49 protein-coding genes and 2 tRNA genes (1 of these 51 cut by a window edge) are annotated in these 47,424 nt (G+C 60.4%); 29 read left to right on the top strand and 22 right to left on the bottom strand.

What is annotated here, in order from left to right; translation table 11 throughout:
* Positions 1 to 207 precede the first annotated feature (207 nt).
* Both ACN0SD_RS13460 and hisA read right to left on the bottom strand, forming a co-directional pair.
* Positions 208 to 477, bottom strand: a complete 270-nt coding sequence (locus tag ACN0SD_RS13460) for a hypothetical protein (protein ID WP_417808745.1) — start codon at positions 475 to 477, stop codon at positions 208 to 210.
* A gap of 17 nt (positions 478 to 494) precedes the next feature.
* Entirely contained in the window at positions 495 to 1,214 is a 720-nt protein-coding gene (hisA, locus tag ACN0SD_RS13455; RefSeq protein ID WP_417808744.1) for a 1-(5-phosphoribosyl)-5-[(5-phosphoribosylamino)methylideneamino]imidazole-4-carboxamide isomerase, read from the bottom strand.
* 164 nt (positions 1,215 to 1,378) lie between these two features.
* On the opposite strand from hisA, the gene ACN0SD_RS13450 reads away from it, so the two are divergent.
* Positions 1,379 to 1,768: a DUF2147 domain-containing protein gene (locus ACN0SD_RS13450; RefSeq protein ID WP_417808743.1), complete on the top strand. Its 390-nt coding sequence runs from the start codon at positions 1,379 to 1,381 to the stop codon at positions 1,766 to 1,768.
* Here the strand turns inward: ACN0SD_RS13450 and ACN0SD_RS13445 are convergent, their stop codons facing one another.
* The 3 genes from ACN0SD_RS13445 to hisB are packed head-to-tail and all read right to left on the bottom strand — an operon-like array spanning position 1,769 to position 3,659.
* The gene (locus tag ACN0SD_RS13445) at positions 1,769 to 2,437 is read right to left on the bottom strand and encodes an ATP-binding protein (RefSeq protein WP_417808742.1); all 669 of its coding nucleotides are present in this window, start codon (positions 2,435 to 2,437) and stop codon (positions 1,769 to 1,771) included.
* Complete coding sequence (gene hisH / locus ACN0SD_RS13440) at positions 2,434 to 3,072, bottom strand: imidazole glycerol phosphate synthase subunit HisH (RefSeq protein WP_417808741.1); 639 nt, start codon at positions 3,070 to 3,072, stop codon at positions 2,434 to 2,436. Before hisH ends, ACN0SD_RS13445 begins: the two co-directional genes overlap by 4 nt.
* Positions 3,072 to 3,659: an imidazoleglycerol-phosphate dehydratase HisB gene (gene hisB, locus ACN0SD_RS13435; RefSeq protein WP_417808740.1), complete on the bottom strand. Its 588-nt coding sequence runs from the start codon at positions 3,657 to 3,659 to the stop codon at positions 3,072 to 3,074. Before hisB ends, hisH begins: the two co-directional genes overlap by 1 nt.
* 150 nt (positions 3,660 to 3,809) lie before the next feature.
* On the opposite strand from hisB, the gene ACN0SD_RS13430 reads away from it, so the two are divergent.
* A complete protein-coding gene (locus ACN0SD_RS13430) occupies positions 3,810 to 4,256 on the top strand; it encodes a hypothetical protein (RefSeq protein ID WP_417808739.1) in 447 nt (148 codons plus the stop codon).
* Between the two features lie 110 nt (positions 4,257 to 4,366).
* Here ACN0SD_RS13430 and ACN0SD_RS13425 read toward each other — a convergent pair.
* From ACN0SD_RS13425 to ACN0SD_RS13400, 6 genes are all read right to left on the bottom strand, one after another.
* Positions 4,367 to 4,441: transfer RNA gene (locus ACN0SD_RS13425), tRNA-Gly, on the bottom strand.
* Positions 4,442 to 4,461: 20 nt separating this feature from the next.
* A tRNA-Gly gene (locus ACN0SD_RS13420) sits at positions 4,462 to 4,536 on the bottom strand.
* 140 nt (positions 4,537 to 4,676) lie between these two features.
* A complete protein-coding gene (locus tag ACN0SD_RS13415) occupies positions 4,677 to 5,438 on the bottom strand; it encodes an ABC transporter permease (RefSeq protein ID WP_417808738.1) in 762 nt (253 codons plus the stop codon).
* Positions 5,438 to 6,226 carry an ABC transporter ATP-binding protein gene (locus ACN0SD_RS13410; protein WP_417808737.1) on the bottom strand — a complete coding sequence of 263 codons (789 nt, stop codon included), beginning with the start codon at positions 6,224 to 6,226 and terminating at the stop codon, positions 5,438 to 5,440. Before ACN0SD_RS13410 ends, ACN0SD_RS13415 begins: the two co-directional genes overlap by 1 nt.
* Before the next feature lie 63 nt (positions 6,227 to 6,289).
* Entirely contained in the window at positions 6,290 to 7,303 is a 1,014-nt protein-coding gene (locus tag ACN0SD_RS13405; RefSeq protein WP_417808736.1) for an ABC transporter substrate-binding protein, read from the bottom strand.
* 180 nt (positions 7,304 to 7,483) lie between these two features.
* A complete protein-coding gene (locus ACN0SD_RS13400) occupies positions 7,484 to 9,394 on the bottom strand; it encodes a 5'-nucleotidase C-terminal domain-containing protein (RefSeq protein ID WP_417808735.1) in 1,911 nt (636 codons plus the stop codon).
* A gap of 219 nt (positions 9,395 to 9,613) precedes the next feature.
* On the opposite strand from ACN0SD_RS13400, the gene nudC reads away from it, so the two are divergent.
* Entirely contained in the window at positions 9,614 to 10,609 is a 996-nt protein-coding gene (gene nudC / locus ACN0SD_RS13395; protein ID WP_417808734.1) for an NAD(+) diphosphatase, read from the top strand.
* 48 nt (positions 10,610 to 10,657) lie between these two features.
* Positions 10,658 to 11,131 (top strand): SRPBCC family protein, encoded by a 474-nt coding sequence (locus ACN0SD_RS13390; protein ID WP_417808733.1) that lies wholly within the window; start codon positions 10,658 to 10,660, stop codon positions 11,129 to 11,131.
* Between the two features lie 11 nt (positions 11,132 to 11,142).
* Here the strand turns inward: ACN0SD_RS13390 and ACN0SD_RS13385 are convergent, their stop codons facing one another.
* A complete protein-coding gene (locus ACN0SD_RS13385) occupies positions 11,143 to 12,012 on the bottom strand; it encodes a prephenate dehydratase (RefSeq protein ID WP_417808732.1) in 870 nt (289 codons plus the stop codon).
* A 245-nt stretch (positions 12,013 to 12,257) separates the two neighbouring features.
* Between ACN0SD_RS13385 and ACN0SD_RS13380 the strand changes: the two genes are divergently transcribed.
* The 6 genes from ACN0SD_RS13380 to ACN0SD_RS13355 all read left to right on the top strand — a co-directional run bounded on the left by ACN0SD_RS13380 (position 12,258) and on the right by ACN0SD_RS13355 (position 20,043).
* Positions 12,258 to 12,812 carry a c-type cytochrome gene (locus tag ACN0SD_RS13380; RefSeq protein ID WP_417808731.1) on the top strand — a complete coding sequence of 185 codons (555 nt, stop codon included), beginning with the start codon at positions 12,258 to 12,260 and terminating at the stop codon, positions 12,810 to 12,812.
* A 165-nt stretch (positions 12,813 to 12,977) separates the two neighbouring features.
* Entirely contained in the window at positions 12,978 to 14,918 is a 1,941-nt protein-coding gene (locus ACN0SD_RS13375; protein WP_417808730.1) for an extracellular solute-binding protein, read from the top strand.
* A 34-nt stretch (positions 14,919 to 14,952) separates the two neighbouring features.
* A complete protein-coding gene (locus tag ACN0SD_RS13370; protein ID WP_417808729.1) occupies positions 14,953 to 16,110 on the top strand; it encodes a microcin C ABC transporter permease YejB in 1,158 nt (385 codons plus the stop codon).
* Positions 16,110 to 17,219 (top strand): ABC transporter permease, encoded by a 1,110-nt coding sequence (locus ACN0SD_RS13365; RefSeq protein ID WP_417808751.1) that lies wholly within the window; start codon positions 16,110 to 16,112, stop codon positions 17,217 to 17,219. Before ACN0SD_RS13370 ends, ACN0SD_RS13365 begins: the two co-directional genes overlap by 1 nt.
* On the top strand, positions 17,216 to 18,820 hold the full coding sequence (locus ACN0SD_RS13360) for an ABC transporter ATP-binding protein (protein WP_417808728.1): 1,605 nt from the start codon (positions 17,216 to 17,218) through the stop codon (positions 18,818 to 18,820). Before ACN0SD_RS13365 ends, ACN0SD_RS13360 begins: the two co-directional genes overlap by 4 nt.
* 2 nt (positions 18,821 to 18,822) lie before the next feature.
* Positions 18,823 to 20,043 carry a glycosyltransferase gene (locus ACN0SD_RS13355; RefSeq protein WP_417808727.1) on the top strand — a complete coding sequence of 407 codons (1,221 nt, stop codon included), beginning with the start codon at positions 18,823 to 18,825 and terminating at the stop codon, positions 20,041 to 20,043.
* Between the two features lie 68 nt (positions 20,044 to 20,111).
* Here the strand turns inward: ACN0SD_RS13355 and hemN are convergent, their stop codons facing one another.
* Complete coding sequence (gene hemN / locus ACN0SD_RS13350) at positions 20,112 to 21,467, bottom strand: oxygen-independent coproporphyrinogen III oxidase (RefSeq protein WP_417808726.1); 1,356 nt, start codon at positions 21,465 to 21,467, stop codon at positions 20,112 to 20,114.
* A 62-nt stretch (positions 21,468 to 21,529) separates the two neighbouring features.
* Here hemN and fnrL point away from each other — a divergent pair, with 62 nt between their 5' ends.
* Positions 21,530 to 22,270 carry a transcriptional regulator FnrL gene (fnrL, locus tag ACN0SD_RS13345; RefSeq protein WP_417808725.1) on the top strand — a complete coding sequence of 247 codons (741 nt, stop codon included), beginning with the start codon at positions 21,530 to 21,532 and terminating at the stop codon, positions 22,268 to 22,270.
* Positions 22,271 to 22,282: 12 nt separating this feature from the next.
* On the opposite strand, the gene ACN0SD_RS13340 is transcribed toward fnrL, so the two are convergent.
* Positions 22,283 to 22,639, bottom strand: a complete 357-nt coding sequence (locus ACN0SD_RS13340; RefSeq protein WP_417808724.1) for a DUF1428 domain-containing protein — start codon at positions 22,637 to 22,639, stop codon at positions 22,283 to 22,285.
* A gap of 114 nt (positions 22,640 to 22,753) precedes the next feature.
* A complete protein-coding gene (locus ACN0SD_RS13335; RefSeq protein ID WP_417808723.1) occupies positions 22,754 to 23,593 on the bottom strand; it encodes a universal stress protein in 840 nt (279 codons plus the stop codon).
* 257 nt (positions 23,594 to 23,850) lie between these two features.
* Here ACN0SD_RS13335 and ccoN point away from each other — a divergent pair, with 257 nt between their 5' ends.
* From ccoN to ccoP, 4 genes are read left to right on the top strand one after another with little or no spacing between them, the layout of a single operon-like run.
* Entirely contained in the window at positions 23,851 to 25,452 is a 1,602-nt protein-coding gene (ccoN, locus tag ACN0SD_RS13330) for a cytochrome-c oxidase, cbb3-type subunit I (protein ID WP_417808722.1), read from the top strand.
* Positions 25,453 to 25,464: 12 nt separating this feature from the next.
* Positions 25,465 to 26,193 carry a cytochrome-c oxidase, cbb3-type subunit II gene (ccoO, locus tag ACN0SD_RS13325; protein ID WP_417808721.1) on the top strand — a complete coding sequence of 243 codons (729 nt, stop codon included), beginning with the start codon at positions 25,465 to 25,467 and terminating at the stop codon, positions 26,191 to 26,193.
* Positions 26,194 to 26,205: 12 nt separating this feature from the next.
* The gene (locus ACN0SD_RS13320; RefSeq protein ID WP_417808720.1) at positions 26,206 to 26,406 is read left to right on the top strand and encodes a cbb3-type cytochrome oxidase subunit 3; all 201 of its coding nucleotides are present in this window, start codon (positions 26,206 to 26,208) and stop codon (positions 26,404 to 26,406) included.
* A gap of 32 nt (positions 26,407 to 26,438) precedes the next feature.
* Positions 26,439 to 27,323: a cytochrome-c oxidase, cbb3-type subunit III gene (gene ccoP, locus ACN0SD_RS13315; RefSeq protein WP_417808719.1), complete on the top strand. Its 885-nt coding sequence runs from the start codon at positions 26,439 to 26,441 to the stop codon at positions 27,321 to 27,323.
* A gap of 129 nt (positions 27,324 to 27,452) precedes the next feature.
* On the opposite strand, the gene ACN0SD_RS13310 is transcribed toward ccoP, so the two are convergent.
* Positions 27,453 to 27,596: a hypothetical protein gene (locus ACN0SD_RS13310; protein WP_417808718.1), complete on the bottom strand. Its 144-nt coding sequence runs from the start codon at positions 27,594 to 27,596 to the stop codon at positions 27,453 to 27,455.
* Positions 27,593 to 27,754, bottom strand: a complete 162-nt coding sequence (locus ACN0SD_RS13305; RefSeq protein WP_417808717.1) for a hypothetical protein — start codon at positions 27,752 to 27,754, stop codon at positions 27,593 to 27,595. The genes ACN0SD_RS13310 and ACN0SD_RS13305 overlap by 4 nt, the downstream gene beginning before the upstream one ends.
* A 101-nt stretch (positions 27,755 to 27,855) precedes the next feature.
* On the opposite strand from ACN0SD_RS13305, the gene ACN0SD_RS13300 reads away from it, so the two are divergent.
* From ACN0SD_RS13300 to ccoS, 5 genes are all read left to right on the top strand, one after another.
* Positions 27,856 to 28,734 (top strand): LysR family transcriptional regulator, encoded by an 879-nt coding sequence (locus ACN0SD_RS13300; RefSeq protein ID WP_417808716.1) that lies wholly within the window; start codon positions 27,856 to 27,858, stop codon positions 28,732 to 28,734.
* Positions 28,735 to 28,850: 116 nt separating this feature from the next.
* A complete protein-coding gene (gene ccoG, locus ACN0SD_RS13295; RefSeq protein WP_417808715.1) occupies positions 28,851 to 30,299 on the top strand; it encodes a cytochrome c oxidase accessory protein CcoG in 1,449 nt (482 codons plus the stop codon).
* 5 nt (positions 30,300 to 30,304) lie between these two features.
* Complete coding sequence (locus ACN0SD_RS13290; RefSeq protein ID WP_417808714.1) at positions 30,305 to 30,760, top strand: FixH family protein; 456 nt, start codon at positions 30,305 to 30,307, stop codon at positions 30,758 to 30,760.
* A gap of 4 nt (positions 30,761 to 30,764) precedes the next feature.
* Positions 30,765 to 32,987: a heavy metal translocating P-type ATPase gene (locus ACN0SD_RS13285; RefSeq protein WP_417808713.1), complete on the top strand. Its 2,223-nt coding sequence runs from the start codon at positions 30,765 to 30,767 to the stop codon at positions 32,985 to 32,987.
* Positions 32,988 to 32,996: 9 nt separating this feature from the next.
* Positions 32,997 to 33,158 carry a cbb3-type cytochrome oxidase assembly protein CcoS gene (gene ccoS / locus ACN0SD_RS13280; RefSeq protein WP_417808712.1) on the top strand — a complete coding sequence of 54 codons (162 nt, stop codon included), beginning with the start codon at positions 32,997 to 32,999 and terminating at the stop codon, positions 33,156 to 33,158.
* 138 nt (positions 33,159 to 33,296) lie between these two features.
* Here ccoS and ACN0SD_RS13275 read toward each other — a convergent pair whose 3' ends face one another.
* Together ACN0SD_RS13275 and ACN0SD_RS13270 are read right to left on the bottom strand one after the other, a co-directional pair.
* Positions 33,297 to 35,009 carry a D-alanyl-D-alanine carboxypeptidase family protein gene (locus ACN0SD_RS13275; protein WP_417808750.1) on the bottom strand — a complete coding sequence of 571 codons (1,713 nt, stop codon included), beginning with the start codon at positions 35,007 to 35,009 and terminating at the stop codon, positions 33,297 to 33,299.
* A 369-nt stretch (positions 35,010 to 35,378) separates the two neighbouring features.
* Complete coding sequence (locus ACN0SD_RS13270; RefSeq protein WP_417808711.1) at positions 35,379 to 36,098, bottom strand: HAD family hydrolase; 720 nt, start codon at positions 36,096 to 36,098, stop codon at positions 35,379 to 35,381.
* A gap of 119 nt (positions 36,099 to 36,217) precedes the next feature.
* Between ACN0SD_RS13270 and clpS the strand changes: the two genes are divergently transcribed.
* The 3 genes from clpS (at position 36,218) to ACN0SD_RS13255 (ending at position 38,550) form a co-directional block, all read left to right on the top strand.
* Positions 36,218 to 36,544 (top strand): ATP-dependent Clp protease adapter ClpS, encoded by a 327-nt coding sequence (gene clpS / locus ACN0SD_RS13265; protein ID WP_417808749.1) that lies wholly within the window; start codon positions 36,218 to 36,220, stop codon positions 36,542 to 36,544.
* Between the two features lie 97 nt (positions 36,545 to 36,641).
* A complete protein-coding gene (locus tag ACN0SD_RS13260) occupies positions 36,642 to 37,691 on the top strand; it encodes a class I SAM-dependent methyltransferase (protein ID WP_417808710.1) in 1,050 nt (349 codons plus the stop codon).
* A 49-nt stretch (positions 37,692 to 37,740) separates the two neighbouring features.
* A complete protein-coding gene (locus tag ACN0SD_RS13255; protein ID WP_417808709.1) occupies positions 37,741 to 38,550 on the top strand; it encodes an SDR family NAD(P)-dependent oxidoreductase in 810 nt (269 codons plus the stop codon).
* A 49-nt stretch (positions 38,551 to 38,599) separates the two neighbouring features.
* Here the strand turns inward: ACN0SD_RS13255 and ACN0SD_RS13250 are convergent, their stop codons facing one another.
* Positions 38,600 to 39,007, bottom strand: coding sequence for a hypothetical protein (locus tag ACN0SD_RS13250; RefSeq protein WP_417808708.1), 408 nt, complete (start codon positions 39,005 to 39,007; stop codon positions 38,600 to 38,602).
* Between the two features lie 110 nt (positions 39,008 to 39,117).
* On the opposite strand from ACN0SD_RS13250, the gene hemF reads away from it, so the two are divergent.
* Both hemF and ACN0SD_RS13240 read left to right on the top strand, forming a co-directional pair.
* Positions 39,118 to 40,017 (top strand): oxygen-dependent coproporphyrinogen oxidase, encoded by a 900-nt coding sequence (hemF, locus tag ACN0SD_RS13245; RefSeq protein ID WP_417808707.1) that lies wholly within the window; start codon positions 39,118 to 39,120, stop codon positions 40,015 to 40,017.
* Positions 40,018 to 40,485: 468 nt separating this feature from the next.
* Positions 40,486 to 41,064 (top strand): LysE family translocator, encoded by a 579-nt coding sequence (locus tag ACN0SD_RS13240; RefSeq protein WP_417808706.1) that lies wholly within the window; start codon positions 40,486 to 40,488, stop codon positions 41,062 to 41,064.
* Between the two features lie 7 nt (positions 41,065 to 41,071).
* Here ACN0SD_RS13240 and hemE read toward each other — a convergent pair whose 3' ends face one another.
* On the bottom strand, positions 41,072 to 42,103 hold the full coding sequence (hemE, locus tag ACN0SD_RS13235; RefSeq protein WP_417808705.1) for a uroporphyrinogen decarboxylase: 1,032 nt from the start codon (positions 42,101 to 42,103) through the stop codon (positions 41,072 to 41,074).
* A 105-nt stretch (positions 42,104 to 42,208) separates the two neighbouring features.
* On the opposite strand from hemE, the gene hemC reads away from it, so the two are divergent.
* Positions 42,209 to 43,153 carry a hydroxymethylbilane synthase gene (hemC, locus tag ACN0SD_RS13230; RefSeq protein WP_417808748.1) on the top strand — a complete coding sequence of 315 codons (945 nt, stop codon included), beginning with the start codon at positions 42,209 to 42,211 and terminating at the stop codon, positions 43,151 to 43,153.
* A gap of 42 nt (positions 43,154 to 43,195) precedes the next feature.
* Positions 43,196 to 44,401 carry a hypothetical protein gene (locus tag ACN0SD_RS13225; RefSeq protein WP_417808704.1) on the top strand — a complete coding sequence of 402 codons (1,206 nt, stop codon included), beginning with the start codon at positions 43,196 to 43,198 and terminating at the stop codon, positions 44,399 to 44,401.
* Positions 44,402 to 44,464: 63 nt separating this feature from the next.
* On the opposite strand, the gene ACN0SD_RS13220 is transcribed toward ACN0SD_RS13225, so the two are convergent.
* Positions 44,465 to 45,079 (bottom strand): arylesterase, encoded by a 615-nt coding sequence (locus ACN0SD_RS13220; protein ID WP_417808703.1) that lies wholly within the window; start codon positions 45,077 to 45,079, stop codon positions 44,465 to 44,467.
* A gap of 85 nt (positions 45,080 to 45,164) precedes the next feature.
* Between ACN0SD_RS13220 and ACN0SD_RS13215 the strand changes: the two genes are divergently transcribed.
* Both ACN0SD_RS13215 and ACN0SD_RS13210 read left to right on the top strand, forming a co-directional pair.
* Positions 45,165 to 45,848: an ABC transporter ATP-binding protein gene (locus tag ACN0SD_RS13215; protein WP_417808702.1), complete on the top strand. Its 684-nt coding sequence runs from the start codon at positions 45,165 to 45,167 to the stop codon at positions 45,846 to 45,848.
* On the top strand, positions 45,845 to 47,424 hold the 5' portion of the coding sequence (locus ACN0SD_RS13210; protein ID WP_417808701.1) for an ABC transporter permease. Its footprint extends 928 nt past the window's final position; 1,580 of the gene's 2,508 nt are visible here — the first part of the coding sequence; it begins with the start codon at positions 45,845 to 45,847; its stop codon lies off the right edge, out of view. The genes ACN0SD_RS13215 and ACN0SD_RS13210 overlap by 4 nt, the downstream gene beginning before the upstream one ends.

Raw genomic sequence — 47,424 nt, 5'->3', positions numbered from 1 at the left:
TCTATGCACAGCGCGACGTGCTCGATATGGTCGCGTGAAATGAAGCTAAAGGTCTCCGGTGAAACCGGGACGATTCATAGGGTCACATCTCGCATGACGATTTCATTTCAATTCGGTAAAGGCTTGGACGATCGCTTGAAGCGGGAGTGCGATAGAGCCAAACCGCGTCGGGAATGTGCGCGCGGCACAGAAAAGATCCAGTTCGCCCTAGGGGTCTGGAAATGCGATTGCTTTGCCCTGAAGCAAGTCCGAAAGCTGATGCCCCACTTCTGCGATCTGGCTTTCCGTCTGGCCAATTCCCGCAAGCGCGACGATTCCCAGAGAGGCCATCCCAAGCGTGCAGGCGCGTACTTTCCAGCCGATCTGCACACGTTTATCCTCGCGAATAAGCAGATCCAGCGTCAGCATGCGACCGCAGACCGGGCTGCGGCAGGTGACAGTAACATCGGGCGTCGTCAACCGACGATCAGAGCGCACCCGGGCCGCCAATTGGCTTAGGATTTCAGCGCGCTCAAAGCCGTTTGCAGATCAATCGCCCCGTCATAAAGCGCGCGCCCCGAGATCGCGCCTGCGATGACGCCGGTATCGCGCAGCGCGATCAGGTCGGGCAGCGACGACACTCCGCCGCTGGCGATGACGGGGATGGAAACCGCCCGCGCAAGGGCCTCGGTTGCGGCGATGTTTGGCCCGCTCATCGCGCCATCGCGCATGATGTCGGTATAGATGATCGCCGCCACGCCCGCGTCTTCAAAGCTGCGCGCGAGATCTGTGACCATGACATCGGTTTCTTCGGCCCAACCCTTGGTGGCGACTTTGCCGCCCCGCGCATCAATGCCGACGGCGACCTGGCCCGGAAAGACGCGTGCCGCCTCGCGCACCAGATCGGGGTTTTCGACCGCGACGGTGCCAAGGATGACGCGGGCAAGGCCGCGCTCTAGCCAGCGTTCAATCGTGGCCATGTCGCGGATGCCGCCGCCCAGTTGCGTGGGCACCTTGATGCGCGCAAGGATCGCCTCGACCGCGGCGGCGTTGACCGGTTCCCCGGCGAAAGCGCCGTTCAAATCGACCAGATGCACCCATTCACACCCTGCCGCTTCGAACTGCGCGGCTTGCGCGGCGGGATCGTCGCCAAACACCGTCGCCTTATCCATGTCGCCATGCAGCAGGCGCACGCAGTGCCCGTCCTTGAGGTCGATTGCGGGATACAGGATCATCATCGCTCTCCATCGTTTTGCGCCTCATGCCACGGCGCGGGGCCACGGGGCAAGAGGCGCGCAAAGACCTTGCACAGATTGACGCGGACGTCACGTCAGGCTTGCCCGGAATCGGGGGGCGTGGCCAGATGCGGTCGAGATCGGTAAAAGGGAGGAAATTTACCATGAAGACAGTGATGCTGGCTGCGGCCGCAATGGCGCTAAGCGCGGGGGCGGTTCTGGCCGACCCGATTGAGGGCATGTGGAAGACCCAGCCCGATGCGGGCAAATTCGCCTATGTCACGATCAAACCCTGTGGGGCTGCGTTTTGTGGCAACATCACCAAAAGCTTTGACGCCAAGGGGCAAGAGGTCAAGACTGGCAATGAGGGCAAGCAGATTGTCATCGACATGGCCCCCAAAGGCGGCGGCAAATACGAGGGCAAAGTCTGGCGCCCGTCCAACAACAAGATCTATCTCGGCAAGATCACGGTGCAGGGCAACGCGATGGCGCTGGCTGGCTGTGTCGCGGGCGGCCTGTTTTGCAAATCCCAGGATTGGCAGCGCGTGAAGTGATCAGCGCAAGCTAAGATCGGCGTAGGCGAAACCGTCACGCAGCACGGTTTCGCCGACTTCTACGTTGAGCGGCGCATCAAAGATCGGCCCGGCCGAGACGGCAGTGTGAAACTCGCCATTCTCGCCGCAGGGATCAATGCCTTCGGGCAGGTCGGCCAGCAGCTGCGCATCGAATTTGCGGCCCGCGAAATCTGGTTCAAGCTTGGTCGGGTCCACTGTGACGAGATGGGCCTCAAACCCCAGCGCGATGATTTCGCGCGCAAGCACATCTGTCGCGCGCCCCCAAAGCGGGAACAGTGCCGACATGCACAGTGGGGCCAGCTTCGCGACCCGGTAGTCGCGCACATCTTGCAAGAACAGATCGCCAAACACCATTGTCTCGACACCCAGCGCGCGGACCTGATCCATCGCTGATGCCATGCGGGTCTCGTAATCGTCATTCGAGCAGGGCCAAGGCAGGGGCACTTCGATCAGCGGTAGGCCAACCGCCGCAGCCTGAGCGCGCAAAATACCTTTGCGCGTGCCGTGCATGGCGACGCGGTCAAACGCCTCGTTCGTGGTGCAGAGCAGCGCGACGATATCGGCCAGACCTTCGGTGCGACAAACATGCAGCGCCATCGCGCAATCCTTGCCCGAGGACCACGACAGAACGGCGCGCGGCGGGCTCACGGTTTCCAGCTAAGGAAGTTCGCGATCAGACGCAGCCCCGTGGCTTGCGATTTCTCGGGGTGGAACTGTGTGCCCACGACATTGCCGCGTCCGACGATTGCGGTGATCGGACCGCCATAATCGACATGGGCGAGCAGATCGCTGCGCTCGGCGACCTTGAAGTGATAGCTATGCACAAAATAGGCGTGATCGCCCGTCTCGATCCCTGCCAGCACCGGATGAGGATTGTCGATCACCAGATCGTTCCACCCCATATGCGGCACTTTCATCGCCGGGTCAGCGGGGGTGATTTTGACCACCTCGCCGGGGATCCAGCCAAAGCCCTCGGTTTCCTCGAATTCCAACCCGCGCGTGGCCAGCATCTGCATACCGATGCAAATGCCAAGGAAAGGGCGCGCCTTGACGCTTACCGCCTCGTCGATCGCCTCGGCCAAGCCGCTGAATCGGTGCAGGGCGGCGCGGCAGGACGGAAACGCCCCATCGCCGGGCAATACGATGCGATCGGCGCGCGCCACGACGTCGGGCTCGGATGTCACGACGATTGTGCCGTGGCCGATTTCTTCGGCCATGCGGTGAAATGCCTTTTCCGCCGAATGCAGGTTGCCGCTGTCGTAATCAACCAGCGCCGTCAGCATCAGAGCGCCCCTTTGGTCGAGGGCAGGCTGTCTGCCATACGCGGGTCGGCCTCAACAGCCATACGCAGCGCGCGCGCAACCGATTTGAATGCAGCCTCTGCGATGTGGTGTGAGTTCAGCCCGTGCACCCGGTCGACATGCAGGGTGATCCCGCCATGCGTGGAGAGCGCCTGAAAGAACTCGCGCACCAGTTCGGTATCAAACGTGCCGATCTTGGCCGTGGGCATGTCGCAATTCCACACGAGAAACGGACGCGCAGACAGGTCCAGCGCGGTACTGATCTGCGCATCATCCATTGCTAGCGCGAAGTGGCCGTAGCGGCGAATACCACGCTTGTCGCCAAGCGCCTCGGTCAACGCCTGACCCAGCGCGATGCCTACATCCTCAACCGTGTGGTGATCGTCGATATGCAGATCGCCCTTAGCGCGGATGGTCATGTCGATCAGCGAATGGCGCGACAGTTGATCAAGCATGTGGTCGAAAAAACCTACGCCAGTCTGGTTATCATAGGTTCCCCGACCATCAAGATTGATCTCGACAGAAATATCGGTTTCGGCGGTGGTGCGGCTGATCGTGGCCTTACGCATCGGACGGCTCCTTGTTGCTGCCTGCCTTATAGGCCGGTGCAAAGAGGTTGTTAAGCGTTTGTCCTTTAAGATGCGTTTCGCGCCGCTTTCTTAAAGCGATTTTAAACGGAACCAGTTTTTCCTGCCAATCATTTGCCAGCGGAGCCGTCGATGAAGGTCGTTATTCTCGAGGAAAGTTCGTTGAAAATGGCGGTCGCGACGCAGCGCCTGCAATTCTTCGGGCATGAGGTGTCGCAAACCGACAAACTGCCGCGCGCGACGGCGGAAATGGGGGTGAACACGCCCGATTTTCTGATTGCCAATCTGTTCCCGAATGCCGCGCGAGGGGATGCAGAACGCGCGATTTCAGTGGTGCTGGCGGGGCAGCTTCGCAGCCCTGGTTTGGTGACGGTGCTGGTATCTGATAGCGCGCTGTTCTCGCAAGGGGGAGATTTTCTCGATGCTTTCCTCGTTGCGCTGCGTGCTGCGCCGCCCGGTCGCGGTCGACGATCTGATGGTGATCGTGACCCATTTCCTCGACAACGGCCCCATCGATTGCGCACCCAGCCCCGATACACCCGATATTTGCGCCAAATGTCTGCTCAGCGATCATTGTAGCCGATCTTCGGGGCCAAAAACTTGCGTGGCGCCGCCCTCGGCGGCTGCCGGGTGATCGGTTGGCAAGGGCGGAAATGACAAAGACCTCCCCGAAGGGAGGTCTTTTGTTTTGGAGCGGGCGAGGCGATTCGAACGCCCGACCCTAACCTTGGCAAGGTTATGCTCTACCCCTGAGCTACGCCCGCATCCTTGGGTATGTCTGAACTGGAGCGGGCGAGGCGATTCGAACGCCCGACCCTAACCTTGGCAAGGTTATGCTCTACCCCTGAGCTACGCCCGCATACCGGTTCAGTGGTGGCGGATTTAGGGGATCGCGCGCGCCGCCGCAAGAGGAAATTCACTGACCGGGCTAATTTTCGGAATTTCCCCAAGCGGGGAAGGGGGGGGGCGCAGAGATTTTCCGTCCCTGCGCTGCGTTCCTTAACTTGCAGTGCGCTCGGCCCAGCCGGCGAAGACCTTTTCCAGCGCTACCACCGCGTAATACAAAACGATCCCAAGAAAGGCGAGCGCGATGAGCACGGCAAACATCAGCGGGTAGTCGCCATTGGTTGCGCCCGATTGAAACAGCGACCCCAAGCCCTTGCCGTGAGGTGAGATGATCTCAACCAAGTTGGTGCCGATAAACGCCAGCGTCACTGACACTTTCAGCGCGCCGAAGAACTCGGGAAGGGTCTTGGGTAGCGCGATCTTGCGAAAGATCGTCAGCTTTGAGGCCCCAAGCGCGCCCAGAATATCGCGATATTCCGGCTCAAGCGTGGATAGGCCAATCCCGACCGAAACGGCGATGGGGAAGAACGAAATCAGAAATGCCATCAGCACGGTGTTGAAATCATGCTGGCCGATAAACAGCAGCGCGAGAACCGGCACCAAAGTCGCCTTGGGGATCGCGTTGAAGCCCACCAAAAGCGGATAAAGTGCATCGCGCGCGGTCTTGGAAAACCCCATCACCATGCCCAGCAGCGTGCCAAACACCACCGCCAGCGCCAGACCCGCCACCGTGCGCCACAAGGTCTGCCAACTGTCGATCAGGAACAGTTTCCAGTATTTCTCGTAGGCGGCGGGCAGGTCCGAGGGCGAGGCCATCACGTAATTGGGCCAGTTATTCGCCCAGACGATGAACTCCCAAAGCGCCAGAAACGCGATGATCGACAAAAGCGGCGTGGCGATTTTCTTCCAATCCATCAATGCACCCCTTCTTCGCGACCCTGCGCGATGCGGATCTGATCGCGCAGCACATGCAGCATATCGACCGCTTTGGGCTGATAAAGAATGTCGATTGTGCGATCCCCCGGCAGATCGACATCAAGGACATATTGCGTGCGCGCCGGACGCCCTGACAGCACGACCACCTGATCGCCCAGAAACACGCTTTCGCGCAGGTCATGCGTGATCAGAACGGCGGTGAAAGGTTCGGCGGCGCGTAAGTCGCGCATCGTCTGCCACAGATCTTCGCGGGTAAAATTGTCAAGCGCGCCAAAGGGTTCGTCCATAATAAGCACTTCGGGTTTATGCACGATGGACCGGCACAGGCTGGCGCGTTGGCGCATCCCGCCTGACAGTTCCGAGGGGCGCTTGTTCTCAAACCCATTCAGCCCGACCATCTCAAGCAGATGCTCGGCACGCGCAACTTTATCAGCGCGCGCCATCCGCGGCGCGACAATTTCCAGCGGCAGCATCACGTTTTCCAAAATGCTGCGCCATTCCAGCAGTACCGGGTTTTGAAACGCCATGCCCACCGTCTTGCGCGGCCCGGTGATCTTTTCGCCATGCAGAAAGACCTCGCCCTGATCGGGCTTCATCAGCCCCGCCACAAGACGCGTCAGCGTGGATTTTCCGCACCCCGAAGGGCCGACCACCGCGCAGAACTCCCCCTCGGGCACCGAAAGATCAAGCCCCTCCAGCACCGGAAGCGGCCCGTTCTTGGTCTTGTAGGCGTGCGTGACGCCGCGAATGTCGATGAGCGTATCCATGAACCTGCCAAACGGAAAAAAGTGGGGACGAGCAGAGGGAGGAGCCGCCCGCCCCCGGGAGGATCAGTCGATCTTGAGGCTGCCATCTTTGGGCAGATAGGTGCTGTCAAAATAAAGCGCCGCATCGGGGGCAGTTTGGAAATCATAGACCAGTTTGGTCTGTTCAATTGCTTTGTCCATGCGGGCCGGATCAATGCTGCCCATGCCATTTTCTTTGACGAAATCGGTCAGGACGTTGGCATCAATTGCCATCTGCAAGCGCTCGGTTTCCATATCCTTGTCCGCCGCCGGGTTGCGTTTGATCAGCGCATCCACCGCCTTGCCCGGATCGGCGATTGCGGCCTTCCAACCCTTGGCCGTGGCCGTGATAAAGCCCGAGATTTCCTCGGGATGGGCCTTGGCGTAATCGGTATTCACGATGATCGCATTGCCATACAGTGCCACGCCATAATCGGCCATCAGCATGATCGACTGCTGATCCAGCGGCACGCCAAGGCGTTTCAGATTGAGCGTCGAGGAAAACGAGAACCCCGCAATCGCATCGACTTTACCCTGTGCCAGCATCGGCTCGCGCACCGGGAAGCCGACCGGATCGACCTTGATCTTGTCCATGTCCAGCCCGGTCTCGGCGGCAAAGATCGGAAATTGCGCCCAAGCGCCATCCGGCGGCGGCGCGCCCAGCACTTTACCCTCAAGATCCTTAGGAGTGTTCACGCCCAGATCTTTGCGCCCGACAATCGCAAAAGGTGGCTTGTCATAAACCATCATCACCGCCGTAACCGGCGCGCCGGGGTTTTGATCGAGGAATTTCATCAGCGAGTTGATATCGGCAAAGCCCACCGGATAGGCACCCGTTGCAACCTTTGGAATCGCATCAAGCGAGCCTTTGCCCTCGGAGATTTCCACATCAAGACCCGCATCGCTGTAAGACCCGTCATCTACCGCCAAGAAATACGGGGCTGACGGGCCTTCGAATTTCCAATCGAGAGCAAAGGGAAACTTGGTTTCAGCCTGCGCGAGCGTCGCGCTAAAGCCGACAAGCGCTGCCGCGATCATGGGGAATTTGGGGGAAAACATCGCGATCCTCATTGTCAGCATCTCGGCCAAATGGGCCGTTTCATATGATCGTGCGCACAATGGGCCGGGGCGAAAGCGAATAGGGATTTGGCCCCGATGCCAAGGCGCCAATCACGGCGGGGTGATGGAATTCTGGGCGAAAAACTGTACGATTGCTAGTTTTTCTTGCATAACCTGCGTTCAAAGGGCGATGCGGAGCTGCAAAAAACCCTCCTCGTCCAACTCTAACGGGCTCACCTCAAGCCCCGTCTGTCCAAGCGCTGCGAGGTGGTTGATGGCATCAGGGGCGGTGCGGCACATCACACTGGTGCCCGCCATCGAGGCAAAGCGCCAAACCCGTTGCGCCGCGATCTGCAACGGCTTTGAGCCGCGCGCCTCGTTCATCAGCAGGTCTCGTATTTTCACGCTAGGGCCGGGCAGGGGAATTGGGCGACCGATCACGCCAAGGCGCGCGCATTGGGCAAGCCGATAGCTGCTGCTCAGCAGCACAAATTTTTGCTTATCCGTAACGAGTTGACCCTGATAGCGCAGATCACGCACCCGCCCCGGCCCTGTATGGCGCAGATTGCCCTCAGTATCATAAAGCGCCGGGCGTGAGATATCGAATTCATATGTCACACCGAAAATAACGTCGAAATTGTAACTCGGATAGGTTTTGTCGCGCAGCCAACTGTCTTGCGAGTCCGAAGGTATTTGATGAAAGCTACGCGCCGAATGTTCCAGCCATTTGCGCAGTTCGGCCCCCGAAATTTCAATCGCGGCCAGTGTGTTGTTGAACAGATACAGATCGTCAATATGGTTGATCCGCAGTGGTCCGGGGGCGATGGACACATAGTTCCCCGGCCCGCGCCGCCCGCCTGCCTTGAACGAGGACGCTGCGCATAATAGCGGCAACTCAGCCTCGGGCAACCAGGCCAAAGCACGCGTGGCATAGCGCATCTGAGCGCGCGCGAACAACGTCAGGCAGGGATCGGCCCCCAACAGCGCGAAATAACTGTGCAGCGGACTCTCCAGCGTGCCGATTTCGCGCCGGATATGGGCCAAAGTGCTGTGATGGGCATGTTCGCAGGCGGCGATCACGGCGGGGGCCTCTGTCGCGCGGGGCTTGCGTAATTCAGCCCGATGGCGCGCGATGTGCCACGGCCCGCCCGCTGTTTTCTCAAGCGTCAGATCAAGCACGCCGAGATGATCGCCATACGCCCCGGCATTGAGCGCGGGCTTGCCATTGAGCGTGGCGCGGATCGGATCAATGCCCTCGCCGACGGGTGTTTTTGGATCAGGAAAGCACTGATGGTCATGCCCGGCTAAAATTACGTCGATCCCGTCGACGGCGGCGATATCAACGGCGGTGTTCTCTGGCTTGCAGCAATGGGGGGCAACAGGGGGCAATGGCGCGACCCCGGTATGGGCCAGCGCGATCACCAAGTCGGGTTTGGCGGCCAAAATAGGTTCCATGAGCATACGCGCGCAAGCGACGCTGTCGCAAAAACCAAAGCCATCTGCCCCTTCGCTTTGTACGAAAGAGACGGGTTGCTTTGGCAAGAAACCTATCACGGCGATGCGCAAACGATGGCACGCCCCACCGCTGTCGCGCATCTCGCGTTCCAACATCACCCAAGGCGGTACGACCAGCGCGGGATGGGCACGCCGCGCGGCAACCGAGAGTTCAAGATTGGCGCTGACAATCGGAAAATGTGCGGCCTGCACGGTCTGGTTGAGTTGCTCAAGGCCGAAATCAAACTCGTGATTGCCCAACGTGCCCGCGTCATAGCCCACCGTGTTCATCGCCGCGATCATCGGGTTGATGGCTTGGCGATCTGCGCCCGCGGCCTCTCCCCAAAGCTGGGTCAGGGGCGTGCCTTGCATGAAATCGCCATTGTCAAACAGCAAGCAGTTGGGGGATTGACGGCGCGCCTGCGCGATCTCGCCAGCCAGCGCAGCCAACCCAGCGCCATCGCTGGCGCGATCGGTAAAATAGTCATAGGCACGCACGTGACCGTGCAGATCCGTGGTCTCAAGAACACGCAGCGCGAGTGTCACCGTCTTCGCGCAGGTGTCATCCTGCGGCGCATAAAATGGCAGCCCTTCCATTACTATCCCTTCGCCGCTGTAATGCGACAGTGTGCAGCCGCTCGTTGACCGAGCTGACCTATTCCCCTTGATGCAACCTAGGGTAGAGTCAGACGGATCGCCAGTCAGTAAATTCCCCGTTACCAATTTTTCGAAAAATACCGTGCTGTCTTGCAACACCTCTGTGACTGGCCAAGTCTGCGGCGATATGGGATGAGCGTTGCTAAAAGGAGCCCGGCCATGTTTCGCGCGCGCACACACATCTCAGCCCACCAAAACGATCGTCCCGCTTTTAGCGGTGAAAATACGTTGGATCGCTACGCCGAATTGCGTCGCGATCCGCTGGTTTTGGGCGGGATGCGTGCGAAATCCGACACGCGCATCTTGCCGATCTGGCGCGGGCGACCTTTGATCACGCCCGAAGGGTTGGGCTTGCTGGCCCCCGATCACGCGCTGTTTGACGCCCTTGCTGGCCCCGAGATTTTTCTAGGCGGGTTAACGGGCGAACCGGCGGGCGCGTTTTTCGCCCGCGATGTTTCGGCCCATGACCTTGATGGTTCGTTGCCCGAGGGGGCTGCGTTTTTCGACGCCAGCGAGCAGCATCACCCGAGCTTGCCTGACAGCTACCGCTTTGCCGAGTTGCGCGGCGCGATGGCGCGGCTGGATGCGCTGGAGGGCGAACTCGCCGCTACCGCGCGTTCGATGTTTGAATGGCACCGCACGCACGGGTTTTGCGCGGTCTGCGGTGCGCCCAGCCAGATCGAGGATGCAGGATGGCAACGGCGCTGTTCCAGTTGCGGCGCGTCGCATTTTCCGCGCACGGATCCGGTTGTCATCATGATGATAACAAAAGGAAACCGTCTGTTGCTGGGGCGCTCTCCGGGCTGGCCTGAGGGGATGTACTCCACGCTTGCGGGATTCATGGAGCCGGGTGAGACGGTGGAAAAGGCAGTGCGCCGCGAGGTGTTTGAGGAAACCGGCGTGCAGGTCGGGGCGGTGCGCTTTGTCACCTCGCAGCCTTGGCCCTATCCGTCTTCGCTGATGCTGGGCTGTCACGGCGCGGCGCTGAGCGAAGAGATCACCGTCGATCCCACCGAGATTGAGGATGCGCTTTGGATCACCCGCGAGCGGCTGCTGGAGGTCGTCGCAGGGCGTGACGCGATGATTTCTCCGCCACGCGTTGGCGCAATTGCGGGTTGGATGATGCGTCAGTGGCTTGCGGATCGTCTGGTTTAAGGCCAGTTTGCGCGCGATCCCTTGGGGTGCAGTGTCAGGAGTGAGCGTATGAAGTTTTCCACCCGCAAAGATATCGCGGCCCCGGCCGATTTTATTTTCGACCGGCTGGCAGATTTCGGCTCGTTTGAACGGATCGCGATGCGCCGTGGAATTTCGCTTAAACGCCTTGATACGCTCGCCGTTCCGGACGCCGGGATGTCATGGGAGATCGGCTTTCGCTTTCGCGGGCGAGAGCGCCAGATGATCACCGATCTCGAGATCTTTGAGCGCCCCGAGGCGTTAGCCTACGCTGGCAAATCCAGCAGCTTTGAGGCGCGCCTCGAAATGCTTGTGACCGAGCTGTCCAAGACCCGCTCGCGCATTTTAACCGCGTTGGAAATCAAGCCGCGCACCTTGGGCGCACGACTGATGGTGCAATCCGCCAAGCTGGGCAAAGGTAATCTGGACCGGCGATTCGATGAACGTATCGGCCATTTCGCCCATGATATTGAGCGTCAGGCCGAAAAAGCCGCGCGGTTCTAAGTCATTGCGCATCAATCTTTGCGGCGCGGATCGGCAGGGTAGACGCCCAGAATTTCCAGATAATCGGTGAAGTAATCAAGTTCCTCCAGCGCACGCGCAAGCGCGGGATCGTCAGGATGCCCCTCGACATCGGCATAAAACTGCGTCGCGGTGAAATTGCCGCCCACCATGTAGCTTTCCAGCTTGGTCATGTTCACACCATTGGTCGCAAACCCGCCCATCGCCTTATACAGCGCGGCGGGAATGTTGCGCACGCGAAACACGAAAGTCGTCATCATCAGGTCGCCGCGCGGGGTCAGATCGGCGGTTTCGCCCATGATCAGGAATCGCGTGGTGTTATGGGCGTTATCCTCGATGTGGCGGGCGAGAATGTTTAAGCCATAGGTCTCGGCTGCCATATCCGAGGCCAAAACCCCGACCTCACGCGTCTGCGCCTGCGCCAGTTCCGCCGCCGCACCTGCGCTATCGGCAGCCGCCTCGCCACGAATATTATAGCGCGACAGGAAACTCGCCGCCTGCGGGATCAAAACCGGATGCGCGCGCACCTTTGCCAGCGCTTCTATCTGCACGCCGGGCAGGGCCATCAGGCTGATATGAACGCGCACAAATGCCTCATCCACGATGCGCAGCCCGCTTTCGGGCAGCAGACGGTGAATGTCGGCCACGCGCCCGTAGGTGGTGTTTTCCACCGGCAGCATTGCCAGATCCGCCGCGCCGGTTTTGACCGCATCGATCACATCCTCAAAGCTGCGACAGGGCACTGGCTCTAGCTCGGGGCGCGCGTCGCGGCAGGCTTGGTGCGAATAGGCACCCAATTCGCCCTGAAAGGCGATGCGCCCAAGGATGGCTTCGCCCAATGGCGTGCTGTGTGTGTTTGACATTGGGCGCTCCCTTTGGCTAAAGGGCCGCAACGTATTTTTGGCCCAAGCTGTGCCTAGCCCGCCTAGCCTGTGAAGAAAAGAGGGCTTGGCCAAGGCGCATTCCCCCTGCGATGCAAGATACTTCACGCGGGGGAAATAGGGGGCAATCACATGAATTCCGATCACGACAAGTAAAGTTCGCTTGATTTGCCACACCTCAAGCGGGTAGATGCAAGAGACAAAGACGACATATCCAGGGACGGAAAATGTTCAAAACGATGACCCTCACAAAACTGGCTGGCGCACTTTTGGGCGCGTTGCTGTTCTTTCTGTTGATGTCTTGGGCATCGAGCGCGCTGTATCACGTTGGCGAGGCCGAGGATCATTCCGGGGGCGAACATGATGTCGCAGCCGCTGGCCCTACGATGTCCGCAGCGCCCGGCGATCTGCTGGCAACCGAGGGTGACGCAGTTGCCGAGGCCGAGACTGAAGCCGTGGAAACCGTCATTCTGGGCGATGGCGATGCTGGCAAGGGTGAGAAGGTTTTTAAGAAATGCGCCGCCTGCCACAAACTTGACGGCAAGAATGGCGTTGGTCCCCATCTGGATGGCGTGATCAACCGTCCGGTCGCCTCAGTTGCCGATTTCAACTACTCGGATGCGATGAAATCGCATGGCGGTGAGTGGACGCTTGAGACGATCAACGACTATCTCACGAACCCCAAAGAATACGTTCCCGGCAACAAGATGTCCTTCGCGGGCCTCAAGAAAGCCGAAGACCGCAATGACGTGATCGCGTATCTGCAAGAACACACCCAATAAGGCGCGTTCTGTGTGATCTGTTGCGAGGGCCGTTCCCGAGGAGGGGGCGGCCCTTTCACATTTGCGCGCGCCGCCTTACAGTTTCGTAACTTGCCCGCGAGGGTGTCGGGCCGCTAGCTTGGCCGCGATGCCATCCTTGGCGGCGTTACAACGGAGTAGATGTGAATGGTGCAGGCGCGAGTGGCGGTAAAAGCCGATGAGATGGCACAATCCAACCCGATTGCAGGCAGCGCCTTGGCGTTGATTGCGGGGGCGATGATCTGGGTCGGGCTGGCGCTGGGGGCACATGCGCAAGACGCAACGCCTGCTGTTGCACAGAGCGACGCGGGGCAGGGCGATGTGATCACCACCTACGGCATCGCCACGCTGGGATCGCTGAAATACCCTGCCGATTTCGCGCATCTCGATTACGTCAATCCCGATGCGCCCAAGGGCGGGGAAATCTCGGAATGGTCGCCCGGTGGTTTTGATAATTACAACCCTTACTCGATTCAGGGACGCGCCGCCGCATTGGCCTCAGCCCCGCTGGAATCGCTGATGGAGGGCACCGCCGATACTGTGGGCGAGCTATACTGCCTACTCTGCAAAAGCTTGCAGTACCCCGCCAGCAAAGATTGGGTGATCTTCACGCTGCGCGACGGGATCACGTTCTCTGACGGCGCGCCGCTGACCGCCGAAGACGTGGCATTTTCCTACGATCAACTGCGCGAAAAGGGCCTGAGTTCATTTCGCGCTGTGATCGCCCAGCAGGTGAAATCGGCTGAAGTCATCGACCCCTCCCATATCAAATTCACCTTTATGCCCGATGCGCCGCGCCGCGATATCATTCAGGCGGTGGGCAGCTTGCCGGTGTTTTCTAAAGCGCAGTTCGAGCGCGACAAGATCGACCTGTCGCAGACCTCGGATGTGCCCTTCATCGGGTCCGGCCCCTACATGTTTGACAGCGTCAAAAACAACCGTGCGATCACATGGAAACGAAACTCCGATTACTGGGGCGCGGATCTGCCCATCAACAAGGGCCGCGCGAATTTCGATCGCATCCGCATCGAATATTTCGGCGATTACCAATCGGCGTTTGAGGGGTTCAAGGGTGGCACCTACACCTTCCGCAACGAGGCTAGTTCCAGCATCTGGGCCAATGGCTACAACTTCCCCGCCTTGGAAAAAGGCGAGGTGGTAAAGGCCAAACTGCCCGACGGCAATATCGCCTCGGGGCAGGCATTCGTGATCAATCTGCGGCGCGCGAAATTCGACGACATTCGCGTGCGCGAGGCGCTTGGCCTGATGTTCAATTTCGAGTGGTCCAACGAGACGCTGTTTTACAGCCTCTATGATCGCGTCGAAAGCATCTGGGAAAACTCCGATCTGCAAGCCAGCGGTAAACCCTCGGCTGAGGAGGTGAAAATCCTCACACCGCTGGCGAGCGATCTGCCTGCGGGCGTCCTGACCGATGATGCGGTGATGCAGCCCGTGTCTGGCAAGCGCCAACTCGATCGCAAGAACATGCGCAAGGCTGCCAAGCTTCTGGAAGAGGCGGGTTGGATCGTGGGCAGCGATGGGATGCGGCGCAATGACAAGGGTGAGGTGCTATCGGTTGCGATCCTCAATGACAGCCAAACCTTTGACCGGGTGATAACGCCTTACGTTCAAAACCTGCGCGCGCTGGGCATTGATGCCAAGATGGACCGCGTCGATGACAGCGAATATGAAAACCGCCGCCGCGCGCATGATTTTGACCTGATCACTACGCATCTCGGTCAAGACGAAATTCCCGGCTCCAATTTGCAGCAATATTTCGGCTCCAAAAGCACGGGGGATGTGTTCAACGCGATGGGCTTGCAAAACCCGGCCATCGACAAGCTGATTTTGCTGGTTGAGCAGGCGAAAACCCATGACGAGCTGACCCCACGCGTGCATGCCCTTGACCGCGCCCTGCGCGCGATCCGCTTCTGGGTGCCGCAATGGTATAAACCCACCCACACCGTTGCCTATTACGATATGTATGAGCACCCGGAAACCTTGCCGCCCTATTCGCTGGGAGAGCTGGATTTCTGGTGGTATGACGCCGACAAGGCCAAGAAACTGAAGGCGGAAGGTGCGTTCTAAGCCACCCCGCCGCTAACCGAGCAGAGGGCCAGATATGGGCGCCTATATCCTGAGGCGATTGCTGATGGTGATCCCCACGTTGTTGGGGATTATGATCATCAACTTCACGCTGACGCAATTTGTCCCCGGCGGGCCGATCGAACAGGTGATCGCGCGCGTGCAGGGCGAGGCAGATTCGATGCGCAATATCTCAGGCGGGGGCGATGCGGGCACGCAGGGCCAAGGCGGCGTCGATGATAGCGGCTATCAGGGCGCGCGCGGTATCTCGCCCGAATTGCTCAGCCAGCTTGAGGTGCAGATGGGCTATGCGCGCATCACCTGCGACAGCAGCTTTACCGGTACGCCTGATCTGAACAACCCTGCCTGCCAAAAGGAAGAAATACCCGGCTGGGAGCGGTTTTTCATCATGATGAAAAGCTATGCGACCTTCGATTTCGGCAAGAGCTTTTTCCGCAATGAAAGCGTGATCAACTTAGTGCTGGATAAGATGCCGGTCTCGATCACTCTGGGGCTGTGGTCGACGCTGCTGGCCTATCTGATCTCAATCCCGCTGGGTATTCGCAAAGCGGTGCGTGACGGGTCAAAATTCGACACCTGGACCAGCGGCGCGATCATCGTCGGCTACGCCATCCCCGGCTTTTTGTTCGCGGTGATGCTGATGGTGTTGCTGGCGGGTGGGTCGTATTGGAAAATCTTCCCGCTGCGCGGCCTGACCTCGGATGACTTCGACCAGCTCAGCCTTGTTGGCAAGGCGCTCGATTACCTTTGGCACATTGCGCTGCCCGTGACGGCGACGACGATTGCCAGCTTTGCCACAATGACGCTGTTGACCAAGAATTCCTTCCTAGAAGAGATCAACAAGCAATATGTGATGACCGCGCGCGCCAAGGGGTTAAGCGAGAAAAAAGTGCTCTATGGCCATGTGTTTCGCAACGCGATGCTGATCGTGATTGCAGGCTTTCCGGCGCAATTCCTCGGCGTGTTCTTTGGCGCCTCGATCATCGTCGAGACGATCTTTTCGCTCGACGGGCTGGGCCTGCTGGGCTTTCAGGCGGCGGTGGAGCGCGACTATCCGGTGATTTTCGGCACGCTCTATATGTTCGGGCTGATCAGCCTTGTGGTGAATATTCTGTCCGACCTGATGTATGTCTTTGTCGATCCGCGTATCGACTTTGAAAAGAGGGCCGGATGATGCGCTTAAGCCCGCTCAACGCCCGCCGCTGGCGCAATTTCAAAACCAACCGCCGCGCGCTGTGGTCGATGATGATCTTTGGCGTGCTGTTCATCGGCGCGCTGCTGGCCGAGTTCATCGCCAATGACAAACCGATCGTGGTAAACTATCGCGGCCACTACTATTTCCCGATCTACAAGTTCTACCCCGAGACTGCCTTTGGCGGCGATTTCCGCACGCAGGCGATCTATCGCGACCCCGCGGTGCAATGTCTGATCGTGACGGGGGGCAATGAGGCGTGCTTTGACGACGACCCCGAAGCGGTGATGACGCGGGCGCAAAAAACCGGAGAGGTGGACGGCGAAAAGATCGAAAAGGGGTGGATGATCTGGCCCGTCATTCCCTATAGCTACAACACGATCAACGATGTCGGCACCGCCCCCTCGGCACCCGACAAGGACCATTGGCTGGGCACCGATGACACCGCGCGCGACGTGCTGGCGCGCGTGATTTACGGCTTCCGCACATCGGTGATGTTTGCGCTGATCGTGACGGGGGTGGGATCACTTATCGGGATTTCGGCAGGCGCGGTGCAGGGCTATTTCGGCGGCAAGGTCGATCTGTTCTTCCAACGCATCCTTGAAATCTGGTCCTCCACCCCCTCGCTTTACGTCATCATCATCCTGTTCGCGATTTTGGGGCGCAGTTTCTGGCTGCTGGTGTTCGTCTCGATCCTGTTTGGCTGGCCGGCGCTGGTGGGCGTGGTGCGCGCGGAGTTCCTGCGCGCGCGCAATTTCGAATATGTCCGCGCCGCGCGCGCGTTGGGCGTATCAGATCGGGTGATCATGTTCCGCCACATCCTGCCCAACGCGATGGTGGCGACGCTAACGATGTTGCCATTCGTCATCACCGGGGCGATCGGGGCGCTGGCCTCGCTCGATTATCTCGGCTACGGGCTGCCCAGTTCCGCGCCCTCGCTGGGTGAACTCGCGCTGCAAGGCAAACAGCACCTGAACGCGCCTTGGCTGGCGTTCTCGGCCTTCTTCACCTTCGCGATCATGCTGTCGCTTTTGGTCTTTATATTTGAGGGCATCCGCGACGCGTTCGACCCCAGAAAGGTGTTTCGATGAAACCGGTTCTCGAGGTCGAAAATCTGCGCGTATCTTTCGTGTCCGAGGGGCGCGTGTCGCCTGCGGTCAAGGGCGTCAGCTTTAGCGTCAGCAATGGCGAAACCGTGGCGCTGGTCGGTGAATCCGGATCGGGGAAATCGGTCACGGCGCTGTCCACGGTGGCGCTTCTGGGCGGCAGCGCTAAGGTCGAGGGTTCGATCCGCTATGCCGGGCGCGAGATGATCGGCGCGTCGGAACGCGAACTGATGGCCACGCGCGGCAATGATATCAGCTTTATCTTTCAAGAGCCGATGACCTCGCTCAACCCGCTGCACACGCTGGAAAAGCAGATCACCGAAAGCCTGTCGCTGCACCAAGGCCTGCGTGGCGCGGCGGCGCGGGCGCGTGTGATCGAGCTGCTAGAAAAGGTCGGCATCCCCGATCCCGAAACCCGTCTGGCGGATTATCCCCACCAGCTTTCGGGCGGGCAACGTCAACGCGTGATGATTGCAATGGCGCTGGCCAACGGCCCCGATCTGCTGATCGCGGATGAACCCACGACCGCGCTGGATGTGACCATTCAAGCGCAGATCCTTGACCTGCTGGCCGATCTGAAACGCGATATGGGGATGAGCCTGCTGTTCATCAGCCATGATCTGGGTGTGGTGCGTCGTATCGCGGATCGGGTCTGCGTGATGCAGCATGGCGAGATCGTCGAGCAAGGCCCGACCGAAGAAATATTCGCCAATCCGCGCCACCCCTACACCCGCAAACTGCTAGAGGCCGAACCCACGGGGCTGGCCGATCCGGTGCCGGAAAATTCCCCCGAAATCGTGCGCACCGAGCATCTCAAAATCTGGTTCCCCATCCAGCGCGGGTTGCTGCGCAAGACGGTGGGCCATGTGAAGGCGGTCAATGACGCCTCGCTTTCGGTGCGCGCGGGCGAGACGTTGGGGATTGTAGGCGAAAGCGGGTCGGGCAAGACCACGCTGGCGCTCGCGATCATGCGGTTGATCGCGTCCGAGGGGCCGATCCTCTATGATAACGAGGATATTTCGCGCTGGCAGGCGGGGCGGTTGCGCGCGTTGCGCCGCGATATGCAGATCGTGTTCCAGGACCCGTTTGGCAGCCTCAGCCCGCGCCTGACGGTCGAGCAGATCATCGCCGAAGGGCTGACGGTTCACGGTGTCGAGAAGGGGCGCAATCGCCGCGATATGGTGGCCGAGATCATGACGGAAACCGGCCTCGACCCCGCGATGATGGAGCGCTACCCGCATGAGTTTTCCGGTGGTCAGCGCCAACGCGTCGCGATTGCGCGCGCGATGATCCTGCGCCCCAAGGTGGTGGTGCTGGACGAGCCGACCTCGGCGCTGGATATGACCGTGCAGGTGCAAATCGTCGATCTGCTGCGTGATTTGCAGCGCCGTCACGGGCTGGCCTATCTGTTCATCAGCCACGATCTGCGGGTGGTGCGTGCGCTGAGCCACAAGATCATGGTGATGAAGCGCGGCGATGTCGTTGAGGCAGGTCTAGCGCGCGACCTCTTTGCCAACCCGCAAACTGCCTATACGCGCCAGTTGATGGTGGCCGCCTTGGGCGAGACGGCGCTGGAAACGGCCTGAGCATGAAAATCCTGTTCGTTCACCAGAACTTTCCCGGTCAGTTCCCCCATCTCGCCCCCGCGCTGGTGGCGCGCGGCCATCAGGTGATCGCGCTGACCTCTGAGACGAACAAACGCCCGTCGCCGGTGCGGGTGGTAAAATACCGCAAGCCCGACGAGGTCAAACTCTCCTCTGGTCTGACCCGGCTTTACGCGCAATCCGCCGAACGGGGCGCGCGCGCCGCCCTTGCCGCGCGCCAGTTGCGCGACAAGCACGGCTATGTGCCCGATGTGATTTTTGGTCATTCCGGCTGGGGCGAAACGCTGTTCCTGCGCGAGGTCTGGCCCGAGGCGCGGCTGCTGGTCTATGCCGAACTGATGTATCGCACGACCGGGCTCGATACCGATTTCGACCCGGAATTTGCGCGCTCCGGCCTTGAAGCAAAGGTGTCGACCGTGGCGCGCTCGGCGCATCTGGTGCAGTCGATGGTGCAGGCCGATGCGGGGTTGTCACCCACGCAGTTTCAGGCCGACACCTTCCCGCCCGAGCTGCGCGCCAAAATCACCGTGTGCCATGACGGCGTGGATACCGACCGCCTTGCGCCGCGCGCGGATGCCAGTTTTACCGTGCCCGGCACCACGCGCATCTTTCGCCCCGGCGATGAGGTGGTGACATTTGTGAACCGCTCGCTTGAACCCTATCGCGGCTTTCATAGCTTCATGCGCGCATTGCCAGAAGTGCTCGCGGAACGCCCCAAGGCGCATGTGCTGATCGTCGGCGAAGAGGGGCAAAGCTATGGTGCCGCACCCAAGGACGCCAAAAGCTGGAAGCAGAAATTCCTCGCTGAGGTCGGTGACCAGCTTGATCTGAACCGCGTGCATTTTCTGGGCCGCATTCCTTACGCGGATTACGTCAACCTGCTGCATGTCAGCCGCGTGCATGCCTATCTGACCTATCCGTTCGTGCTTAGCTGGTCGCTGATGGAATCAATGGCGGCGGGCTGTGCGGTGGTGGCCTCTGATACCGCGCCCGTGCGCGAGTTGATCGCTGATGGCGAGACCGGACGGCTCGTGGATTTCTTTGACATCGCAGGCTGGTCCGAGGCGCTGATCGCGGGGCTGAGCGCCCCTGAAACCTATGCGCCCATGCGTGAGGCCGCGCGCCGCCATATCGTCGAAAGCTATGATCTGAAAACGATATGCCTGCCGCGACTGATTGAGTTTGTCGAAGGCGCGCGCAGCTAGGCTCTGCCGGGGCAGGGGAAGGGCGCCCGGAGTCCCAGACGCCCGATCCGGTTACCCAAAATCGCGCCTCAGATCGCCGAGCTATGGCTGGAAGCGGACATGTCATAGGCGTCGAAATTGCGCGCGATCATGCGCGTCAGCGGGCGGCCTTTCGCGGGGATCCGCAATCCGTGCTCGGTCATTTCGACCATGTCACCGAACTGCTCGACACAGGCGGCAAACATCTGCGTCAACTCATCCGGCTTGGCACCAAAATCGCGCACCAGCTCATCCGTCTTAATCTCAAAATCCGACATCAGGGCTTCGATCATGCGCCCGCGCAGCTTGTCCTCATCGCTAAAGGCATGCCCGCGCGCGGTGGAAAACTGCCCATCGCGGATCGCGCCAGTATGTTTCGACGTGGCCGATGCGTTTTGCGCATAGCCTTGCGGGAAACGCGAAATCGACGAAGCGCCCAGACCGACCAGCGCTTCGGCCTGATCGTCGGTATAGCCTTGGAAATTGCGCCGCAACTTGCCGTTTTTCTGCGCCATCGCCAAGCCATCCGTGGGCAGCGCGAAGTGATCAATCCCGATTTCGTCATATCCATCGGCCACGAACAGATCGCGCGCGACTTCAAACAGCTTAAGCCGTTCTTGCGGCGTGGGCAGGTGATCGGACGGGATCATCGTTTGCCGCCGCGCCATCCACGGCACATGCGCATAGCCATACAGTGCTACGCGATCCGGCCCGAGCGACAGCAACTGCTGCACCGAATTGGCGATCTTGGTGGGGGTCTGATGGGGCAGGCCATACAGGATATCGGCGTTCAGGCTGGCAACGCCGCGCTCGCGGATCATATCCACGGCAGCTTTGGTAATCTCGTAGCTTTGCTCGCGTCCGATGACTTTCTGGATCTGGGGGTCGAAATCCTGCACCCCGATCGAGGCGCGGTTCATGCCCGCACGCGCAAGCGCGTCCATCCGTGAGGCGTCGATCTCATTGGGGTCGATTTCAACCGAGAATTCGGCCCCTTCGCCCATTGGCACCACGTCAAACACCGCATCGGCCATGCGCGACATCATATCCGCAGGCATTAAGGTCGGCGTGCCACCGCCCCAATGTAGCCGCGACAGCATAACGCCGGGGGCCAGACGTTCGCGCAGCATCTCCAATTCCGCCAGCAAAACCTCGGAATAGGCGCGCACCGGCTCATCGCTTTGCGTGCCCTGCGTGCGACAGGCGCAGAACCAGCACAACCTGCGGCAGAACGGCACATGAAGATAGAGCGAGATCGACCCACCCGCCGGAATCTGTTCGATCCAGCTAGAAAATGTGTCCGGACCGACGCCACCAGCAAAATGCGGTGCTGTCGGATACGATGTGTAGCGAGGCACTTTCGCGTCGAAAAGGCCAAGCTTGGCGAGTTGCGATTCCTGTTTCATAGACCTATCTTTAGATATAAGACCCGCGAGAGAAATTGACACAGATCAAGACGAAAGTCCGTATGACTCATGACGACGTTCATCCTGTCTCGCTGAATTGCGGGGACTGTCCGATCCGCCATCGCGCGGTCTGCGCACGCTGTGATGCGGATGAGATCGACGAACTTGAGGACATCAAGTATTACCGCAGCTTTGAGGCCGGTCAGACGGTAATCTGGGCAGGCGACAAGATGGATTTCGTGGCCTCGGTCGTGTCGGGCATCGCGACGCTGACGCAGACGCTTGAAGACGGGCGCACACAGATGGTCGGGCTGTTGCTGCCCTCCGATTTCGTGGGCCGTCCGGGGCGTTCTGCAGCGGCTTATAGTGTTACCGCGACCACCAATATCCTGATGTGCTGTTTTCGCAAAAAGCCGTTTGAGGAGATGATGGAGCGCACGCCCCACATCGCCCAACGGCTGTTGCAGATGACGTTGGACGAACTGGACGCGGCGCGCGAATGGATGCTGCTTTTGGGGCGCAAGACCGCGCGCGAAAAAATCGCCTCGCTTTTGTCGATCATTGCGCGGCGTGATGCCTCGATCACAGCGAATCAAGGCCAGATGACCTTTGATCTGCCCCTCACGCGTGAGGCGATGGCCGATTATCTGGGGCTGACGCTGGAAACCGTAAGCCGCCAAATCTCGGCGCTCAAGCGCGACGGAGTGATCGTGCTGGACGGTAAGCGCCACGTCACCGTGCCTGATATCGACCGGCTCTTGAGTGAGGCGGGCGATGACAGTGATGGCGGCTTGCCGATCTAAGTCGCCCTCGCGTCAGGCTTTGGCCTCAAAGATCGGCTCGAATCCGCCCCACATCATGCGCATCCCGTCAAAGGGCATTTCGCCCATTTCCTGCCAGCGCGGATCGCTTTCCATTGAGGCGAAACACTTATCCGCCGCCGCGCGGTCGGGCCAGCGAATCCATGAGACGACGACTTTCTCACCGGCTTCACGCTTTACCGCCATCGGAAACGAAGTCACCTTGCCCTCGGGGACGTTGTCTTCCCAGCATTCGGTCATTTCGAGCGCGCCAAAATCAGCGAATAAATCCCAACTCTTGCGGGCCATCTCGATATAGCGGGCCTTGTTCTGTTCTGGCACGGCGGTCATGAAAGCAGTCACGTAGCTCATTGCAACCTCCCTGTTTACCTAAGGTAAGGGTCGCATGAAGAGGTGCGCGCGATCAATGAAAAAAGGGCGCCCGGCAAAGCGCCCTTTCATCCGTTCGCGAATTCTGGCCGAGGCTCAGTGCGCCATGATCACCGGCACATCAGCCATTTCCAGCATATGACGGGTTGCGCCGCCCAAAATTGCCTCGCGGAAGCGCGAATGCCCGTAAGCGCCCATCACCATCGCATCTGCACTGCTGTCGCGAATATGCCGGTTCAGCACATCTGATACCCGCGGCATCGTTTTCGACAGCACCGTGACCTCGGCATTGACGCCATGGCGCGCCAACATCTGGCTTAGCTGACCGCCGGGATCCGAGCGTTCGGGGCCATGCGCGGGCGGGTCGATCACGGTAATATCCACGAGATCCGCCGATTTGAGCACCGGCAGCGCCGCACGCACCGCGCGCATCGCCTCATGTGATTGATTCCACGCAATAACCACGCGTTTGGCGGGGATGTCGCCATCATAACCATCGGGCACAATTGCCACGGGCACCTGACCCTCGAACAGGGCGGCTTCAATCGCGGCCTCCAACTCGGGACCGCGACCCTCGCCATATGGCCGACCCATCAGGACAAGATCGGCAAACCGCGCGCGCAACCCCACAACTGTGGACATCGCCCCGATCTGCGACACGACGACATCAGCGCCCCAGCGAATATCTTCGGCGTCAAGTCGGGCGCGCACGGCCTCATTTGCTTTGCGCGCATCATCTTGCGCGCGATCCATCGTTTCTTGCTGCACGAAGGCTGTCGCGCCCGCGTAGTAATATCCCGTCTGGGTGCGATCGATTCCCATGCACAGCACGTCAAGATGCGCATCGCGCCGACGCGCAACCGCCACGGCCGCATCCAACTGCGATGCTGCGACCTTGGGGTCGGTGACAATCGTCAAAATCGTCTTGTAGGACATAGCTCACTCTCCGCGCTTACAAATTCCGGTTTCAGCAGAGTAATCCTACCAGATTGTAAGCACTTTGATACGGATCAAGCCACGTGTCGGATAAATCACAAAACTGCGACCAAATCGCGCAGTCATGTCGCGAACATTTGATGCAGATCAAGGCATCGTGCATACCTAGAGGCCAGAAGAACGACAGTCACGCTCTGGGGATTCTCGCATTGCGACTCCACACCCCGGAGAGAAGACATGACGAAGGGACGCACAAAATGTGGGATTATATCAAGCTGATTGCGCTTGGCCTTGTGGCGGTGATTGCCGCCATCGCGGCTGGTAACGCGCGCGATCTTTCTTATCAGGTGAACGCGGTCGAGATTTTGCTGGCAGCAGCAATCGCGTTTATCTGGGTGCTACGCACCATGGGGACCCGTCAACCGGCCCCGCAGAACGAGTATTTCGATGGCGTGGTTCGCGCCGGGGTTATCGCCACAACCTTTTGGGGAGTGGTTGGTTTCCTCGTAGCCGTCATCATTGCGTTTCAGCTGGCTTATCCGGTGCTAAACTTCGAATGGGCGCAAGGCTATCTGAACTTCGGCAAACTTCGCCCGCTGCACACGTCAGCGGTGATTTTTGCATTCGGTGGCAACGCGCTGATCGCGTCGAGCTTTTACGTTGTGCAACGCACCTCTGCTGCGCGTTTGTGGGGCGGTGGGCTGTCGTGGTTCGTGTTCTGGGGCTATAATCTGTTCATCGTGCTTGCCGCGTCCGGCTATATTTTGGGCGCAACGCAATCCAAAGAATATGCAGAACCGGAATGGGTCGCCGACGTCCTGCTTACGATTGTCTGGGTCAGCTACCTGCTGGTCTTCATGGGCACGATCTTCAAGCGCAAAGAACCCCATATCTACGTCGCCAACTGGTTCTATCTGTCGTTCATCGTGACCATCGCGATGCTGCATCTCGTCAACAACCTCGCCGTTCCGGTGTCGTTCTTCGGCTCGAAATCAGTGCAACTCTTTGGTGGTGTGCAAGATGCCATGACGCAGTGGTGGTATGGTCATAATGCGGTGGGCTTCTTCCTGACTGCAGGCTTCCTTGGCATGATGTACTACTTCGTGCCCAAGCAGGCTGAACGTCCGGTCTACAGCTACAAACTGTCGATCGTTCACTTCTGGGCGCTGATCTTTCTGTACATCTGGGCGGGTCCGCACCACTTGCACTACACCGCGCTGCCCGACTGGGCTGGCACGCTGGGCATGGTGTTCTCGATCATCCTGTGGATGCCGTCCTGGGGTGGCATGATCAACGGCCTGATGACGCTTTCGGGCGCATGGGACAAGCTGCGCACCGATCCGATCATCCGTATGATGGTGGTTTCGGTCGGCTTTTACGGCATGTCGACCTTTGAAGGCCCGATGATGTCGATCAAAGCGGTGAACTCGCTGTCGCACTACACCGACTGGACGATCGGTCACGTGCACTCGGGCGCGCTTGGCTGGAACGGCATGATCACCTTCGGCACGCTCTACTTCCTTGTGCCGCGCTTGTGGGCGCGTCAGGGCCTGTATTCGCTGAAACTCGTGAGCTGGCACTTCTGGCTCGCCACCATCGGGATCGTTCTTTACGCTTCCTCGATGTGGGTTGCGGGGATCATGCAAGGTCTGATGTGGCGCGAAGTGGACAGCCAGGGCTTCCTTGTGAACGCCTTTGCCGACACCGTGGCCGCGATGCACCCGATGTTCGTCGTGCGCGGACTGGGTGGGGTTCTTTACCTCGCTGGTGGCATGATCATGGCCTATAACTTGTGGATGACGGTTGCTCGTCAGCCGCGCGTGGAAACGCGCTCGGTTGCCGCCGTGCCGGCAGAATAAGGAGAGGACAGAATGGGACTTCTCGATAAGCACTCCGTCCTTGAACGGAACGCGACACTACTTCTGATCTTCGCCTTTCTCGTCGTCACCATCGGCGGCATCGTGGAAATCGCACCGCTTTTCTACCTCGAAAACGTTATCGAGGATGTCGAAGGAGTGCGACCCTACACGCCGCTCGAATTGACGGGTCGTGACGTCTATGTCCGCGAGGGGTGCTATCTGTGCCACTCGCAGATGATCCGTCCGATGCGCGATGAGGTGGAACGCTATGGTCACTACTCGCTGGCAGCAGAAAGCCAGTATGACCACCCGTTCCAGTGGGGCTCCAAGCGCACGGGGCCTGACCTCGCGCGCGTGGGTGGGCGCTACTCGGATGCGTGGCATGTCGATCACCTCGTGAACCCGCAATCGGTCGTGCCGGAATCGGTGATGCCGAAATACGGCTTCCTCGCGAACCGGATGATTGATGGCCGCTATATCGACGAGCGTCTGGAAACCGATCTCACGGTGGGTGTGCCTTACGACTCGGATATGATCGCAAATGCGAAAGCGGATCTTGCCGCTCAGGCCGATCCCGACAGCGATTATGACGGGCTTTTGGAGCGCTATCCAAACGCCACCAATGTTCGCAACTTCGATGGCCGTCCCGGTCTTTCCGAGATGGACGCGCTGATCGCCTATTTGCAGGTGCTTGGCACGATGGTCGATTTCTCGACCTTCCAACCCGTGGCTAACCGGTAAGGGAACGCAAAAATGGACTATCATATCTTCAGGGAATTCGCGGACAGCTGGTTTCTGATCTTCCTGTTCGTGTTCTTCCTCGGGATTGTGCTCTGGGTCTTCCGGCCCGGTTCGCGCAAAACCTATGAGGATACGTCCGACATTCCCTTCCGGCATGAAGACAACCCCGCCAGTTCCTCCGTTCCCGGTGAAAACCGGGACCGGGGCGAATGACGGCGCCACGTTAGGTAAGGAGGCGTGGAATTATGAGCAAAAAACCGACGAAGAAAAAACACGAGGTCGAGACCACTGGTCACCAGTGGGACGGCATTGAAGAGTATAATAACCCGCTGCCGAAATGGTGGCTCTATACCTTCTATGTCTGCATCATCTGGGGCATCGGCTACTCAATCGCCATGCCGGCATGGCCGATCTTTAAATCCGGAGCGACGCCCGGCCTTCTCGGGTCATCGACCCGGGCTAATGTGCAGGCCGATATCGACAAGTTCGCCGCTATGAACAAGCCGGTGCAAGAAAAGCTGGTTGCGGCCAATCTGGATGAGATCGCCAGCGATCCCGAACTGAAGAACTACACCCAGAACGCGGGTGGGGCAGTGTTCCGGACGTGGTGCGCACAGTGCCATGGTGCTGGCGCGGGCGGTAATCCGGGCCTTGGCTATCCCAACCTTCTAGATAGCGACTGGCTGTGGGGTGGCACGATGGAGGATATCCACTTTACCGTCACGCATGGTGTTCGCAACGAAACGGACCCCGAAGAAGAAGCCCGCTTTTCGCAGATGCCCGCGTTTGGCAAAGACGAGATCCTCGAAAAAGAGGAAATCGATCAGGTCGTGCAATATGTCCGCAAGATCTCGGGTCAGGACAACGACGCCAATCTGGCGGCCGCTGGCGAGACCGTGTTCATGGACAACTGTTCGGCATGTCATGCTGAAGATGGCACCGGCGATCAGGCACAGGGCGCGCCCAACCTGACGGATGCGATCTGGCTGTATGGCGGCGATGTAGACACGATCACCTACACCGTGACCAATGCCCGCGCGGGTGTGATGCCCAACTGGAACGAGCGTCTGTCCGAAGCCGACATTCGCGCCGTTGCCTCTTATGTCCACAGCCTCGGCGGTGGTCAGTAACACTAATCCCTTGGGGTTTCGGCCCCTCGGGTAGCACCGGCACCCCCGTCCTGTTCGCGCGTTTCCTGGGGGCGCCGGTGACCTTGATCAAGAGGGTCCTGAAAGGGGCCCTCTTTTTCGTATCGGAGGTTACCTAAGGTGTATTCTGACCATATCTTTTGACGGCGCAAGGTTTTTATCGCGCTGCACGCCGATGTGATTGCGGCGCGATTGCAGTTCAGGTCGATCCAGCCGCGCCGCGACCAGAAAGCTCTGCGCCCAGATCCCGATCATGCGCGCATCCTGCGAACGCGATCCCAAAGCGCGGGATGCCGGGGCAGGGTGTGATGGCCGATCCTGTGCTCGGGTGAGGGCGCAAGATCGTTGCGCGGCGGGGCCAGCCCTATGCGGGCGAAAAGCATCGTAATCTCTGGCGTAAGTGTTACTTTCATTGTCATTCTCCCAATCGCTATATTTCATATAGAAATGATGCCTGAAATTTGACAAAATGCGACTCAGGAAGATTTTCGATATGTAAACTGAGTTTACGGTAATGGATTGGCGCTCTCTGCCTTCGCTGTCGTCCTTGCGTGCGTTTTGCGCCTTTGCAGAGAGCGGCTCGGTTGTGCAGGCGGGGCGCGCGCTGAGTGTCAGCCATGCCGCGATCAGTCAACAATTGCGCGCCCTTGAGGCTCATCTTGAGGTCAGCCTCGTTGATCGTTCACGCGTGCGCGCGCAGCTCACCGCCGAGGGACGCCAGCTTGCGCAGGCTCTGAGCGAAGGGTTCGGTCTGATTTCCGCTGGCGTCGATGCGCTGAGCACACAAGGTGACATGCGCCCCTTGCAGATATCGACAACGCCCAGCTTTGCCTCGGCATGGCTGCTGCCCCGCCTGCCAGAATTTCGCGATGCCCATCCTGAAATCGGTCTGTCCATTGATCCCTCTGCGCGTGTCAGCACCCTTGCCCCCGGTGGAATTGACATGGCACTGCGCTATGGCACTGGGCGGTGGCCCGGACTTGAGGCGCGGCTGCTTGTGCGCTCGCCTGTTGTCATTGTCGCGACGCCCTCGCTGGTGGGGCAGGGGTGCTATGCCCAGCCCGCCGATCTGTGCTGTTTTCCATGGTTGCAGGAACTGGGCACCAACGAGGCCAGCGAGTGGCTGGATCGCTTCGGGATCGCGCAATATGCCAGCAAGGGCATTCTTTCGATGCCGGGGAACCTGATGCTTGAAGCGGCGCGGCTGGGGCAGGGGGTTGCGATCTCGGCACGGATTTGGGTCGAGGACGATATCGCTGCAGGTCGGCTGCGGTTGTTGTTTGAAGACGACGAAGAGAAGGGCTACTACACGGTGACGCGACCGGGTGTGATGCGACCGGCTCTGCGCGCCTTCATCGGCTGGCTGCACAAGGCCGCGGCCGCCACGTTCTGAGTGCAAAAGCCTAATTCCTGCATCCTAAATCTGTCTTTTTGACGCAGGTCAAAGTATTCACATCTGTGTCATAACAAAAGAATCCCAAGACGCAGTTTAATCATACGGAGAGAGTCGTGAGCTCCACCGAACCAGTCGAACCCCCGCAGCTTTACGCTGCCCGAGAGCCGATTTTCCCCCGTCGGGTGAAAGGTCAGTTCCGCAGCCTCAAGTGGATTTTAATGTCCTTGATGCTTGGCTTTTATTACATCACGCCGTGGATTCGCTGGGATCGTGGGCCGGAACTGCCCGATCAGGCCGTTCTGATGGATCTGGCAAACCGGCGCTTCTTCTTCTTCATGATCGAGATTTGGCCGCATGAATTCTACTTCGTCGCCGGTCTGTTGATCATGGCGGGGCTGGGGCTATTCCTGTTTACCTCGGCGCTGGGGCGTGTGTGGTGCGGCTATGCCTGCCCGCAAACCGTCTGGACCGATCTGTTTATTCTGGTCGAGCGCTGGGTCGAGGGCGATCGCAACGCGCGCATCCGCCTGCTGCGTCAAAACTGGAACGCGGAAAAAATCCGCAAGCGCGTGACGAAATGGGTGTTGTGGCTGTTGATCGGCGTGGCGACCGGCGGGGCGTGGGTGTTTTACTTTACTGATGCGCCGACGCTGCTGAACGACTTGGTGCACGGCACCGCATCCCCTGTCGCATATATTACCATCACTGTTGCGGCGCTGACCACGTTTGCCTTCGGTGGCTTCGCACGCGAGCAAATTTGCATCTATGCGTGCCCATGGCCGCGCATTCAGGCCGCGATGATGGACGAAGACACCATCACCATCGCCTATCGCGAATGGCGCGGTGAGCCGCGTGGCAAGCTGAAAAAGGGTGAACATGACCCGACGCAGGGCGATTGCATCGACTGTATGGCGTGTTTCAACGTCTGCCCGATGGGCATCGATATTCGCGACGGCCAGCAACTGGAATGTATCACCTGCGGGCTGTGCATTGATGCATGTAACGAGATGATGGACAAAATCGGCAAGCCGCGGGGCCTGATCGGCTACATGGCGCTGAAAGATGAAACCAACGAAAAGGCGGGCAACCCTGTCATCAACGTTTGGAAGCATATTCTGCGCCCGCGCACGCTCATGTATTTCACGCTTTGGGGTGCAATCGGGGTCGGTCTTGTGGTGGCTTTGTTCATGCGCTCGCCGATTGACTTCAACATCACGCCAAACCGTGACCCGCTTTATGTAGTCGAACCCAGCGGCGAGATCCGCAATATCTACACGCTGCGCTTGCGCAACAAGGCGGGCGAGGCCACGACTTTCCAAGTCACCGCTGTGGCCCCTGATGGCGTCGATCAAAACGCGATAAGCGTTGTGCTCGAAGGGCAACAGGGCAACACCGTCACTGTGCCTGCCGATGAAACGATGACCCAGCGGCTTTATATTATGGCCAAACCCGGGTCGGTGCCTGCAACTTCGGATCGCACGGAAATGCGGATCTGGATTTCGGACACCGCCAGCACAGATCGCGTCTCAACCGACACGGTCTTTAACGGAAGGGCACAGTGAGCGAGATGGCTAAACCTTTGACCGGTCGGAAGGTTCTGTTGATTGCCGTCAGCGCCTTTGGCGTGATCATCACAGTGAACCTTGTGATGGCGTGGAATGCAATCTCAAGCTTCCCCGGTCTGGAGGTGAAAAACTCTTACGTCGCCTCGCAGGTGTTTGACAAAAACCGGGTCGCGCAAGAGGCGCTGGGATGGGTCGTGGAACCGGAGTATTCGGATGGCAAGCTTAGCCTTGTCATCCGCGATAAGTCGGGGCTGCCTGCGAAAGTCGCCTCGCTTAAGGCTGTGGTCGGGCGCACCACGCATATGCGCGACGATATCACGCCGACATTCGATTATGTCGGTGGTATCTTTGTGACCCCGCTACAGCTTGCGCCCGGCGCGTGGCTGATCCACCTTGATGCTCAGGCCGCTGACGGTACGCAGTTCAGCCAGCGGATTGATTTGTTCGTGAAAGGCTGATGCGATGACGGTCTCTCCGGCCCCATCCAATGCAAACGACTATGAGGCAGAGCGCGTCTCTGCCTCGGCTTGCCCCGCCTGTCTGGCCGCGCCTTCGGCGGAGCAACTGGCGAAATCGGGCGATATCAAGGGCGCGCGGATCATGCTGTCGCTGCCCACGGCCCATTGCGCGGTCTGTATCACTGATGTCGAACGCGAGTTGATGAAACAGCCCGGCGTGAAATCGGCCCGCGTGAACCTGACGCTTAAACGCGCCTCGATCGATGCCGAGACGGGCGTCGAACCCGCCGGGCTGATCGCGGCGCTTGATAAAATCGGCTATGAATCGCACGAACTCGATCCCGGCATGCTGTCTGCCACCGAGGCCGATAAACGCGGGCGCGATCTGTTGATGCGCATTGGCGTGGCCGGGTTTGCGATGATGAATATCATGCTGCTCTCGGTCGCTGTCTGGTCGGGCGCGCAAGATGCCACGCGCGATCTGTTCCACTGGGTTTCAGCCGCCATCGCGATCCCAACGATCATTTTTTCCGGCCAGCCGTTCTTTGCCAACGCCTATTATTCACTACGGGGCGGGCGGCTTGGCATGGATGTCCCGATCTCGCTGGCGATCCTGCTGGCGCTTGGGATTTCGCTGTTCGAGACGATGCATTCGGGCGCGCATGCCTATTTCGAAGCCGCCACGATGCTGACCTTCTTCCTGCTGGTGGGGCGCTATTTGGATTATCGCACCCGCGCCGTGGCGCGCTCGGCGGCTGAGGAACTGGCCGCGCTCGAAGTGCCCCGCGCCACCGTTTTGCGCGAGGGCGTCGAGGTCGTGGTACCCGTGGGTGAACTGGTCGTGGGCGATCTAATGCGCGTGCGCCCCGGTGGCCGCATTCCCGCAGATGGCGAGGTGATCGAGGGGCATTCCGAATCCGACCGCTCGCTGTTGACCGGTGAAAGCCTGCCCGTGCAGGTCGGCCCCGGCATGGTGCTTAGCGCGGGCGAAGTGAACCTGACCGGGCCGTTGCTGATCCGCGTCACGGCGGCGGGCAAGGATAGCTCGCTGCACCGGATGGCCGATCTGGTGGCGATGGCCGAAAGTGCCAAGACGAAATACACCTCGCTGGCCGAACGTGCCGCGCGCGCCTATGCGCCGATTGTGCATATCCTGTCCTTCACCGCGTTTTGCGCCTGGGCTTGGGTGACGGGGGGCGATTTCCGCCTTGCGATCAATATCGCCGCCGCTGTGCTGATCATCACCTGCCCCTGTGCGCTCGGTCTGGCCGTGCCTGCAGTGGTGACAGCGGCAAGCGGCAAGCTGTTTCGCAAGGGGTTGTTGATCAAAGACGGCACCGCGCTGGAACGTCTGGCCGAGATCGACACCGTCGTTTTTGACAAGACCGGCACGCTGACCATGGGTGCGCCGCGCCCGCAAAACCTGTCCGAACTTGCGCCCGAGGCGCTGTCCGTCGCGATGGCACTGGCCGAGGGCTCGTCGCATCCGCTGGCGCGCGCGCTGCATCAAGCCGCGCTGGGGCAGGGGGGAACGCCTGCTGCGCTGGATGACATCCGCGAGGTGCCCGGCTACGGCGTCGAGGGCCATTGGCAAGGGCAGATCGTGCGTCTGGGCCGTGCCAACTGGAGTGGTGCGGATGAGGGGACCAGCACGGCGACCCACCTCAAAATCGGCGATGCGGCCTCCGTATCGATCCGCTTTGTCGACAGCCTGCGCCCCGGTGCCGAAGAGGCCGTGGCCGGTCTCGCCGCGCAGGGGAAATCGGTCTGGCTGGTGTCGGGCGACGTGGAACCTGCCGTCGCCGATCTCGCCCAGCGGTTGGGGATAGCGCAATATCGCGCAGGGACCTTGCCGATGGAAAAGGCGCAACTGGTCGCCGATCTGACGCGTGAGGGACGCCGCGTGCTGATGGTCGGTGACGGGCTGAATGACACGGCGGCGCTTGCGGGAGCGCATGTGTCGGTCTCGCCCGCCTCGGCACTGGATGCCGCGCGCACGGCCTCTGATATCGTGCTGCTGGGGCAGGACTTGGCCCCCATTGCCGAGGCCGCGCGGATTGCCAAACACGCACGCCGCCGGATCAAGCAGAACTTTGGCATCTCTATCATCTATAACGCGATTGCGGTGCCGCTGGCACTGATGGGGCTGGCGACGCCGTTGATGGCGGCGCTGGCTATGTCAGCCAGCTCGATCACCGTCTCGCTCAATTCGTTGCGGCTACGCTAGGGGGACGCCATGAATGTGTTGATCTATTTTATTCCGATCTCACTGTTCTTGGGGGGCATTGGGCTAACGGCCTTTTGGTGGTCGATCAAGAACCGGCAGTATGACGATCCCAAGGGCGATGCCGAGCGCATCTTGTCGCATGAGTTTGACGACCGCCCCAAGCAGGACTGACGTAGGCCCGGGGTGCAGCCCCTCGTGATGTTTCGCAAATTCGGAGCATGGCGAGCCATGCGCGTCGTGTTGCACTCAAAGAAAAGCCGCGTCCGACTGTATCGGCGCGGCTTTTCCGTTTGGGTTTTGGACGCAGGATCAGGGGCCGATCAGGTTACAATCCATGCCGCGTGCTTGCAAGCGGGCGCAGGCGAGTTGCGCGCTGTCTTGTGTCATGCCGACGAAATTCGCCTCATAGCCGGTTTTGCGCGTTGCGACCTTGCGCAGCGCATCGCCCAGCGTGTCGCTATCCATTAAGGCGGTGGTTAGCAGATGGCGCTCGGCGGCAAAGTTCGATCCGAACAGCCCAAGGCTGACGCCCCAGTTGCGCCCGCCCGAACTGGAAAGCCGGGCCACAACGCGCGGCTTGGCGGCGGGGGCAGGGGCCTCGGGGGTGAGGGCTGCAAGGATAACCTCGGACGGTTGATCCGTTGCACCGTTCTTGGCCATCGCGGTGGTTTCGGGCTGCGGTTTGGTGGTTTGGGCAAAGCCCGGCGTGGGTTCGACAGCATCGCCCTCGGCCTTGCTTTCATCGCCCAGATCAAGCGCGCGTGCCTGCGCCAATTCCATCGTTTCGGGTTGCGGTGCGGTGTTTTGCACAAATTTCGGCCCCGTCGGCGGGGCGGCGGCGGCGTTGTCGGGTTCATACGAGGCCAGTTGAATATCGCTCGGCTCGGCGCTCGCGGCATCGCTGGCGGCTGCCTGTGCCAACGGCGTAGCACCGGTGACTTCGGCAGGTTTGGCCTGCTGGGCTTGCGCCATCTGGATCGCGCGCGGCGAGGCCATCGGACGCGGGCTGGCCGATATTTCTGCGCCAATACCAACATCGCTGCCCGCATCGGCAACCTGAATTTCGGGCGCGGCGGTATCGGTTTCTTCGGCCACATCCTCGGGCGTGTCCGCTACGCTATCATCGACCTGATCGCCCTGCACAGCCGCAGCCAGTGCCAGCGCGATTGCATCGCTATCCGCGCGCGGCGGCGAGGGGCGGTTGTCGGGACGCGGGCTTTCTTTGGGGGCCAGTTTTTGCGCCACCAGCATCGGAGCGGAGCCCATCGGGCCAAGATATTGCGGAACTCTGGGGGGCAGAACACGCGCATTGGAGGGCGCGCGTTTAAAGCCCATATTCAACAGATCGGCCATTTTCGCATTGCGTTGCGCCGTCGAGGTGCCGCCAAAGACGGTCGCGATGATACGCTCGTTTCCGCGCTTGGCCGAGGCCGTCAGGTTGAAGCCCGAGGCCGAGGTATAACCCGTCTTGATCCCGTCCGCGCCCTGATAGGCGCTTAGAAAACGGCGGTTGGTGGAATAGACAGTCGCGATTTTGGCATTCGCGGAATGGCGCGAGAAGATATTGTAATACTGAGGAAAATCGAAAAACAAATGACGGCCCATGATGGTCATGTCATGGGCAGAAGACAGGTGCCCCTTGCGCGTCAACCCGTTGGCATTGACGAAATGGGTGTTCTTCATCCCAAGCTGCTTGGCAGTACGGTTCATGCGCGCGGCAAAGCCAGCCTCGTCGCCCCCGATATAATCGCCAAGGGCGGCGGCGGCATCATTGGCTGATTTGATTGCGGCGGCGCGGATCAGATAGCGCACGGCGATCTTCTGCCCCGGACGCAAACCCAAACGCGACGGCGGCTGCGAGGCAGCGTGTTTGGTCACGGTGACGATGGAATCGAGGCTGAACTCGCCATGCTCGATCGCCTGAAACGTGATGTAGAGCGTCATCATCTTGGTCAGCGAGGCCGGGTGCAGGGGCGTATCGGCGTTTTTCGAATACAGCACCTCGCCCGAGCGCATATCCATCACCATCGCCGCATAAGGTGCAGCCATCGCGCCCAACGGTGCGAAAATTACCAATAAGAATACAAACAGCCCTTGACGGACCCAGCGCGCTAGCGTGGTCACGGTTCTTGCCCTTTCACTGCCTCGATGCCCCGATTTTTATATGCCGCATCGTTGGCGGCTTTGGGGCTTGATTTCCGATCAGCCTAGCATGTGTATTGCGACCTGAAAACTCTCTATTTTCAAGCGCTTTCACTGCGACATTCATGCAATACTACTAGATGTAGGGGGTGACCCGCCGCGGCCCCCTCTAGTGGTGGTGGTTTGGCGAAAATTCGTCACTTTTCCCTTCCGACGCGTCAGTGCGGTTTTCAGCCGAGACGGATTGCCTCAGGACTGCGTGTCGATCTGCGCGATCAACGCAGGCAGAGCGCCCAAATCAGCCAATTGCGCAAATCGCGGATGCGTGTCGGGGGCGGGCGCATGTTCAAGCGCCCATGTCATTTCATGGGGAATATGCACGCCCCAACCGCCCGCCTCGATCATCGGGATCACATCGGATTTCAGCGAATTTCCCGCCATCACCCCCTGCGCCGCGCCGTGGCCGTGACGCGCGAACACCTGCGCATAGATCTCGGGCTTTTTGTCAGACACGATTTCCACCGCATCAAACAGATCGCCCAGACCCGATTGCGCCAATTTGCGTTCCTGATCAATCAGATCGCCCTTGGTGACCAGTACCAGCCGATACTGCCCAGACAGCGCCTCGATCGTGGCGCGCGCATGGGGCAGCAGATCGACGGGATGGCTTAGCATCTCACGCCCGGCGGCCAGAATTTCGGCGAGAACCGAGGCCGGCACACGCCCCTCGCTAACCTCAATCGCGGTTTCGATCATCGACAGGGTAAAGCCTTTGACGCCAAAGCCGTAATGGGAGACGTTGCGCCGCTCCGCCGCGATAAGGCGGTCGGCCAAGTGATCCGGGCCTTTCCTATCCTGCGGCATATGATCCGCCATCAACGCGGCAAAATGCGCCTGCGTAAGCTGGAAAAACCGCTCATTGTGCCAAAGCGTATCATCCGCATCAAAGCCGATTGTGCTGATTTGCATCACTTGCCCTTATCTTAAGCGCGCCCAGAGTCTTTTCATATGTCACGAAGGCCCTATATTCCGCCAGAGCCCTCAACGATTCCTGATCTGGCGGAGATGCCTTGACTGAGCCGTTTTACATGATGTCGCATGACAATGAGGATGACCGCGAAGACGAGACCGGTGTCGCCACTAAGACCCGGCCGAAAACGCAGCGTCCGCCGATGTATAAGGTGATGCTTCTCAACGATGATTACACGCCGATGGAATTCGTCGTGCACATCCTTGAGCGGTTCTTCGGCCTTAACCATGCGCAGTCCTTCGAGATCATGCTGACGGTCCATAAAAAGGGGCTGGCGGTGGTCGGGGTGTTTAGCTTTGAGGTGGCGGAAACCAAGGTCGTGCAGGTGATGGACTTCGCGCGTCGCCATCAGCACCCGCTGCAATGCACGATGGAAAAAGAGTAACCCCTTTGTTGTGTGCCGCGATGGCGCTGTGCTTGCTATTGTTGCGCCCCGGCCCTAAGGGACGGGCGCGTTTTGTTATTGGGATACCCAGTCGCCTATGAGCCAATCTCGTCTGTCTTTCGCCCTTTCGGCATCTGATACGCTGCCCGAGCACGGGCAGATTGCGCTGTTTGCGCCCAGTGCTGCGCTGGATCTAAACGCTTTGCCGTTGGATCGTTTGGTAGCGTTCCAACCCTTCAAGCCCGATCATGACGCATTGGCCGCGCGCGGTGTTGCGATGGCGCAGGAGCCAGCGGGGCCGTATGCGGCGGCTGTGGTCTTTGCCCCGCGCGCCAAGGCGCAGGCGCGTGCACTGCTGGCGCAGGCCTGTGCCTGTGTCACGCCGGGTGGCTCGATCTATATCGACGGCGCGAAATCCGAGGGCATCGACTCGCTGCTGCGGGAATTGCGCGGGTTGGTAGTGCTGGATGCGCCCATCGCCAAGGCACATGGTAAGATCGCACGCTTCTCCGCCGATCCGAAGGCGCTGGCCGATTGGGCCGCGCGCGATATCGCGGCGGCACCGGGGTTCGTCACGCGTCCGGGTGTGTTTTCCGCCGATGGCGTTGATGAAGGCTCGGCCCTGCTTGCTGCCTGCCTGCCCGAAACGCTGCCCGCGCGGGTGGCCGATCTGGGCGCGGGTTGGGGCTGGCTGGCCGCGCAGGCCCTTGCACGACAGGGCGTTCAGGAAATCGCACTTTATGAGGCTGACGCCTCCGCGCTTGATTGTGCGCGGCGCAACATCACCGACCCACGCGCGCAGTTTCACTGGGAGGACGTGACGCGCCTGCCCGCCGGCGCGCGTTATGATGCGATCATCATGAACCCGCCGTTCCACAAAAGCCGCGACGCCGAGCCGGGCCTGGGCGAGGCATTCATCGCCGCCGCCGCGCGTCTGCTGACATCCTCGGGTGTGCTGTGGATGGTGGCCAATCGACATCTTCCTTACGCCGATGCGCTGGCCAAAACCTTTCGCGAAATCCAAGAGGTTACGCCGCCAAGCGGGCCGTCCACACGGTTTCGCATCACCCGCGCCCAAGGCGTGATCAGCGCGCGCGAGCAAGCCCGCGGCGCACCCCCGCCGCGCCCCTCTCGCACTAGGCGTTAAACGCCGCTAAACTCCACCAGACTCAAAGCTAACCCATTGGGAGAGAGCCATGTCGCTGTCCATTTCTGGCAAGACTGCCATCGTTACCGGGGCCGCCCATGGGATCGGGCTGGCTGTTGCGCGCCATTTCCTTGATCGCGGCGCGCAGGTGATGTTTGCAGATATCGACGAAGAAAAGATGGCCTCGGAATTGGGCGAAAGCGCAAAATCCGAAGGCCCCGCGCGTTATTTCGCAGGCGATCTGTGTCAAAAACTAACGGTGAAAAACCTGCTGTCGGCGACAGTCGATGCCTTTGATCGCATTGATATTCTAGTCAATACCGCGCGCGCCTTCGCGCCCTGTGATCCGCTGGACCCGTCGACCGAAGTGCTTGATGACATGCTGGCAAAGAACATGAAATCCTCGCTGCGGATTTCTCAAATGACCGCCAAGCGGATGATAAAACAGGCAGAGGACGAGGGCCGAGAAGAGGGCGAGATCGGTTCGATCGTGAATGTCTCTTCGCTCGCCTCGAACATCACCCAGCCGGGATTGATGGCCTATTCAATTTCGTGTGCTGCGCAAGATCAGTCGATCCGCTCGCTCGCCGTGGCGCTTGCGCCCCATCGCATTCGCGTCAATGGCGTGTCGTTCGGGTCGGTGATGTCGCGTTCGCTGCAAGATACGCTGAAAGAGAACGAGGATTGGCGCGAGGCGATCTGTGCGGGCACGCCGCTGGGTCGGATCGCGCCGCCCTCTGAGCTGGCGGAAACGGTGCAATATCTTGCCTCGTCGGGGGCAAGTTTCGTCACCGGGCAGATCGTGAAAATTGATGGCGGGCGTAGCTTGCTGGATCGCGTTCAGGTGCCTGCATTTTAAGAGATGAGATAAGGGCCGCTTAATTAGGGCCACCCGAATGAAGCGCTGCTTATTTGGCTTCTTCGGGATAAAGCGCGCGGCACTGCGCAATCTGGCGCTGCGCCAAAGCGGTCAGCTCGCGCTTTTTCGCCAAAAGATTGTCGCGCTTGCGGGTCTCAATCACGGGGTCGATCGGCACCGCGCGCCGGCGCGTAACGGTATAATCCTCAAGGCACATGCGCGGCGTCTCGACGATCTTGTCGCCCTTCTTGATCGTGCGGGTGCCGCAAACTTCCCAGCGGCTTGAAATGGTCTCATAGCTTTGCCACGCATAGCCGCGCGCAAGATTGGCCTGCACTTCGCTCAGCAACGTGTCGACGCGGCGTAACTCGGATGTGGACTGGCGGATGCAGCGTTCTTGGGGCGTGCCGCATGCGGTCAATACGATCAGCGAAATCAACAGAAGGGCAGGACGCATTGAAGTTCTCCTTTGACCCAGCTTAATGCGCGCGCGGCGCGCAATCAATCGCGCCCTTTTCGCGCACGCGCCGCCCTGATATGGATCGCGCAACCCCCAAGGAGGCCGAGATGAGCGACACAGCCGAAGATTTCGACGCCCGCAAGGCGCAGGCCAGCCAGTGGTTTTCTGACCTGCGCGACAGAATTGTCGCCGGATTCGAGGGGCTTGAGGACAGCCACACGCAAGGCCCGCTTTCTGACGCAGCACCAGGGCGCTTTGAGGTCACCCCGACCGAGCGGCGTGGCCCCGACGGTGAGGATCACGGCGGTGGCAAGATGTCGGTGATGCGCGGCGGTCGCGTATTTGAGAAGGTCGGGGTGAATATCTCGACTGTGTGGGGCGCATTGGCCCCGCGCGCACAAAAGGCGATGGCAGCGCGCGGGGTTCCCGGGATGGAGGAAGATCCACGCTTTTGGGCCAGTGGCATCAGCCTTGTGGCGCATCTGCAAAACCCCCATTGCCCGGCCGTGCATATGAACACACGGATGTTCTGGACGCCGGGCGCGTGGTGGTTTGGCGGCGGCGCCGATCTCAACCCCTGCATCGAATATGACGAAGATACCGCGCATTTTCACGGTGAGATGAAACGCGCCTGCGATGCCCATGACGGCACCTATTACGATCACTTCAAAGCTTGGGCGGACGAGTATTTCTTTATCCCTCATCGCGGCCGTGCGCGCGGTGTTGGCGGGATTTTTTTTGACGATCTCAATACCGAAGACTGGGATGAGGATTTCGCCTTTACCCAAGCCGTCGGTGCGGCGTTCCTGCCCGCCTATCTGCCGCTGATCGAGAAACGCCGTGTGCAGGACTGGTCTGAGGATGATCGCGAAACGCAGTTGCTCCATCGCGGTCTCTATGCCGAGTATAATCTGGTCTATGACCGGGGCACGAAATTCGGGCTGGAGACCGGGCATAATGCTGATGCGGTGTTGATGAGCCTGCCGCCCGTGGCAAAATGGTATTGAGCGCGGGTAGTTAGGGGGCGCTGCCCCCTTCGGCTTTCGCCATTCACCCCCGGGATATTTAGATCAAGAGGAAGGGGCGCAAGATGGGGCGTTGACGCTGGACGTACTGTTTGCGTTCGCGCTGGCTTCGGTTCTGATTGAGCTGACGCCGGGGCCGGAAATGGCTATCTGGATTTGATTGCCGCGTCTGAGCAGCGCCGCCCCGGATTGGCCGCAGTGGCGGGTTGATCTTCAATCTTTTGAGCCTCAAGGCGGCGGCGTTTCACATCGCGGTATTGCCGAGCTTCTTGTTACGCGTGACGCGGTGCGGGGTGAGGTGTCGATCCTGTCGGGCATCGCGTTGGCCGCAGCGGCTACGCATCGGTTTTTTGACGATCCAGCCCGCGTGTTTTAGGTCGTGTTTTGTCAGTTGCGCTGGCACTGGTAGCGATTTTGTTTGCAGTGAAAACAGTACGGTAAGGAGCGATAATGCACAGTCTGTTTCTATCCCTGCTCGGTTTTGCCTGCGTCGCGGCAGGCACGCCGGGGCCGAATAATATCATGGTGATGAGTTGGGGCGCGACCTTTGGGTTTCGTCGCACGGTGCCGCATTTGCTGGGGATCGCGCTGGGGCATGGGGGGATGGTGGTATTGATCGCGCTGGGGCTGGGCGAGGTGTTCATTCGCCTGCCCGCGCTGCATGACGGGCTGACGGTGTTGGCTGCGATTTACATGCTGTGGCTGGCGTGGAAAATCGCGCAGTCAGGCGCGCCGGGGCAGGGCAGCAACACGCACCCGTTCACGTTTTTGCAGGCGGCGGCGTTTCAATGGGTGAACCCAAAGGCTTGGGCGATGTCGCTGGGCGCGGCTACGATTTACGGCAGTTTGGGCGCGCTTCTAATGGGCGCGGTGTTCGTGGTCATCGACCTGATCGCGGTGTCGATCTGGACGGGACTGGGGCAAACTCTCAGCCACTGGCTTGGCACGGGGCCGCGGCTGAGAGCGTTTAACTGGCTGATGGCGGGGCTGTTGGTGGCCTCGATCGCGCTGGTGTTCATGCAGCGCTAAGCGCGCCTCAGCCGTTTCGGATCGTCTCGACCATCAGCGCCACGTTCTCGGGATCGGCATCGGGCGTGATGCCGTGGCCAAGGTTGAAGATATGCGGCCCGTTCTTGAACGCTTCGACGACGTGACGGGTTTCATCCACCAGCGCCTGACCGCCCGTGACCATGTGGCTGGGCGCGAGATTGCCCTGCACGCAGCCCGCGATTTGCACATTGGCCGCGCCCCATTCCGGCGTGATCGAGTTGTCGAGCGCCACGCAATCGGCCCCCGTTTTCTCGTGAAACCCGATATAGCCCTCGCCCGCCTCGCGCGGGAAGGCGATCACGGGCAATTGCGGGAAGCGCGCCTTGAGTTCGGCGATGATCTTGCGCGTCGGTTCAACCGCGAAATCGTGGAAATCGTCGCCCTTGAGGCTGCCCGCCCAGGAATCGAACAGCTTAACCACTTCGGCCCCGGCCTCGACCTGTTTGGACAGGTATTCGATGGTCGACTCGGTCAGCAGGTCGATAATTTTGCAAAAAGTTTCGCGATCATGCGATTTCAGTGCATGGGCCGGACCCTGATCCTTGGTGCCTTGCCCTGCGATCATGTAGGTGGCCACCGTCCAGGGCGCGCCCGCAAAGCCGATCAGCGTGGTTTCGCTGGGCAATTCGCGGCTAAGGATGCCAACGGTTTCATAGATCGGGGCCAGCGTGTCGTGAATGTCGTCTTTCGTTTTCAGCTTGGCGAAATCGGCTGAAGTGGTGGTCGTGCTAAGGCGCGGGCCTTCGCCGGTGACAAACCACAGATCAGCGCCAAGAGCTTGAGGCAACAGCAAAATATCGGCAAACAGGATCGCTGCGTCAAAGCCGTAGCGCCGGATCGGCTGCAAGGAGACCTCGGCGGCAAGTTCGGGATTGTAGCACAGCGACAGGAAGTCTCCGGCCTGTGCGCGCGTGGCGCGATACTCGGGCAGGTAGCGCCCGGCTTGGCGCATCATCCAGACCGGGGGGGTCGGCAGCACTTCACCATTCAGTGCCCGCAGGATCGTTTTCTCAGCCATTTGCGTCTCCTCTTTGCCCCTTTCATCGCGACCTTGCCGCCCATGTCAAGCGCGCGCCGTCTTGCGCGGGCCATCTGTCGCGGGTAAGCGGGAGGAATGATGCAGATGCCCGATGCGAAATCCCCGCTCAAGATCGGCACGCGCGGCTCGCCTTTGGCGCTCGCGCAGGCCTATGAAACACGTTCGCGCCTGATGGCGGCCCATGGCCTGCCAGAGGCCGCTTTTGAGATCGTGGTGATTAAAACCTCGGGCGATGATCGCGCGCAGATTGCTGCGGACATGTCGCTGAAGGAAATCGGTGGCAAGGGGCTGTTTACTAAGGAAATCGAAGAGGCGATGGTTGATGGCCGCATCGACATTGCCGTGCATTCGATGAAAGACATGCCCACCGAGCAGCCCGAGGGGTTGATCCTGAACTGCTATCTGCCGCGCGAAGATGTGCGCGATGCGTTTGTCAGCCTTAACCACGCCGGAATTGGGGACCTGCCCGAAGGCGCGGTTGTGGGGTCTTCCAGTCTGCGGCGGCGCTCGCAACTGGCCTATCGCCGCCCCGATCTGAAGCTGGTGCAGTTTCGCGGAAATGTGCAGACCCGGTTGAAAAAGCTGCAAGAGGGCGTGGCCGAGGCGACGTTTCTTGCGATGGCGGGGCTGACTCGTCTGGGCATGATCGAGGTTGCGAAATCCGCGATAGCGCCGGAAGAGATGCTGCCCGCCGTGGCGCAAGGTGCAATCGGGATTGAGCGGCGGATATCGGATGCGCGCTGCGAGGCGCTGCTGGCCCCGATCCACCATCTGCCCACCGCACAACGTCTGGCGGCAGAGCGCGCCTATCTTGCGACGCTTGACGGGTCTTGCGAAACCCCGATTGCCGGGCTTGCGATCATCGAGGGTGACGAACTGTGGTTGCGCGGCGAAATCCTGCGCCCCGATGGCTCCGAGGCGATCTCGGGTGAGGGGCGCGGCTCCATTTCCGAGGGCGCGGCTTTGGGCGATGATCTGGCGCGCCGCTTGTTGGCCAAGGCCCCCACGGGCTTTTTCGACTGGCGTTAAGCCCCCCTTGAACTTGCCCGCAAACGGGGGCAATGGGGGCGTATGTTCGCCCCGTTCCGCCCGATAGCAAAAGACCCCGCGCTGCGCTTGGCAGCGGTTTTGCTGGTGCTGTTTGGTGCCCATGCGGCGACGATGGCACCCTATGTTTCGGCGCTGGCGATCAAGGTGTTTGGCCTGTCTGACAGCGCCTATTCGGGGGTGTTGCTGATGGCCTCGGTGCTGTCGGTTTCGGCCTCGGTGGGACTTGGGATATTGGCCGATCAGCGCGCCAATCGCCGCGCCATTGCGCTGGGCACATCCGCGATGCTGATCGCGGGTTCAGCGCTAGTGCTGGCAGGCAATAATGCGGTGGTGTTCGTGATTGCCAATGCGCTGATCTTGCCACTGTCCGCCTCGATCTTTGGTCAGCTTTTCGCGCTATCGCGGCTGGCGGCCTCGACCCATCCCGAGCATGACCGCCCCGCGATTCTATCCACCTTGCGCGCGCTGTTTGCACTGCCGTGGCTGATGGTGCTGCCGATCTGGGCGGTGGTGTTTGACCATGGCGCGCCACTGACGGCGATTTACCCGGTGACGCTGACGCTGGGGGTGGCAATTCTCGCGCTGACACTGGCGTTCTGGCCGCGTGATGGGGCGACGCGCTGGCCTGACCCGAAATCGGGCCTGACCTTTCGCCAATCCCTGCGCGAAATGGCGAACCTGCCCATTCTGAGCCGCGTCATCGCGCTGGGCACGATCAACGGCGCGGTGATGCTGTATCTGGTTGTGATGGGGCTGGTCTTTGCCGCCACGCCGGGGCGCGGGGCGTCTGATACTGCGCTTTACGCGGGGCTTCTCGCGGGGCTGGAAGTGCCGTTTATGCTGGCGCTGCCGATCCTTGTGGGGCGGGTGTCGCGCACCGCGTTGATCTGGGCGGGGGCGGCCCTTTACGCGCTGCATCTGGGGCTGCTGCCGCTGCTTGCACCTACGCCCTACGTCTGGCTCCTCACGCTGCCCGGCGCGGCAGGGGGCGCGGTCGTGCTGACCCAGCCGATGGCCTATCTGCAAGACCTGCTGTCCAACCGCCCCGGCGCGGGGGCCTCGCTGATGGCGCTGCAAAAGCTGGCGGGGGATGCGTTTTCCGCAGCTGTGTTTGCAATTGGCACAGCCTTGGCGGGCTACGAACTCGCCGCAGCAGCAGGCGCTGTTTTAGGCGTGATCGGGGCTGGCGCGCTTTGGGCGATGGACCGTCGCGCCGCGCGCAGCTAAGCTCTTTCATCTAGCTCAAAATACTCCTGCCGGAGGCTCCTGCGATCGGCCAAGGACGCGCCTTTAACTGCCGGGTTGCACCTTTGCCAACAGCTCCAGAACCTTGGGTCCCAAAGCCGCGACCACCTTTTTCACGCCTGCAGGTGAGGGGTGGATATTGTCGGCCTGCATCAAGTCTTCCTTAGCGCGCTCTTCCAGCGGTGTGGCCATGATCGGCGCCAGCAGATTGGGCACCAAGACCGCATCATACTCTTTCGCAAGTTCGGGATAAATCGCGTCGAACTCGCGCTGATAATCCGGTCCGTAATTGCCCGGTGCAGGCAGGCCGGCCAAAAGCGCCGGAATATGTTTGCCCTGCAAATCGGCCAAGATCGCATCCAGATTTCCGCGCGCCTCGCTGGGGGGCAGGCCGCGCAGCAGATCATTGCCGCCAAGAGCCACGATCACTGCCTTGGTGTCAGGCGTCAGCAGCCAGTCCAGTCGCGAGCGCCCGCCCGCCGTGGTGTCACCCGACACACCGCCATTCGCCACCGTCACATCCGCGCCATGCGCTTGCAGCCAGTCCTGCAACTGTGGCACTAGCCCATCGGCAGGGTTGTCCAGCCCGTAGCCCTGCGTCAGCGAATCCCCAAGTGCGAGAATTTTGGTTTGCGCCGCGGCCGGCAGGGTCAGCAGCATTGAGAGTAGAATTCCTGCCCCCAACCGCTTGCGCATCCGACCTTTCGGCCCATATCCCTTTGAAGCAAAAGAAAGACAGGTGGCCATGGCTGACACGATCCTCGCGCTCAAAGGGGCAAAACTCGCGCTGGCGGGCAATGCTGGCACGGTCGAGATTTTGCGCGGGATCGATATCGCGATCGAGCGGGGCGAAAGCGTTGGGCTTACGGGGCCTTCTGGGTCGGGCAAATCGTCGCTCCTGATGTTGATGGGCGGGCTGGAACGCGCCACCTCGGGGTCGGTTATGGCATTGGGCCATGATCTGTCGGCGATGTCCGAGGATGATCTGGCCCGCTTTCGTCGGGGTAATATGGGGGTGGTTTTCCAAAGCTTCCACCTTATCCCGACAATGACGGCGCTGGAAAATGTCGCAATGCCGCTGGAAATCGCCGGCGTGCCCGATGCTTTCGCGCGCGCCGAGGCGGAATTGGAGGCCGTGGGCCTAGGTCATCGCGGCCATCACTACCCCTCGCAAATGTCGGGCGGAGAACAACAGCGCGTGGCCCTTGCGCGTGCCGTCGCGCCGCGCCCGGAGATCCTTCTGGCGGATGAGCCGACGGGCAATCTCGACACTGCCACGGGGGCCACGATCATCGAGTTGCTGTTTGGCCTGCAAGAACGCAATGGTGCGACGCTGATCCTTGTCACCCACGCGCCTGAACTTGCCGCGCGTTGTGACCGGATCGTTGAGCTGCGCGATGGTTTGGTTTTGACGGGTGCGCCCGCATGAATCTGGCTTTGATTATCGCCCGGCGCGAGCTGCGCGCGGGTCTGCGCGGCTTCTGGGTTATGCTGCTGTGTCTGATGCTGGGGGTGGCTGCGATTGCCGCCGTGGGGCTGGTGCGCGGGGCGATCACCTCGGCGCTTGGCGATCAGGGCGCGGTGCTGCTGGGGGGCGATGCGCAATATGAATTCACCTATCGGCGCGCCAAGCCTGATGAGTTGAAATGGATCACCGATCACGCCGAGGCGGTCTCGGAAGTCGTCGATTTCCGCTCGATGCTGTCTACCGGAATGGACGCGACCGAGCGCGCGCTGACGCAGGTTAAGGCGGTGGACGGGGCTTATCCGCTGGTGGGCCAGCTGGTGCTGGACCCACCTTTGGGCAGGGCCGCGCTCAAAGGCGAAAACGGAGTCGCCGGCATTTTCCTTGATCCAATCTTAGCGGATCGTCTAGGCTTGAAACCCGGCGATCAAGTGCGCCTTGGCGGACAAGATTTCGTGATGATGGCGCGGATTGTGCGCGAGCCTGACAGCACCGGAACCGGTTTTGCGCTGGGACCGCATTCGATTGTGGCACTCAGCGCGATTGAGGGCACGCCGCTGCTGGCCCCCGGCTCGCTGTTTGAAACTCAATACCGTGTGACCCTGCCGCCCGGCACCGATCTGGCACTGGCCAAGCGTCAGGCCGAAAGCCATTTCAAAGATGCCGGAATGCGGTGGTCGGATCGCCGCCGCGCCGCGCCGGGCGCGCAGCGTTTTGTCGAGCGGCTCGGCTCGTTTTTGGTGCTGGTCGGGTTGGCGGGGCTGGCGGTGGGCGGTGTGGGGATTTCCGCGACCGTGTCGTCTTGGGTTGAGCGCAAATCGGGCACAATCGCCACGCTGCGCGCGCTTGGAGCGACGGGAGCGACGATCCGCGCGGCCTTTTTGATCCAACTGGTGGCGCTTGGCGTGGTGGGCATTGTCGCCGGGCTGGCGCTAGGCGCGGGGCTGGTGTCTGCCGCCTCGGGGCTGATCGAAAACGCGCTGCCGATCCCGGTCGATATCCGCTTGCAACCCGGCCCGCTGGGCGAGGCGGCGCTGTATGGTGCGCTGATTGCGGCGATTTTTGCGCTGTGGCCGCTGTCGCGCATGGCCGCGATGCGCGCGGCGACGCTGTATCGTGACACGATGAACGGTCGCCGCCTGCCGCCTTGGCCGACGATGGCGCTGACCGGGGCGCTGCTAGTGGTGCTGGTCGTCGTCTCGGCGTGGTTTTCGGGGCTGTGGGGGCTGACGCTGGCCAGCCTTGGCGGGATCGCGCTGGCGCTGGCGATTCTGAGCGTCGCGGCATGGGCAATCCGGCGCGGCGCGCGCGCGGCGCAACACTTGGCGCGTGGTCGGCCTGCCTTGCGCGCGGCCTTGGCGGCGATTGGCGGGCCGCGATCCGAGGCGCGCTCGGTCATCTTGTCGCTTGGGCTTGGCCTGTCAGTTCTGGCCGCTGTGGGGCAGGTCGATGCGGGTCTGCGAGGGGCGATTGCTAATGATCTGCCCAAGATCGCGCCGGCTTATTTCGTGATCGACATCCAATCTGATCAGATCAAACC

This window comes from Thioclava sp., assembly GCF_048263065.1.
Lineage (GTDB): Bacteria > Pseudomonadota > Alphaproteobacteria > Rhodobacterales > Rhodobacteraceae > Thioclava.
Note: the sequence above shows the minus strand (reverse complement) of the source record. Positions and strands in the feature narration are given on the sequence as shown.

Coding starts and splice junctions, on each gene's coding strand:
- ACN0SD_RS13220 (WP_417808703.1), bottom strand. CDS start 45,079: ATGCTGCTGACCCTGCCGGCCGCGGCGCAAACCAAAATTCTCGCACTT.
- fnrL (WP_417808725.1), top strand. CDS start 21,530: ATGACTCATGACGACGTTCATCCTGTCTCGCTGAATTGCGGGGACTGT.
- ACN0SD_RS13415 (WP_417808738.1), bottom strand. CDS start 5,438: ATGGATTGGAAGAAAATCGCCACGCCGCTTTTGTCGATCATCGCGTTT.
- hemE (WP_417808705.1), bottom strand. CDS start 42,103: ATGGCTGAGAAAACGATCCTGCGGGCACTGAATGGTGAAGTGCTGCCG.
- ACN0SD_RS13390 (WP_417808733.1), top strand. CDS start 10,658: ATGAAGTTTTCCACCCGCAAAGATATCGCGGCCCCGGCCGATTTTATT.
- ACN0SD_RS13360 (WP_417808728.1), top strand. CDS start 17,216: ATGAAACCGGTTCTCGAGGTCGAAAATCTGCGCGTATCTTTCGTGTCC.
- ACN0SD_RS13275 (WP_417808750.1), bottom strand. CDS start 35,009: ATGGATATGCGCTCGGGCGAGGTGCTGTATTCGAAAAACGCCGATACG.
- clpS (WP_417808749.1), top strand. CDS start 36,218: ATGATGTCGCATGACAATGAGGATGACCGCGAAGACGAGACCGGTGTC.
- ACN0SD_RS13260 (WP_417808710.1), top strand. CDS start 36,642: ATGAGCCAATCTCGTCTGTCTTTCGCCCTTTCGGCATCTGATACGCTG.
- ccoP (WP_417808719.1), top strand. CDS start 26,439: ATGAGCAAAAAACCGACGAAGAAAAAACACGAGGTCGAGACCACTGGT.
- ACN0SD_RS13290 (WP_417808714.1), top strand. CDS start 30,305: ATGGCTAAACCTTTGACCGGTCGGAAGGTTCTGTTGATTGCCGTCAGC.
- hisH (WP_417808741.1), bottom strand. CDS start 3,072: ATGCTGACGGCGCTGGTTGATTACGACAGCGGCAACCTGCATTCGGCG.
- ACN0SD_RS13300 (WP_417808716.1), top strand. CDS start 27,856: ATGGATTGGCGCTCTCTGCCTTCGCTGTCGTCCTTGCGTGCGTTTTGC.
- ACN0SD_RS13340 (WP_417808724.1), bottom strand. CDS start 22,639: ATGAGCTACGTGACTGCTTTCATGACCGCCGTGCCAGAACAGAACAAG.
- ACN0SD_RS13380 (WP_417808731.1), top strand. CDS start 12,258: ATGTTCAAAACGATGACCCTCACAAAACTGGCTGGCGCACTTTTGGGC.
- ACN0SD_RS13215 (WP_417808702.1), top strand. CDS start 45,165: ATGGCTGACACGATCCTCGCGCTCAAAGGGGCAAAACTCGCGCTGGCG.
- nudC (WP_417808734.1), top strand. CDS start 9,614: ATGTTTCGCGCGCGCACACACATCTCAGCCCACCAAAACGATCGTCCC.
- ACN0SD_RS13270 (WP_417808711.1), bottom strand. CDS start 36,098: ATGCAAATCAGCACAATCGGCTTTGATGCGGATGATACGCTTTGGCAC.
- ccoS (WP_417808712.1), top strand. CDS start 32,997: ATGAATGTGTTGATCTATTTTATTCCGATCTCACTGTTCTTGGGGGGC.
- ccoN (WP_417808722.1), top strand. CDS start 23,851: ATGTGGGATTATATCAAGCTGATTGCGCTTGGCCTTGTGGCGGTGATT.
- ACN0SD_RS13335 (WP_417808723.1), bottom strand. CDS start 23,593: ATGTCCTACAAGACGATTTTGACGATTGTCACCGACCCCAAGGTCGCA.
- ACN0SD_RS13375 (WP_417808730.1), top strand. CDS start 12,978: ATGGTGCAGGCGCGAGTGGCGGTAAAAGCCGATGAGATGGCACAATCC.
- ACN0SD_RS13385 (WP_417808732.1), bottom strand. CDS start 12,012: ATGTCAAACACACACAGCACGCCATTGGGCGAAGCCATCCTTGGGCGC.
- ACN0SD_RS13405 (WP_417808736.1), bottom strand. CDS start 7,303: ATGTTTTCCCCCAAATTCCCCATGATCGCGGCAGCGCTTGTCGGCTTT.
- ACN0SD_RS13450 (WP_417808743.1), top strand. CDS start 1,379: ATGAAGACAGTGATGCTGGCTGCGGCCGCAATGGCGCTAAGCGCGGGG.
- ACN0SD_RS13225 (WP_417808704.1), top strand. CDS start 43,196: ATGTTCGCCCCGTTCCGCCCGATAGCAAAAGACCCCGCGCTGCGCTTG.
- hemN (WP_417808726.1), bottom strand. CDS start 21,467: ATGAAACAGGAATCGCAACTCGCCAAGCTTGGCCTTTTCGACGCGAAA.
- hisB (WP_417808740.1), bottom strand. CDS start 3,659: ATGCGTAAGGCCACGATCAGCCGCACCACCGCCGAAACCGATATTTCT.
- ACN0SD_RS13285 (WP_417808713.1), top strand. CDS start 30,765: ATGACGGTCTCTCCGGCCCCATCCAATGCAAACGACTATGAGGCAGAG.
- ACN0SD_RS13410 (WP_417808737.1), bottom strand. CDS start 6,226: ATGGATACGCTCATCGACATTCGCGGCGTCACGCACGCCTACAAGACC.
- ccoO (WP_417808721.1), top strand. CDS start 25,465: ATGGGACTTCTCGATAAGCACTCCGTCCTTGAACGGAACGCGACACTA.
- ACN0SD_RS13255 (WP_417808709.1), top strand. CDS start 37,741: ATGTCGCTGTCCATTTCTGGCAAGACTGCCATCGTTACCGGGGCCGCC.
- ACN0SD_RS13355 (WP_417808727.1), top strand. CDS start 18,823: ATGAAAATCCTGTTCGTTCACCAGAACTTTCCCGGTCAGTTCCCCCAT.
- hemF (WP_417808707.1), top strand. CDS start 39,118: ATGAGCGACACAGCCGAAGATTTCGACGCCCGCAAGGCGCAGGCCAGC.
- ACN0SD_RS13250 (WP_417808708.1), bottom strand. CDS start 39,007: ATGCGTCCTGCCCTTCTGTTGATTTCGCTGATCGTATTGACCGCATGC.
- ACN0SD_RS13370 (WP_417808729.1), top strand. CDS start 14,953: ATGGGCGCCTATATCCTGAGGCGATTGCTGATGGTGATCCCCACGTTG.
- hisA (WP_417808744.1), bottom strand. CDS start 1,214: ATGATCCTGTATCCCGCAATCGACCTCAAGGACGGGCACTGCGTGCGC.
- ACN0SD_RS13430 (WP_417808739.1), top strand. CDS start 3,810: ATGAAGGTCGTTATTCTCGAGGAAAGTTCGTTGAAAATGGCGGTCGCG.
- ACN0SD_RS13400 (WP_417808735.1), bottom strand. CDS start 9,394: ATGGAAGGGCTGCCATTTTATGCGCCGCAGGATGACACCTGCGCGAAG.
- hemC (WP_417808748.1), top strand. CDS start 42,209: ATGCCCGATGCGAAATCCCCGCTCAAGATCGGCACGCGCGGCTCGCCT.
- ACN0SD_RS13310 (WP_417808718.1), bottom strand. CDS start 27,596: ATGATCGGGATCTGGGCGCAGAGCTTTCTGGTCGCGGCGCGGCTGGAT.
- ACN0SD_RS13365 (WP_417808751.1), top strand. CDS start 16,110: ATGCGCTTAAGCCCGCTCAACGCCCGCCGCTGGCGCAATTTCAAAACC.
- ACN0SD_RS13305 (WP_417808717.1), bottom strand. CDS start 27,754: ATGAAAGTAACACTTACGCCAGAGATTACGATGCTTTTCGCCCGCATA.
- ACN0SD_RS13240 (WP_417808706.1), top strand. CDS start 40,486: ATGCACAGTCTGTTTCTATCCCTGCTCGGTTTTGCCTGCGTCGCGGCA.
- ACN0SD_RS13320 (WP_417808720.1), top strand. CDS start 26,206: ATGGACTATCATATCTTCAGGGAATTCGCGGACAGCTGGTTTCTGATC.